This window comes from Mesorhizobium sp. M0243, assembly GCF_040321775.1.
Lineage (GTDB): Bacteria > Pseudomonadota > Alphaproteobacteria > Rhizobiales > Rhizobiaceae > Mesorhizobium.
Map to the genome: position 1 here is coordinate 57,672 of NZ_JAMYSF010000021.1, position 55,128 is coordinate 112,799.

At 61.3% G+C, this 55,128-nt stretch carries 62 protein-coding genes (2 of these 62 running past the window's edge); 37 read left to right on the plus strand and 25 right to left on the minus strand.

Translation table 11 applies throughout. The features are described 5' to 3' along the window. Positions 1-581: the 5' end (the start) of a GMC family oxidoreductase gene (locus NKJ11_RS23995; RefSeq protein WP_128303899.1), read on the minus strand. 982 nt of this gene lie to the left of the window's left edge; the window shows 581 of its 1,563 coding nt (coding positions 1-581); it begins with the start codon at positions 579-581; the stop codon falls past the left edge of the window. A 435-nt stretch (positions 582-1,016) separates the two neighbouring features. On the opposite strand from NKJ11_RS23995, the gene NKJ11_RS24000 reads away from it, so the two are divergent. Further along, entirely contained in the window at positions 1,017-1,535 is a 519-nt protein-coding gene (locus NKJ11_RS24000; RefSeq protein WP_013530428.1) for a YciE/YciF ferroxidase family protein, read from the plus strand. A 125-nt stretch (positions 1,536-1,660) separates the two neighbouring features. Here the strand turns inward: NKJ11_RS24000 and NKJ11_RS24005 are convergent, their stop codons facing one another. Continuing rightward, positions 1,661-1,858, minus strand: coding sequence for a hypothetical protein (locus tag NKJ11_RS24005; protein WP_013530427.1), 198 nt, complete (start codon positions 1,856-1,858; stop codon positions 1,661-1,663). Between the two features lie 427 nt (positions 1,859-2,285). Here NKJ11_RS24005 and NKJ11_RS24010 point away from each other — a divergent pair, with 427 nt between their 5' ends. Both NKJ11_RS24010 and NKJ11_RS24015 read left to right on the plus strand, forming a co-directional pair. After that, positions 2,286-2,522 carry a GNAT family N-acetyltransferase gene (locus NKJ11_RS24010; RefSeq protein WP_352794429.1) on the plus strand — a complete coding sequence of 79 codons (237 nt, stop codon included), beginning with the start codon at positions 2,286-2,288 and terminating at the stop codon, positions 2,520-2,522. Between the two features lie 352 nt (positions 2,523-2,874). Further along, positions 2,875-3,201 carry a hypothetical protein gene (locus NKJ11_RS24015; protein ID WP_352441969.1) on the plus strand — a complete coding sequence of 109 codons (327 nt, stop codon included), beginning with the start codon at positions 2,875-2,877 and terminating at the stop codon, positions 3,199-3,201. A 31-nt stretch (positions 3,202-3,232) separates the two neighbouring features. Here NKJ11_RS24015 and NKJ11_RS24020 read toward each other — a convergent pair whose 3' ends face one another. The 8 genes from NKJ11_RS24020 to NKJ11_RS24055 all read right to left on the minus strand — a co-directional run bounded on the left by NKJ11_RS24020 (position 3,233) and on the right by NKJ11_RS24055 (position 6,776). Beyond that, positions 3,233-3,565, minus strand: a complete 333-nt coding sequence (locus NKJ11_RS24020) for a hypothetical protein (protein ID WP_352551568.1) — start codon at positions 3,563-3,565, stop codon at positions 3,233-3,235. Between the two features lie 2 nt (positions 3,566-3,567). Then, positions 3,568-3,927: a hypothetical protein gene (locus tag NKJ11_RS24025; protein ID WP_352794395.1), complete on the minus strand. Its 360-nt coding sequence runs from the start codon at positions 3,925-3,927 to the stop codon at positions 3,568-3,570. Next, a complete protein-coding gene (locus NKJ11_RS24030; RefSeq protein WP_023809459.1) occupies positions 3,927-5,147 on the minus strand; it encodes an NRAMP family divalent metal transporter in 1,221 nt (406 codons plus the stop codon). Before NKJ11_RS24030 ends, NKJ11_RS24025 begins: the two co-directional genes overlap by 1 nt. Further along, positions 5,144-5,599, minus strand: a complete 456-nt coding sequence (locus tag NKJ11_RS24035; RefSeq protein ID WP_352551570.1) for a hypothetical protein — start codon at positions 5,597-5,599, stop codon at positions 5,144-5,146. The genes NKJ11_RS24030 and NKJ11_RS24035 overlap by 4 nt, the downstream gene beginning before the upstream one ends. A gap of 157 nt (positions 5,600-5,756) precedes the next feature. Beyond that, positions 5,757-5,987: a hypothetical protein gene (locus NKJ11_RS24040; RefSeq protein ID WP_031212583.1), complete on the minus strand. Its 231-nt coding sequence runs from the start codon at positions 5,985-5,987 to the stop codon at positions 5,757-5,759. Positions 5,988-6,071: 84 nt separating this feature from the next. Beyond that, a complete protein-coding gene (locus NKJ11_RS24045; RefSeq protein WP_352441966.1) occupies positions 6,072-6,290 on the minus strand; it encodes a hypothetical protein in 219 nt (72 codons plus the stop codon). A gap of 4 nt (positions 6,291-6,294) precedes the next feature. Next, on the minus strand, positions 6,295-6,513 hold the full coding sequence (locus NKJ11_RS24050) for a hypothetical protein (protein WP_023809463.1): 219 nt from the start codon (positions 6,511-6,513) through the stop codon (positions 6,295-6,297). Then, the gene (locus tag NKJ11_RS24055; protein WP_023809464.1) at positions 6,510-6,776 is read right to left on the minus strand and encodes a hypothetical protein; all 267 of its coding nucleotides are present in this window, start codon (positions 6,774-6,776) and stop codon (positions 6,510-6,512) included. The genes NKJ11_RS24050 and NKJ11_RS24055 overlap by 4 nt, the downstream gene beginning before the upstream one ends. Before the next feature lie 330 nt (positions 6,777-7,106). Between NKJ11_RS24055 and NKJ11_RS24060 the strand changes: the two genes are divergently transcribed. Both NKJ11_RS24060 and NKJ11_RS24065 read left to right on the plus strand, forming a co-directional pair. Beyond that, positions 7,107-7,892 (plus strand): SDR family NAD(P)-dependent oxidoreductase, encoded by a 786-nt coding sequence (locus tag NKJ11_RS24060; RefSeq protein WP_127292248.1) that lies wholly within the window; start codon positions 7,107-7,109, stop codon positions 7,890-7,892. A 76-nt stretch (positions 7,893-7,968) separates the two neighbouring features. Then, positions 7,969-9,147, plus strand: a complete 1,179-nt coding sequence (locus NKJ11_RS24065; RefSeq protein ID WP_023809466.1) for a zinc-dependent alcohol dehydrogenase — start codon at positions 7,969-7,971, stop codon at positions 9,145-9,147. A gap of 427 nt (positions 9,148-9,574) precedes the next feature. Here NKJ11_RS24065 and NKJ11_RS24070 read toward each other — a convergent pair whose 3' ends face one another. Then, the gene (locus tag NKJ11_RS24070; protein WP_023809467.1) at positions 9,575-9,955 is read right to left on the minus strand and encodes a response regulator; all 381 of its coding nucleotides are present in this window, start codon (positions 9,953-9,955) and stop codon (positions 9,575-9,577) included. Then, positions 9,952-13,062, minus strand: coding sequence for a CheR family methyltransferase (locus NKJ11_RS24075; protein WP_352794396.1), 3,111 nt, complete (start codon positions 13,060-13,062; stop codon positions 9,952-9,954). Before NKJ11_RS24075 ends, NKJ11_RS24070 begins: the two co-directional genes overlap by 4 nt. Before the next feature lie 333 nt (positions 13,063-13,395). Here NKJ11_RS24075 and NKJ11_RS24080 point away from each other — a divergent pair, with 333 nt between their 5' ends. Further along, complete coding sequence (locus NKJ11_RS24080; protein ID WP_164892923.1) at positions 13,396-13,989, plus strand: response regulator; 594 nt, start codon at positions 13,396-13,398, stop codon at positions 13,987-13,989. Between the two features lie 52 nt (positions 13,990-14,041). Here the strand turns inward: NKJ11_RS24080 and NKJ11_RS24085 are convergent, their stop codons facing one another. After that, the gene (locus NKJ11_RS24085; protein ID WP_127255003.1) at positions 14,042-14,314 is read right to left on the minus strand and encodes a hypothetical protein; all 273 of its coding nucleotides are present in this window, start codon (positions 14,312-14,314) and stop codon (positions 14,042-14,044) included. Positions 14,315-14,526: 212 nt separating this feature from the next. On the opposite strand from NKJ11_RS24085, the gene NKJ11_RS24090 reads away from it, so the two are divergent. From NKJ11_RS24090 to NKJ11_RS24130, 9 genes are all read left to right on the plus strand, one after another. Continuing rightward, the gene (locus tag NKJ11_RS24090) at positions 14,527-15,633 is read left to right on the plus strand and encodes an NAD-dependent epimerase/dehydratase family protein (RefSeq protein WP_352794397.1); all 1,107 of its coding nucleotides are present in this window, start codon (positions 14,527-14,529) and stop codon (positions 15,631-15,633) included. Further along, a complete protein-coding gene (locus NKJ11_RS24095) occupies positions 15,630-16,703 on the plus strand; it encodes an NAD-dependent epimerase/dehydratase family protein (RefSeq protein ID WP_128303891.1) in 1,074 nt (357 codons plus the stop codon). The genes NKJ11_RS24090 and NKJ11_RS24095 overlap by 4 nt, the downstream gene beginning before the upstream one ends. After that, on the plus strand, positions 16,700-17,992 hold the full coding sequence (locus tag NKJ11_RS24100) for a TIGR04295 family B12-binding domain-containing radical SAM protein (protein WP_352773679.1): 1,293 nt from the start codon (positions 16,700-16,702) through the stop codon (positions 17,990-17,992). Before NKJ11_RS24095 ends, NKJ11_RS24100 begins: the two co-directional genes overlap by 4 nt. After that, positions 17,977-19,077, plus strand: a complete 1,101-nt coding sequence (locus NKJ11_RS24105) for a glycosyltransferase family 4 protein (RefSeq protein WP_352794398.1) — start codon at positions 17,977-17,979, stop codon at positions 19,075-19,077. Before NKJ11_RS24100 ends, NKJ11_RS24105 begins: the two co-directional genes overlap by 16 nt. A 2-nt stretch (positions 19,078-19,079) precedes the next feature. Next, complete coding sequence (locus NKJ11_RS24110; protein WP_352794400.1) at positions 19,080-20,210, plus strand: CgeB family protein; 1,131 nt, start codon at positions 19,080-19,082, stop codon at positions 20,208-20,210. Next, the gene (locus NKJ11_RS24115) at positions 20,207-21,301 is read left to right on the plus strand and encodes a CgeB family protein (RefSeq protein WP_023809476.1); all 1,095 of its coding nucleotides are present in this window, start codon (positions 20,207-20,209) and stop codon (positions 21,299-21,301) included. Before NKJ11_RS24110 ends, NKJ11_RS24115 begins: the two co-directional genes overlap by 4 nt. Continuing rightward, positions 21,298-22,401 carry a CgeB family protein gene (locus NKJ11_RS24120; protein ID WP_352794401.1) on the plus strand — a complete coding sequence of 368 codons (1,104 nt, stop codon included), beginning with the start codon at positions 21,298-21,300 and terminating at the stop codon, positions 22,399-22,401. The genes NKJ11_RS24115 and NKJ11_RS24120 overlap by 4 nt, the downstream gene beginning before the upstream one ends. Before the next feature lie 23 nt (positions 22,402-22,424). Beyond that, positions 22,425-23,471 carry a UDP-glucuronic acid decarboxylase family protein gene (locus NKJ11_RS24125; protein ID WP_023809477.1) on the plus strand — a complete coding sequence of 349 codons (1,047 nt, stop codon included), beginning with the start codon at positions 22,425-22,427 and terminating at the stop codon, positions 23,469-23,471. Positions 23,472-23,565: 94 nt separating this feature from the next. Then, a complete protein-coding gene (locus NKJ11_RS24130) occupies positions 23,566-23,751 on the plus strand; it encodes a hypothetical protein (protein ID WP_032900517.1) in 186 nt (61 codons plus the stop codon). Between the two features lie 9 nt (positions 23,752-23,760). Here the strand turns inward: NKJ11_RS24130 and NKJ11_RS24135 are convergent, their stop codons facing one another. Then, complete coding sequence (locus NKJ11_RS24135; RefSeq protein WP_352794403.1) at positions 23,761-25,503, minus strand: hypothetical protein; 1,743 nt, start codon at positions 25,501-25,503, stop codon at positions 23,761-23,763. 155 nt (positions 25,504-25,658) lie between these two features. Here NKJ11_RS24135 and NKJ11_RS24140 point away from each other — a divergent pair, with 155 nt between their 5' ends. The 10 genes from NKJ11_RS24140 (at position 25,659) to NKJ11_RS24185 (ending at position 34,656) form a co-directional block, all read left to right on the plus strand. Beyond that, positions 25,659-26,762, plus strand: coding sequence for an inositol-3-phosphate synthase (locus tag NKJ11_RS24140; protein ID WP_128303885.1), 1,104 nt, complete (start codon positions 25,659-25,661; stop codon positions 26,760-26,762). After that, positions 26,759-27,355, plus strand: a complete 597-nt coding sequence (locus NKJ11_RS24145; RefSeq protein ID WP_023809481.1) for a histidine phosphatase family protein — start codon at positions 26,759-26,761, stop codon at positions 27,353-27,355. The genes NKJ11_RS24140 and NKJ11_RS24145 overlap by 4 nt, the downstream gene beginning before the upstream one ends. 14 nt (positions 27,356-27,369) lie before the next feature. Further along, positions 27,370-28,470, plus strand: a complete 1,101-nt coding sequence (locus NKJ11_RS24150; protein ID WP_352794404.1) for a CgeB family protein — start codon at positions 27,370-27,372, stop codon at positions 28,468-28,470. Further along, a complete protein-coding gene (locus NKJ11_RS24155; protein ID WP_352794405.1) occupies positions 28,470-29,273 on the plus strand; it encodes a sugar phosphate nucleotidyltransferase in 804 nt (267 codons plus the stop codon). The genes NKJ11_RS24150 and NKJ11_RS24155 overlap by 1 nt, the downstream gene beginning before the upstream one ends. 2 nt (positions 29,274-29,275) lie before the next feature. Then, on the plus strand, positions 29,276-30,037 hold the full coding sequence (locus NKJ11_RS24160) for a TIGR04290 family methyltransferase (protein ID WP_128303883.1): 762 nt from the start codon (positions 29,276-29,278) through the stop codon (positions 30,035-30,037). Then, positions 30,030-30,962 (plus strand): glycoside hydrolase 5 family protein, encoded by a 933-nt coding sequence (locus NKJ11_RS24165; RefSeq protein ID WP_023809485.1) that lies wholly within the window; start codon positions 30,030-30,032, stop codon positions 30,960-30,962. The genes NKJ11_RS24160 and NKJ11_RS24165 overlap by 8 nt, the downstream gene beginning before the upstream one ends. A gap of 6 nt (positions 30,963-30,968) precedes the next feature. Beyond that, complete coding sequence (locus tag NKJ11_RS24170) at positions 30,969-32,117, plus strand: glycosyltransferase family 4 protein (protein WP_352794407.1); 1,149 nt, start codon at positions 30,969-30,971, stop codon at positions 32,115-32,117. After that, complete coding sequence (locus NKJ11_RS24175; RefSeq protein WP_128303881.1) at positions 32,114-33,100, plus strand: GNAT family N-acetyltransferase; 987 nt, start codon at positions 32,114-32,116, stop codon at positions 33,098-33,100. Before NKJ11_RS24170 ends, NKJ11_RS24175 begins: the two co-directional genes overlap by 4 nt. Before the next feature lie 3 nt (positions 33,101-33,103). Beyond that, positions 33,104-34,018, plus strand: a complete 915-nt coding sequence (locus NKJ11_RS24180; protein ID WP_128303880.1) for a class I SAM-dependent methyltransferase — start codon at positions 33,104-33,106, stop codon at positions 34,016-34,018. A 461-nt stretch (positions 34,019-34,479) separates the two neighbouring features. Beyond that, on the plus strand, positions 34,480-34,656 hold the full coding sequence (locus NKJ11_RS24185) for a hypothetical protein (protein ID WP_352794409.1): 177 nt from the start codon (positions 34,480-34,482) through the stop codon (positions 34,654-34,656). On the opposite strand, the gene NKJ11_RS24190 is transcribed toward NKJ11_RS24185, so the two are convergent. Next, positions 34,657-35,220: a sigma-70 family RNA polymerase sigma factor gene (locus NKJ11_RS24190; protein WP_023809491.1), complete on the minus strand. Its 564-nt coding sequence runs from the start codon at positions 35,218-35,220 to the stop codon at positions 34,657-34,659. It abuts the gene before it with no gap. Positions 35,221-35,511: 291 nt separating this feature from the next. Between NKJ11_RS24190 and katE the strand changes: the two genes are divergently transcribed. Next, positions 35,512-37,623, plus strand: a complete 2,112-nt coding sequence (gene katE / locus NKJ11_RS24195; protein ID WP_352794411.1) for a catalase — start codon at positions 35,512-35,514, stop codon at positions 37,621-37,623. A 72-nt stretch (positions 37,624-37,695) separates the two neighbouring features. Here the strand turns inward: katE and NKJ11_RS24200 are convergent, their stop codons facing one another. The 3 genes from NKJ11_RS24200 to NKJ11_RS24210 all read right to left on the minus strand — a co-directional run bounded on the left by NKJ11_RS24200 (position 37,696) and on the right by NKJ11_RS24210 (position 40,479). Further along, positions 37,696-38,190: a hypothetical protein gene (locus NKJ11_RS24200; RefSeq protein WP_023809493.1), complete on the minus strand. Its 495-nt coding sequence runs from the start codon at positions 38,188-38,190 to the stop codon at positions 37,696-37,698. A gap of 87 nt (positions 38,191-38,277) precedes the next feature. Then, positions 38,278-39,570 carry an Nramp family divalent metal transporter gene (locus NKJ11_RS24205; RefSeq protein WP_128303878.1) on the minus strand — a complete coding sequence of 431 codons (1,293 nt, stop codon included), beginning with the start codon at positions 39,568-39,570 and terminating at the stop codon, positions 38,278-38,280. 318 nt (positions 39,571-39,888) lie between these two features. Continuing rightward, positions 39,889-40,479, minus strand: a complete 591-nt coding sequence (locus NKJ11_RS24210; RefSeq protein WP_352794412.1) for a LysE family translocator — start codon at positions 40,477-40,479, stop codon at positions 39,889-39,891. A 224-nt stretch (positions 40,480-40,703) separates the two neighbouring features. Between NKJ11_RS24210 and NKJ11_RS24215 the strand changes: the two genes are divergently transcribed. From NKJ11_RS24215 to NKJ11_RS24260, 10 genes are all read left to right on the plus strand, one after another. Next, positions 40,704-41,714, plus strand: a complete 1,011-nt coding sequence (locus tag NKJ11_RS24215) for an ATP-dependent DNA ligase (protein WP_352794414.1) — start codon at positions 40,704-40,706, stop codon at positions 41,712-41,714. Between the two features lie 106 nt (positions 41,715-41,820). Next, a complete protein-coding gene (locus NKJ11_RS24220) occupies positions 41,821-43,575 on the plus strand; it encodes a thiamine pyrophosphate-dependent enzyme (protein WP_352794416.1) in 1,755 nt (584 codons plus the stop codon). A gap of 95 nt (positions 43,576-43,670) precedes the next feature. Beyond that, positions 43,671-44,552: a cytochrome c oxidase assembly protein gene (locus NKJ11_RS24225; protein WP_352794418.1), complete on the plus strand. Its 882-nt coding sequence runs from the start codon at positions 43,671-43,673 to the stop codon at positions 44,550-44,552. A 152-nt stretch (positions 44,553-44,704) separates the two neighbouring features. Further along, entirely contained in the window at positions 44,705-45,334 is a 630-nt protein-coding gene (locus NKJ11_RS24230; protein ID WP_352794419.1) for a cytochrome c oxidase subunit II, read from the plus strand. Between the two features lie 80 nt (positions 45,335-45,414). After that, positions 45,415-45,780, plus strand: a complete 366-nt coding sequence (locus NKJ11_RS24235) for a c-type cytochrome (RefSeq protein ID WP_352794421.1) — start codon at positions 45,415-45,417, stop codon at positions 45,778-45,780. Further along, positions 45,777-47,717, plus strand: a complete 1,941-nt coding sequence (gene ctaD, locus NKJ11_RS24240; RefSeq protein ID WP_352794423.1) for a cytochrome c oxidase subunit I — start codon at positions 45,777-45,779, stop codon at positions 47,715-47,717. The genes NKJ11_RS24235 and ctaD overlap by 4 nt, the downstream gene beginning before the upstream one ends. After that, the gene (locus tag NKJ11_RS24245; protein WP_352794431.1) at positions 47,714-48,316 is read left to right on the plus strand and encodes a cytochrome c oxidase subunit 3; all 603 of its coding nucleotides are present in this window, start codon (positions 47,714-47,716) and stop codon (positions 48,314-48,316) included. The genes ctaD and NKJ11_RS24245 overlap by 4 nt, the downstream gene beginning before the upstream one ends. A gap of 1 nt (position 48,317) precedes the next feature. Beyond that, a complete protein-coding gene (locus NKJ11_RS24250; RefSeq protein WP_352441943.1) occupies positions 48,318-48,659 on the plus strand; it encodes a hypothetical protein in 342 nt (113 codons plus the stop codon). Between the two features lie 20 nt (positions 48,660-48,679). Then, on the plus strand, positions 48,680-49,654 hold the full coding sequence (locus NKJ11_RS24255) for a c-type cytochrome (protein WP_352794424.1): 975 nt from the start codon (positions 48,680-48,682) through the stop codon (positions 49,652-49,654). Then, the gene (locus NKJ11_RS24260; RefSeq protein WP_352794425.1) at positions 49,651-50,139 is read left to right on the plus strand and encodes a c-type cytochrome; all 489 of its coding nucleotides are present in this window, start codon (positions 49,651-49,653) and stop codon (positions 50,137-50,139) included. The genes NKJ11_RS24255 and NKJ11_RS24260 overlap by 4 nt, the downstream gene beginning before the upstream one ends. On the opposite strand, the gene NKJ11_RS24265 is transcribed toward NKJ11_RS24260, so the two are convergent. From NKJ11_RS24265 to NKJ11_RS24275, 3 genes are all read right to left on the minus strand, one after another. Beyond that, on the minus strand, positions 50,111-50,536 hold the full coding sequence (locus NKJ11_RS24265) for a c-type cytochrome (protein ID WP_128303875.1): 426 nt from the start codon (positions 50,534-50,536) through the stop codon (positions 50,111-50,113). The two genes, NKJ11_RS24260 and NKJ11_RS24265, sit on opposite strands and share 29 nt — an antisense overlap. Positions 50,537-50,623: 87 nt before the next feature. Next, a complete protein-coding gene (locus NKJ11_RS24270; RefSeq protein WP_128303874.1) occupies positions 50,624-50,929 on the minus strand; it encodes a hypothetical protein in 306 nt (101 codons plus the stop codon). A 541-nt stretch (positions 50,930-51,470) separates the two neighbouring features. Further along, positions 51,471-51,674: a CsbD family protein gene (locus NKJ11_RS24275; RefSeq protein WP_023809505.1), complete on the minus strand. Its 204-nt coding sequence runs from the start codon at positions 51,672-51,674 to the stop codon at positions 51,471-51,473. Positions 51,675-51,737: 63 nt separating this feature from the next. Here NKJ11_RS24275 and NKJ11_RS24280 point away from each other — a divergent pair, with 63 nt between their 5' ends. Beyond that, entirely contained in the window at positions 51,738-52,163 is a 426-nt protein-coding gene (locus NKJ11_RS24280) for a Rossmann-fold NAD(P)-binding domain-containing protein (protein WP_352610931.1), read from the plus strand. 127 nt (positions 52,164-52,290) lie between these two features. Here the strand turns inward: NKJ11_RS24280 and NKJ11_RS24285 are convergent, their stop codons facing one another. The 4 genes in view from NKJ11_RS24285 to NKJ11_RS24300 are tightly spaced (at most 2 nt apart) and all read right to left on the minus strand, a layout consistent with a single transcriptional unit that may run on beyond the window. Then, a complete protein-coding gene (locus tag NKJ11_RS24285) occupies positions 52,291-53,019 on the minus strand; it encodes an ABC transporter ATP-binding protein (RefSeq protein ID WP_023809507.1) in 729 nt (242 codons plus the stop codon). Then, entirely contained in the window at positions 53,019-53,783 is a 765-nt protein-coding gene (locus NKJ11_RS24290; protein ID WP_023809508.1) for an ABC transporter ATP-binding protein, read from the minus strand. Before NKJ11_RS24290 ends, NKJ11_RS24285 begins: the two co-directional genes overlap by 1 nt. 2 nt (positions 53,784-53,785) lie before the next feature. Next, positions 53,786-54,745, minus strand: coding sequence for a branched-chain amino acid ABC transporter permease (locus tag NKJ11_RS24295; protein ID WP_245273097.1), 960 nt, complete (start codon positions 54,743-54,745; stop codon positions 53,786-53,788). After that, on the minus strand, positions 54,745-55,128 hold the end of the coding sequence (locus NKJ11_RS24300; RefSeq protein ID WP_352794426.1) for a branched-chain amino acid ABC transporter permease. 528 nt of this gene lie beyond the right edge of the window; 384 of the gene's 912 nt are visible here — the last part of the coding sequence; the start codon falls outside the window, past its right edge; it ends in the stop codon at positions 54,745-54,747. The genes NKJ11_RS24295 and NKJ11_RS24300 overlap by 1 nt, the downstream gene beginning before the upstream one ends.

Consider the following 55,128-nt stretch of genomic DNA (forward strand, 5'->3'; position numbering starts at 1 on the left):
CTGTTGATGGGATAGGTGCAAGCCCCTTCGGCATCCGGAGCATTGAGATCGTCATGCCAAGGATGGCCGAGAGCCATCGCGCTTTGGCGCATGGCCTTGTCGACGCTTCCCCAGCTTTCGACAGGCGCGCGGTAGATCGGAATCGGGCCGCCGCTGCCGTGAAAATTGGCCGCGATCGGGTCGTCCTCCAGGCGGCAGAAGAAGGGCAGCACATCCGCTCCCGACCAGCCCTTGCATCCGATTTCCTCCCAGCGGTCGAATGCATGGAGCACGCCGCGAATGGCAATCTGCCCATTGACGGCCGTCGAACCGCCAAGCCCCTTGCCGCGCCAGTAGACCCGATGCTCCTGCCGCTTCGTGCGGCGAGCCATCAGGTCGGGATACATGTATTGCTGCTGAAAATGATCGGGAAGCAGCAGGTTGAAGGGATTTGGGCTCGTCATCTCGGCAGGTTGCTCGCCGCTCCGGTAGTCCGGCCCCGCTTCCAGCAAAAGCACGGTCGTGGCCGCATCTTCGGTGAGCCGGGCGGCAAGAACAGCCCCGGCTGCGCCGGCTCCGACAACGATGACATCAAACGGCATGCCGTACTCCCCGGATCCGACCAATGCACGGCTGGCTCGACCGCGACATCATGTTGATTTCATTTGTGCACGATCATCTGCTGGCATTCAGGCTCAGCGATATACGCCGGAACCAACCACCTTAGCGTTGCACGACTGCAAGATCATCATGATTTGTTTTATATGTAAATATGATTTCGTATATGAACCCATCGGAAGGGTTTCTTTTCACCATCTGCTCCATATCGCGCGAAGAACCCCGGTGCTCTCCGTCCCCTGCCGGCGGTTCTCACACCGTCATCATCCATCGCCTTTTGACAGCGATCGGTTTTCGACAAAAGCGGTGTTTGGCGTGCTGCCCTTCCGAGTCGCGCCCAGGGAACAACTGCTTCCATGGAAAGTTAGTCCATGGCTACACCGCCGGTGAGCTTTCACGACAATCCAGGGAGACAAATCATGGCGACTGCAAAAAGAGCGACGACAAAGGGACTGGAGGCTTTGTTCCTCGATGGGCTGAAGGACATTTACTACGCTGAAAAGAAGATACTCAAAGCCTTGCCGAAGATGGCAAAGGGCGCCGAATCCGAGGAGGTGGCCGCGGCCTTTGAGAAACATCGCATGGAAACCGAAGGCCAGGTCGATCGGCTCGAGCAAGTGTTCGAACTTATGGACAAACCGGCCCGCGGCAAGACCTGTCCGGCGATCGACGGCATTCTTGAGGAAGGGTCGGAAATTCTCGACGAATACAAGGGTGACCCGGCGCTGGATGCAGGGCTGGTCGGCGCGGCACAGGCCGTCGAGCATTATGAAATCGCGCGCTATGGCACGTTGGTCGCGTGGGCTGAACAGCTTGGCAAGAGCGACGTGGTCAAGCTCCTCAACGAGACATTGAAAGAGGAGGTCGCGACGGACGAAGCGCTTTCCGGGCTGGGCGAAGGCGGTGTCAATGAGCGCGCCCTGGAGCAAGCTGCCTGACTGGTTGTGCCCGGCGCCAAAGCCGCCGGGGCGACTTCGCGACCCGGCCTCTTCGTCGGTACCCCTTCAGATGCAATCAGACCCACCCCGATACTTCGGGGTGGGTCTGCTGAAATCAACCGCGATCAGCGGTTCTTGTGGCTTTGTTCGCCAGCTTTCACGTGCTGTTCGTGGGTTCCACCACGCATGCCGGATCCATCGCCCTGCTGCCGTTGACCACCACCAGCGGCCTGCTGTTGCTGACGGTTTTTATTGTCGGCGTTCTTGTGGCTCTGCTGGCCTGCCTTCACATGCTGTTCGTGACTACCACCTTGATTGGGCATTCTTCTTCTCCTTCAAAATCCACGAGGCGACAACCGCCTCGATTGCCTAAGAAGAGTCAGGCGCGAACGTTCCCTCACGTAACATTTTGTGAAGACCACAAAGCCCGCGGCGTTCGAAGGCGCCTGAGATGGCTGCCGGATTTATTTTCTTGGCGTTGGCAACGAGTTCATCTTGGCCGTGACCGACGTTGCCGGCGGGTCTCATGCCTGTGCCCACCCAGGAGGAAAATGCATGTGATTCCGATCCGAGAGATTTACAACCGCTTTGACGTAAAGCGAGGATGATAGAGCGCGGGCCGCCGCAGCGCTCTATCAATACAACATCGCACAGACCGGGATCGACGACCGAGCTGTCATCGGAGCGGAGCTTTGCGACCACTCAGGAAGAGTCTGGGGCGGGCTTTGGGGCAGAACGGAGCTCGGGCTCCTGTTTCTCGACATGTTCTTCCTGCCTGAGCAGTTGCGTGGCCAATCCTTTGGCTCACAACTTCTCAGGACTGTCGAGGAAGAAGCCATCCGGCGTGGCTGTAAGAAGGCCGTCGTGGAGACGAGCAGTTTCCAGGCACCGGTATTCTACATGCGCCATGGTTTCGAGGAATTTGGCAAAGTCGAATTCGGGATCCCTGGACATGCCCGCATCTTCCTTCGGAAAGATCTGCTGTGAAATTGATCGGGAACCTGCCGTCATGGCCTCAATCGCGAGGCAGCGACGGGTCGGTTCATTTTCCCGCAGCGAGCAGTGACTGTTCATATGATCTGCCAAGGCTGATCCAACGCCAATTTGCGACGCCATGCTCCACAGCCAAATTCTTGAGCGCCACAGCCTCGTGTGAACCGACTCAGGCCGTGGGTGTTGCTGCTTGGAACAAATCGGCGGCGGCAGAAGTTTGGCGTGCGCTACGAGGACCGCATGGCGAGCAAATCGACCGTGGTAGGCCGCTCCGGCGCACGCAAGCTTTGCTCTCGCCGCGCTCACAAGTGCAAGTCTGCCAGGGCGTGGTTGAAAGGGAGAAATCATGGCCAAGGTTTCAAGTCCGACCCCTGCCGCGGCCATAGGCGAAGTTCAGGCAGGAGCGACGCAGGACAAGACGCCGGGGTTCGATCCCGCCATTGCCCCGCTTGAGACAGACGCAGAGGCCGCGGACACACAAAATCCGGTCGCTGGGACAAGTCCGCCGCGCAATCGTCCAGAATTCGAAAACGATGCCAGCTTTGCCAACGCCATGCGCCCGGTCGAAGGCGAGCCGGAACTGCGGCCTGGCGCCAACTGGCCGGTTTTGGTGATTGCAGCTGTCGTTTTGATAGCAGCCGTGGTTTTCCTGGCGGCAAGCATGCTGCGCTGAGAACGATCCCGACGATGCAGCACCCCACGGCCTATTCATGGAGGTCTGGTGCGCCCTTCATGCCTGAGAGTTCGGTCATTGGGCACAGCAGCCGCGGTCGCGCGGGATCGGAGATGTCGAGCTTGTCCCAAGGGATGCGGTATAGACCGTCGCGGCGGCGCAATCGGAAAAGATCCAGCACCGCCACGCCTATGGCCGAGGCCGAAAGACGCTCGAAAGCAGCGTAGACCCCGACATGGAATTCGGTGACGAGGAAATCGTCACCGTCCCGTTCGGCGTGGATCTCCTCGATATAACCGACATTCTTGCCGCGCTGCGAGAGTACTCGTCGCCCTGCCAGATGCTCGAGATTGACCGTGGTCATTATCAAGCTCCCGGAATGCGCCCGATGACATGGTCGCGCAACCAGTCCTGCCAGGCGAAGATCGACGTTTCTCGCACATCGATGTCGAACTCGACATCGATGCCGATATCTTTCACCTTGTGCCAGGCGATCCGATGGGGTTCGCCATGCTGCTTGCCACCCAGCTTGACCACGAGCCGCGCCATCCAGCGCCCAGGCCCTGCGCCGAGGCGACGTGCCAGGGTGATGGAGCCGAGCTCGATGGCAATGATCCGAGGCGGCTTGCCAGGCCGCAACTCCGCCACCAGCCCGTCGACCTTGCCGATCTTGATCTGCTCGCGGTCGACCACCTGCTTGTCGAGGAGATCACGCAGCAACTTCATCATGTGCCCCCGAATATCTGCAGCGGGATGGTCACCACCGCCAGTACGAAGCCAAGCGCGATGATGAAGATGACGGCGGCATTCGACAAAAAGCCATTGCGATGCTCGCCGACATAACGTTTGTCGTTCAGCAGAAACAGGAAAGGAACGACCGTCAGCGGCAGGCTGGCTGCCGTCAGCGCCATGGAAAAGATGGTGAGCCTCAGCGGATCGAGACCAAGCGCGATGGGAATAGCCGCCAAAAGCAATGATATCGTGTAGGTGGCGCTGAAACCCGGATCGTCGCGCGGCTTGCGATCCTCGCCCCAATTCCAGCCGAAACCCTGGGCCACAAGATAGGCCTGTTGCAACCCGACCTCTAGTGCGGCGCCGAAGCAGGCAATGGCGAGGGAGGCAACAAACAGCACGAAGCCCCAGAAGCCGAATATGGATATCAGCATCAACGGCAATTGGTGATAGTCGTCCACCTGGGTGACGCCATGCGTGGCGAGCACGAGAGCGGCCACGATCAACACGCCGATCGAGATGGTCCCCCCGAAAGTCATGCCCAACCCCGCTATGGCCCGATTGGCTCCGAGATAGCTTTTGTCCCACCGGTCCTCGATGGCCCCCGAGGAATAGAACATGAAGAGGTAGGGCGATATCGAGGCGCCGAGAATGCTCACCGCCATGAACCAGTAATTGGCGGCATCGTGGACCGGCAGCGAAGGCACGGCGCCCCTTGCGACTGCCGTCCAATCGGGTCTCAGCATCACCGCTCCGACGACGAAACACAGCGTCACCAGACCGAGAATAGATACGCCCTTCTCGATGAAGCCGAAGGTGCCTTTCCAAAGCAGCAGCCACGCCAGCAAAGCCACCGGCAGTGCCCACCACTGGAAGCCTATGCCGGTGGCAAATTCGAGCGCAATGGCGACGCCGCCGATCTCGGCGGACAGCACCAGGAAATTGACCAGCAGGGCGGCCAGCAACGGCCATAGAAAGACGTTGAAGCCGAATCTCTCGCGGATGCCGTCGGAGATCGTGTGATGGCTCACGGCCGCGAACCGGCCGGACATTTCGACAAGGAAGATGATGCAGATGGTGCCTAGCACCACCGCCCAGATCAACTGGAAGCCAAACATCGCGCCTGCCTGCGCCGCCGTCGCCATGGACCCAACTTCGAGGAAGCCGCCGACGCTGGTGACGACGCCGAGGGATATTTCCATGAGCTTCTTCATGGCTTCGGCGCGAAATACTTGGCGTAGGCGGTAGCGAGCGAACGCGACGCCAGCCGTAGATCCTGTTGCGCGTCTTGGACTTCCGGCCGGTCGCCCGCCTGCAATCCGGCCTCTGCACGCGCCACCGCGACCGACAAATCGTAGACTGCCTTTGTCAGTGAAGCTTGCTCGGCGGGTTCACTGGTTTGCGCGGACCGGATTTGCGCCCCGGCGTCGGTAAGCGTCTCGCCGATCGATTGCAGCGTACCCACCGTGTATGCGGTCGGCGCCGCCCCTGCCGCCCAGGCGTCCAGCGCCATCAACACGGTCTGCGATGCGGAGGCCGCTGTTCGTGATTGCTGCTCGATCTGATCGGAAGATGAGCATGCCGACAACATCAGCAACAGCAAGCACAAGCAGTCGTGCCTGAGATAGCGGCGTCTAACGATCAAATCAGGCGTTTGGTGCGCCACCGAATAGTCTCCCCCGACCCAACAAAACCGTGGCCGGCGTAAATCTGATCTAGAGCACTCGTCGGGTCCGTCAACGACCGCGTCCGCCGATCCGGAGCACGAGGCGGCGAGCCAGGTCCCGATCGGTTTCAATTGCCGCACCAGCGTAAGCTGAAGGTCAGGCGGGGCGATCCCCGTTCGGCGCGTCTTGGATTCTGTATTCGTGAATGAGGCCGAGAACCTGAGTTCTGACTGTATCGCGCGCGTCGGGCTGGATGAAAAACATCAGCCGTTCGACCGCTTCCACGACTGCTTCCGGCAGATCCGAAACCGCATCGGTGAATTCGCTGCCATGCTCGTACATATTGTCCGTCAGCTTCTTGTCGAGGTCGGAAAGGATGCCCATCATCCACACTCCAGATCGGTGCTGTATTGAACTCAGTTCGGCAGGGTCACCGCGAGGTCGCCCTCTCCTGTTGCTGCCGGCCGTCGATCACTGTTGCCCCGGCATTTCCGTGTTTTCCCTGGGATTTTTCTGGACGCCCGCAGCCGGGGCGGTGTCCGCCGGGGCATTGCCGCCCTGGTTCTGCTCCGGCGCACGTTTCAGCGGGGAGGTCTGCCAGCCCATGTCAACGTAGAAAAAGCCGACGATGAAACCGACAATGATGACCGCCGCTATCACCAGCGAGATTATTGCGTTGCGTCGCTCCATAGGCCTAGTCGCCACTTGGCTTTGGAGATGCGGGCTGCGTTGGCTGCGTACCTTGCTGGTCGCCGCCGGTGCTGGTCTGCGGCGTCGGGTTGGTGTCCGTCGTGGGATTCTTGTCCACCGGCTGGCTGTTCGTAGTGTCCGTCTTGGACTTGGCCGGATCGGCATTGTCGTTGCACCCCGCCAAGGCGAGTAATGCCGCTGACATCAATAGCACTGCTCTCATGCCGATTTCTCCTGGCTGAGTTCGGGCGAAGCCGCCTGCCAATGACCTATTCGGTCGAACCGCACCGAAAGCCCCTGTTTGACCGCGCTTCTAGCCAGCAAATGGTCCAGTTCGGCGTCTTCGATCGGACTTCGTACGACTTGGCGAATGGCCTTGCAGGCAAGTTCCGTCGAGACGAAATCATATCTCCTGCTCCTGGCGACAACATATTGTTCGACCAGCATTTTCACGCGCCTGAGCGCGATTTCTTCGGCGTATTGCATTTTATTCCTCCTGCGCCCCGAACTGCCGAACGGGTTTGTTGTTCCAAAACATGATTGTCGAGGTGATTAGATGCTCGCGCTTTCCGATAGAAAGCGCGAGCGGATCAGGCTGAGGGGACCCGATCGTGCAGCATCAAACAAGGGGAGCAACGATGCTGCATGATATCGAACTCGCCCGGACCTGAGTTGTTCCACCTCTCCACGCCGCGTGTTCATTGAACTCAAGAACAAATCCTTGTCACGGCCTGCATACGGCCACGCATTCAACCTCTCCGTACGGAACAATCCGTCCCGACAGTAGTTCGGCCGAAGCGAAGCTCGGAGGACGAGATGACGAATGAAAAATTGGCCGTGGTGACGGGCGCCTCGAGCGGCATTGGGAAGGAACTCGCCAAACTGTGCGCCAAGGACGGCTACCACCTGATCCTAGCCGCCGACGAGCCCGCGATCCAGCAGGCAGCTGAGGCGCTCGGTTCGCATGGTGTGACTGTCGAAGCCATCGAGGCCGATCTGGCGACCGAGGAGGGTGTCGATCGTTTGATCGCCGGGATCGGCGATCGCGATGTCGACCTGTTGTTCCTGAATGCCGGACGTGGGCTCGGCCGTGGTTTCGTCGATCAGGATTGGAAAAAAGTACGCCGCATCATCGACACCAACATCACCGGGACAGTCTATCTCGCGCATCAACTCGGAGCCAGGATGGCACGCCGCGGCCGAGGCCGCATTCTCTTCACAGGATCGATCGCTGGTTTCATGCCGGGCACTTTCCAGGCGGTCTACAACGGCACCAAGGCTTTCATCGATTCCTTCTCGATCGCACTGCGTCATGAGTTGCAGGCCACAGGAGTCACAGTCACCGTGCTGATGCCCGGGGCAACGCAGACGCGGTTCTTCGAACGCGCCGAAATGATGGATACCAAGGTCGGCACCGATGAGAAGGACAATCCCGCCGATGTGGCCGAGGCCGGCTACGAGGCGATGATGGACGGTGAGGAACAAGTCATCAGCGGCTGGAAGAACAAGCTGCAGGTCGCCGCGGCACATGTGACGCCGGCAGGCACGCTGGCCGAACAGCACCGCAAGATGGCCGAGCCGGGTTCTGCCTCCAAAGGCTGACCTTCAGCCTTCACGCCAGAACCAAAATGTCGGGCAGACTCTTCTGCCGACCTTCTTCCAAGGCAGGAGCACCATCATGAAAGCGCTCACGTGGCACGGCAAAGGCGACATTCGATGCGACCAGGTGGCTGATCCCGCCATCGAGGATGATCGTGACGTCATCATCAAAGTCACCTGTTGCGCCATATGCGGCTCGGACCTGCATCTGATGAACGGATATATGCCGACGATGGAGTCGGGCGATGTGCTCGGACACGAGACGATGGGCGAGGTCGTGGAAGTCGGCAGCGGCCATTCGAAATTCAGAAAGGGCGACCGCATCGTGGTGCCTTTCAACATCTCATGCGGCGAATGCTGGTTTTGCCAGAAGGGGCTGTTCTCGCTTTGCGACAGGTCCAATCCCAATGCCAAACAGGCTGCCGAAGTGATGGGACAATCCCCGGCTGGCCTGTTCGGCTATTCGCATCTGGTCGGCGGCTATTGGGGAGGGCAAGCCGAATATCTGCGCGTTCCTTTCGCTGATGTCGGTCCGATAAAGGTGCCCGAGGGAATGGACGACGAACAGGTGCTGTTCCTCTCCGACATCTTTCCAACCGGCTATATGGCGGCTGAAAACGCCGGCATCGAGCCAGGCGAAACCGTCGCCATCTGGGGTTGCGGTCCGGTTGGTCAGTTCGCCATTCAGAGCGCATGGATGCTCGGCGCCGGCCGCGTCATTGCCATAGACAAGGTGCCGGAGCGGCTGGCGATGGCTCGCGAGCACGGCAAGGCCGAGACGCTCGACTTCAGCAACTCCGATATCTACGACGCCTTGATGGCGATGACCGATGGCCGCGGTCCGGATCGCTGCATAGACTGTGTCGGTACCGAGTCGGATCCCGGCGCCAGTGCCGACTCCATGCTCGACAAGGTCAAGGCTGCCGTCTATCTCGGCACCGATAGGCCGCATGTATTGCGCGAAGCAATTTACTCCTGCCGCAAAGGCGGCACCATCTCGGTGCCCGGCGTCTATATCGGCCTCGTCGATCATATTCCGTTCGGCGCCGCCATGAACAAGGGACTGACCTTCCGGATGGGTCAGACGCACACGCAACGCTATCTCGAACCGCTCCTGGCCATGGTACAGAAGGGCGACATCGATCCCTCCTTCGTGATCACGCACCGGGCAGACCTCGAAGCGGGACCGGACCTCTACAAGACGTTCCGTGACAAGCAGGATGGCTGCATCAAGGTGGTGATGCGACCGCATGGCTGAGATGTCGGTATCTTGCGCGGGGTCCACCTTGCGCGGATTCCCCGCCAAGGATAGCACCGACGCTGCCGAGGAACCTGGAACTTTCGACCGTGGCGGCGGTTGACCCGCAGAATAAACTCAGGGCGACGAGACTGTCGTGCCCGCCCGCTGCGAAGGAAGTTATCGCCATGAGCAATGAGAATCCCACATCGAAACCCAGCGTCCGGTCGCCAAACGCCGATGCTCTGCCGCACCCGAGACGGGACGCCAGTGACACAGATGCCGGTGCCAAGCCGCTGACGCCGAAAACCGCCGGCACATCCCGGCCATCGGCCCCGCCGCTGGACAATCCGGTTGCCAATCGAAACGCCGGGCGGCCGCGTCAGGCGAGCACCACGCCTAGGCCGACCGACAAGCCCCTGGACTGATCGAAACCGGCCTCTTGAAATCACAGCGAGTGTTTGTCGGGACGAAGCGATGCCAGGTCGGCCAGGGTGTTGAGAAGTGCAGCGTCGCCTGCCGGTTTCGGCACGAATTTGCAGTTTCGGAAGGGTGTGGGAACGTCGCGCGGCCCAAATCCGGTCATGAATGCGAAGGGGATGCCGCGAGCCAGCAATGTTTCGGCCACGGGCAGACTTGTTTCACCGTTCAATTGAATGTCCAGCAGCGCCACGTCGGCTTTGCCTGCATCGATAAGCTGACGAGCCGCGGCGACCGACGAGACCGGGCCGATCACCGGATAACCCGCCGCACGCAGGCGAGACGCGACGTCTTCGGCGATCAGCCATTCGTCCTCGACCACCAGAACGCGCGGCCTGTCGTCGCTCACGGCGCCTCCTTGTGATTTGCCGGAAACGCGATCTGGACGCTGAGGCCGTCCTTGTGGAACGCGGTCTCGACATGGCCGCCGAGCCTGTAACCGATTTCTCCTTGCAACAAGGTCAGGCCAAAGCCGTTGTCCAAGGGCGCCTCGACAAGAGGACCGTCCTTCTCTCGCCAGCCAAATGTGAAACTTTCATCCTCGATCGACCATTGCACACTGACCTTGCCGTCGGTTTTTGACAAAGCGCCATACTTGGCCGCGTTGGTGGCCAGTTCATGAATGGCCATGCTGAGGGAAAGCCCCTGTTGCGGGCCTAATTTCACGTCTGCGCCATCGAGTTCAACCCGCTCGATGCCGAAGGGTTCGAGCTCCTGCTGGAGCAATTCCCTGACCGAGGCTTCCTTCCATCTCTCCCGGGTCAGCAGGCCGTAGGCCCGCGACATGGCATGCAGGCGGCCGATCAGCGCATCCGCGAACTCCTCCTTCGTATCAGAACTTTCCCGCGTGCGGCTTGCAATGCTGGCGATCACCGCAAGCATGTTCTTGACCCGGTGGTTGAGTTCCGAGATGAGCACCTGCTGATGCTCTTCTGCCTGTGCCAGCGTGGTAACGTCGACAAGTGTCACCACCACGCCCTGGATCCTGTTGCCCTTGTCCCGATAGGGATTGATGCGGACCATGTGGAACAAGCCCCTGGCATCGCGCGCCAGATGGTGATTCAGGATCTCGCCTGTCTCGAACACCTTGTCGATGTGCTGCTTCAACTCTGGGTAGTCGAGTTGGCTCGACAAATCCGTCAGCGGCCGGCCAACATCGGAGGGGCGCAGGCTGAAGAAGGATGACGCCGCCGGCGTGAAGGTGCGGACCACAAGGCTGCGGTCGAGGAAAATGGTCGCGATGTCAGTGCTTTCGAACAGGTTGCGCAGATCGCCGTTAGCGTGATTGAGCTCTTCTATCTTGGCCGTCAACTCGGCATTGATCGTGTTGAGTTCCTCGTTGAGCGACTGCATCTCCTCCTTCGAGGCTTCGAGTTCCTCATTGGTGGATTGCGCCTCCTCATTGACGGAGACGAGTTCCTCGTTCGACGATTTCACCTCCTCCAGCGCGGTCTCGTATTCCTCGATCATCGATTGCAGGCGCTCTCTGGTATCGCGCAGTTCCCGCTCGAGATCGGCGGTGCTGTCACTGTCACGGCTGCCGCCGTCTTCCTCTGAGCGGGCCTGCGTCGGGCCCGACGGCTCGAAAAGGACAAGGTAAAGCGGCTCGCCGTTGCCGCGTTCCGCGAGCGGCTCGATCGTCAGCCTGATCGGCTGGACCCGTTCGTCGTCTTCCTCCACGGTGAGGTTTTCCCGCACCACTGTGCGGCGCGTGGTCGTCGCTTCGCGCAGTGCGGCGCGGAGATCCAGCCGCAGCCCACGCCTTGCCATCGTCAGCAACTGCCGGCTGGGAATCCCTTGTGGCGCTTCGAGATATCTGCCGGTCCTGGCCGAATAATAGACGACATCGCCCTCGGCGTTGACCAGGACATGCGGCGGCGCGAACCGTTCCAGCACCTGCGCCTCCACTGCCTGCCGCAAGGGATAGCCGACAAGTCCCTTCTTCGAGCCGGCGCTTTCGGATGGGAAGACGCTGGAATGACTTTCCCCGATCAAGGCCGGCAGTCTGATGTGCGGTGACGCATGCTCCCGCGCATGGAAGATGCGATGTTTCTTGTCGACGGTGGCGAACAGATCGTCGTGCTGCCCGACGCTTTCGGAGGTGCCAAGGAAAAGGTAACCGCCGGGCTTCAGCGCATAATGGAAGACAGGGATGACGCGGTTTTGGATGATCGGGCCGAAATAGATCAGCAGATTGCGGCAGGAGACCAAGTCCATGCGCGAGAAGGGTGGATCGCGAATGACGCTGTGCGGCGAGAAGATGCACAGTTCGCGTATCGCATTGCTGATGACATAGCTTTCGCCATCGCCGTTGAAAAACCGCTGTTTGCGTTCGGGAGAAAGACCTTGCAGCAAGGCTTCCGGATAGCGTGCCGCCCGCGCCACCGCCAGCGCCGGCTCGTCGATGTCGGTGGCGAATATCTGGACGCGCGGAACGACCGTAAGCTTCTCCATGTGTTCGCGCAGCAGGATGCCGATGGAGAACACCTCCTCGCCCGTGGCGCACCCGGGAACCCAGACCCTGACGGTGTCGCTGGCGGTCTTGCCTTCGAACAGCTGCGGTATGATCTTTCGCTCGAGCAACTCGAAGGCATCGGGGTCGCGAAAGAAGTTGGTGACATTGATCAGCAGATCGCGAAAAAGGCTCATCACCTCGCGAGCATCCTTCTTCAGCCAGTCTATATAAGCGCTGATGGAATGGACCTGGGCGATCTGCATGCGCCGCTTCACGCGGCGCAGGAATGTCTTGGTCTTGTAGCCCGAGAAGTCGTGGCCGGAGTGGCTGCGCAGAATGGCGTATATCTGTTCTCGCACCTTATCGATGTCGGCCGTATGGTCGCCATCTTCTTCCGTCAGCCCCTCCAACGGGTCGAAGCCGCGGGCGAAAGCCTCCAGCTTCGCCCCGATCTCCTCGGCGGGCACAGCGACATCGACGAGTCCGCTGGCAATAGCGCTCTGCGGCATGTCGGGATTGCGCGGCCCGTAGCCGTCCGGCGCTTGCGCGACGGTAAACCCGCCCCGCTCCTTGATGGCCTTGGCACCCAGGGTTCCATCGGAATCACCGCCCGACAGGATGACGCCAACGGCATATTCGCCCTGGTCTTCGCCCAATGCAGCGAAGAAGATATCGATGGGCTTGCGCTCCTGGGTAAGCCCATTCGGCCGTCGCAGGTGCAGCACCCCCGATTCAATGGCCAATGTCACGTTTTGCGGCATCACATAGACGTGGTCGGGTTGAACCACCATGCCGTCCCCGATCACGATGACAGGCATCTCGGTGTAGCGGCTGATGACCTCGTGCAACAGGCTTTCGCGCTTGGGGCTGAGATGCGTGATGATGACGAAAGCCATACCAGGCTGACCGGTCACGCCCTTGAACAGACCTTCCATCGCGGGAATGCCGCCCGCCGACGCGCCGATGCCGACGATGGGAAATCTAGTCGATCGGGCAGTCACGGCATGTCCCCCTTTCGCCGACCCGACCTGAAATCCCCTCAAGGCCGGATCGGACAGGACACAACCATATAGCGCGCAAGACGGATGGAACAAGACGTCAGGGATGACGTTGAACCCGATATCAATGGTGTTCAATGGCAAAACGATCTGCTGACATAAAACTCCCGACGCCGGTGGTATCAGGGGAGCCTGGATCGCTTGGAAGTTCCCATGCTGGGGCCGTCCCGGATCGCATGCTGGCGCTTACGAGACGGTTGCAGGCGGCCTTGGACGACAGAATTCGGAAGGCAAATCCGCTGCATTCTAACCTCCGTTCCAAGAAAGGATGACGACGTGCGCGACCTGCGGGGGCTGCATATTCTGATAGTCGAAGACGAATGGACGATGGCGGGGGATCTTGCGCGGTTTTTCAGCAATATGGGCGCCATCATCCTCGGTCCCGCTGCAACCGTCGAACAGGCATCCAAACACACCGGGACGGCTGAAGCTGCAATCCTCGACGTCAATCTCAATGGCCGACGCGTGTTTCCAATCGCCGATGAGTTGATGCGCCGGGGTGTCCCCTTCGTGTTCTTCAGTGGCGATGACGACATCGCCATTCCCGATCATCTCCGCTACGCCAGCAATTTGCGGAAATCCTCGGGCAGCCAGGCGGTGTTCAACGCGCTCTTTCCCCCGCAGGCATCTGGGCGGGAGACCCCCATGTCGGACCCCTCCGACGACGTCTTCGCGCTTTTGCCCAAACTGCGACTTGCGGCGCGCCTTTTGCTGGCAGACGTCGAGGCATCGGATCGGCTCGTCGAGAGGACGCTCGAGCAAGCGATCCGGGATGTCGACCGCAGACAGCTTGGTCAATCCACTGAAAACTGGCTCAACGGCATCATGCAAGAGATGGCGAAAACCCGCGGCGCAAAACTGATGCATTAGTTTGCCTTCCAAGAAAACTTGGCCGTACAGATAGGCCATTTGACCGGCGTCATCAGCCCTTCTGATTGCGCTCGACGAACTTGTTGAAACGGCTTGCTTTCCCCTCACCGGTCTTGGCCTGATACAGAAAGGCCAGATCATTCTCGTCGAATATCCGGAAGAACTCGTCCCATTCGACGGGCTCGAATGCTTCCTCGGGCTCGCCGAAGTCGATCCGCAGGATGCCGCCCTCGCCTTTGGTGCGCACCACTGCCGGCCGGCCATCCCGCTCCTCGGCCCATTTGCGAATTTCGTCGTGGTTGGTGGTCGTTTGCGACTGAGACATTGAAATCTCCTTTGATCATCGGCGTTGCCACATGGGACACGCGGGCTGTCGGGCGTCCTAACAGCACAAGCACGTCAATGTTCCAGCACCGCGCCGTGCTCGCGCTGCGCCGGCTCCCAATGGCACCGACCAAAGGAACTTTGTTGAAGCAAGGGAACAAACCTTTTGCCGAAAAGTTCGGGGCGCCGAGGTTACTGGTCTGAGGAGTCGTCGTGAAACGCATATTGGTTACAGGAGGCTGCGGCTTCATCGGCCGGCATGTCGCACAGGAACTCGTCGAGCAGGATTATTCGGTTCGCATCCTCGATGCGCTGCTGGAGCAGGTGCATGCGGGCGAAGCCGTCGCGCTTCCCGCTGGAACCGAGCTGATCAAGGGCGACGTCCGCGACCGGGAGGCGGTCGCCAATGCGCTGGAAGGTGTCGACGCGGTCATTCATCTGGCGGCGGAAGTCGGCGTCGGACAATCGATGTACGAGATCGCGCGCTATGTCGGCGCCAACGATCTCGGCACCGCAACGCTGCTCGAGGCGCTGATCAAGCACCCGGTCGAACGGATCGTCGTCGCCTCGTCGATGAGCGTCTATGGCGAAGGGCTCTATGCAACGCCAGACGGCCGGCGTGTCGACAATGCTCGGCGCAAGGCGGGCGACATCAGGAGTGGGCAATGGGACCCACTGTCGCCAGAGGGAGACGCCCTCTCGCCGCTGCCGACGGACGAAGAAAAGCCGGTAGATCTCGCCTCCATCTATGCGCTGACAAAATACGCCCAGGAGCGCGCCGTGCTGATCTTCGGCGAGGCCTATGGCGTCGATGCGGCCGCGCTGCGCCTGTTCAATGTCTTCGGCGCCGGCCAGGCGTTATCCAATCCCTATACCGGCGTGCTGGCCAACTTCGCTTCGCGTCTCGCCAACGGCCAACGGCCAATGATCTTCGAGGATGGCGAACAGAAGCGCGATTTCGTCCATGTGCGTGACGTCGCCCGCGCCTTTCGCCTTGCTCTGCAGCAACGCCAGGCAAGGGGTCATGTCATCAACATCGGCAGCGGCCGCGCCTATGCGATCAGCGAAGTCGCGCGATTGCTGGCCGAAGCCATGGGGACACCGAACCGCTCGCCGGAACTGCTCGGCAAAGCCCGCTCCGGCGATATCCGGAACTGCTTCGCCGATATCTCCAAGGCCCGTGAGCTGCTCGGTTTCGAGCCGGTGCGGCAACTGGAGAATTCGCTCGGCGAGTTCGTTTCCTGGGTGCGTAACACGTCCGCCGTCGACCGCGGCGCCGACATGAAGCGCGAGCTAGAAGAACGTGGGTTGGTCTCATGAACACACGCAATCGACGCGACGCGCCGATCGCCATCATCGGCGGCAGCGGCTTCATAGGATCGAACCTCGCCGACAGCCTGTTGTCGGATGGCGAGCCGGTACTGGTGATCGACAATCTCAGCCGTCCGGGCGTCCAGCAGAACCTTGAATGGCTGGCGCAAAAACACGGTGGTCGCCTCACGGTGGAGACGATCGACGTGCGAGACGCCAACGCACTGGCGCCTGTCTTGATGGTTTCCAGGGCAATTTTCCATCTGGCCGCGCAAACCGCCGTCACCACAAGCTTGGTCGAGCCGGGCGAGGATTTCGACATCAACCTTCGCGGTACGTTCAACGTTCTGGAGGCGGCGCGACTGAGCGGTGAGCGCATCCCTGTGATCTTCGCCAGCACCAACAAGGTCTATGGCAGCCTGCCCGACGTCGCGGTCCGCGAGGACGGCGATTGCTATGTGCCTTGCGACAGCGTCATCCAGGCGAACGGCATCGATGAGGCTCGGGGCCTGGACTTCTGCACGCCCTACGGTTGCTCCAAAGGCGCGGCGGATCAGTATGTGCTCGACTATGCCAAATCTTACGGCATGCCGACGGCGGTTCTGCGGATGAGCTGCATCTATGGACCGCGCCAGTTCGGAACCGAGGACCAGGGCTGGGTCGCACACTTCCTGCTCAGCGCGCTGACGGGACGCCCAATCACCATTTACGGCGACGGCAGGCAAGTGCGCGATATCCTGCATGTCTCCGATGCCGTCGCCGCCTACAGGGCCGTGCTCGATCGCATCGAGACCACCAAAGGCCAGGCATTCAATCTTGGCGGCGGCCCGGAAAATGCGGTCAGCCTGCGCAGGTTGTTGAGCGAAATCCGTAGCCTGACCGGCCATGATCTTTCAATCCGCCATGATGGGGAACGCACCGGCGACCAGCCCTTCTTCGTCGCCGACACCCGCAAGATCAAAACCGCGCTTGGCTGGATGGCCCATGTTTCATGGCGCGAAGGCATCCGTGACCTCGCCGACTGGCTGCAGCGCCATCGGCTCGAGCCTCGCCCTGAAGCCGTGAGGTACGTTGCATGAAAATCGCCCTGGTAAACCCGTCCTGGACGTATGACGACAGCATTTATTTCGGCTGCCGCCAACCGCATCTGCCGCTGGAACTCGGCTATTCGAAGGCCCTGCTCGAAGCCGCCGGACATCAGGTGCTGATGCTGGATGGCCAGTTGCAGAAGCTCGATAATTCCGGTCTCTGCGAGCGGGTGGCTGATTTCGCCCCGGCTATGACCGTCGTCAGTACCGCCCCGACCTATCTGTTCTGGCGCTGCGCACCGCCGGAATTGCGTGTGCCGGCCGATTTCCTCAACCGTCTGGCCGGGCGCGGTGGACGCACGGTCGCGGTCGGGCCGCACGGCTCTGCAACGCCGGCGCCGACCTTGCGCAAGCTCGGCGTCGACATCGTCGTGCGCGGCGAATGCGAAGAAGTCGTCGAGCAACTTGCCCGGCGCGACGATTGGAGCGCCGTGCCCTCAACCGCTTATCTGCGGGATGCCAGGGTTGTTTCGAACGGCGGCGTCCACGCCAGCTCGTTTGTCGATCATCCGCCACTCGAATGGCCAGCGGACTGGATCGCAGCCCATGCGCATCACCATCACAGGTTTGACGACAGTCAGGTCGGGTTCGGCGCGGAAGTGGAGGCATCGCGCGGCTGTCCCTACAATTGCAGCTTCTGCGCCAAGATCGATTTCCGTGATGCCTATCGCCGTCGAAACCACGAAGCGGTGGTAGCGGAGATCGATCGGCTGATTGCCCAGGGTGTCGGCTACGTCTACTTCATCGACGAGATCTTCCTGCCGCAAAAAGCGTTGCTGGAAGCCTTGGTCGATCGCGACGTGAAATTCGGCGTACAGACCCGCATCGATCTGTGGAAGCCCGAGCTGCTGGAATTGCTGGGCGCCGCGGGCTGCGTCTCCATCGAGGCCGGGCTCGAAAGCCTGACCGTCGAAGGCCGGGCGATGCTGGCCAAGCGCTGCCGGCTGGGGACCGAGGAACTCGCCGCGCTGCTCGTCGATGCCAGACGTCACGTTCCATTTGTCCAGGCCAATCTGATCGGCGTGGTCGAAGATGATCCCGCCTTGGTCGAGCATTGGCGAACTCACCTGATCGACCACGGCGTATGGGCCAACGAACCTGTGCCGCTTTACCCGTATCCGAGTTCGCCCAGCTACCGCGAGATGTGGGGCGAACCCGACGACCTTGCCTGGGAGCGGGCCCATGATCACTACCTCGCGTCGTTCCAGAAATTCAGTGACATCCAGGAGAGGCGCCCGCGGCCGCTGGCGGAGCTGGAGGCGACATGTTGCGGACACTGACGCCGCGCTCGCGGCGCATCCTGATGACCGTCGATGCCGTGGGCGGCGTATGGCGCTATGCCCTCGATCTGGCACGGGAACTTGTGAACGGCGGCGACAACATGGTGCTTGCCGGCCTCGGTCCGCAACCTTCGAGGCAGCAGGCCGAGGAGGCGGAGGCTTTCACGACGCTGATCTGGTTGAACACGCCGCCGGATTGGATGACCCGCGACGGCGGCGACCTCGACGCGCTGCCGCGGGAATTGCATGCGCCCATGCGCGACCACGCCATCGACCTTGTCCATTTCAACGCGCCGACGCAGGCATCGGGATTCGATGCGCCATGCCCAGCCGTGGTGGTCTCCCATTCCTGCGTGACGACATGGTTCCACGCCGTCAGGAAACAGACAGTGGACGGCGCATGGGCCTGGCAGAAGGAGCGCAACAGGCGCGGCTTGGATCGGGCCGACGCAGTCATTGCGCCGAGCCGCAGCCACGCCGACATGCTTGAGACCTGCTACGGCCCGATCGCGCGCCTGCACGTCGTGGCGAATAGCGCCCGCCCCGTCCCGAGAGCCGAAAAGCGTCAACCGCTCGTCTTCGCCGCCGCCCGTTGGTGGGACGAGGGCAAAAATGCGGCGGTGATCGACCAGGCCGCGTCACTGACGCAATGGCCCATCTTTGCCGCCGGTTCGATGCACGGTCCCAACGGCGGGCGTGCCGGCTTCAGCTATGCCGTTCCTCTGGGAGCACTGCCGTCTCACGAGGTGCGCTCCTTGATGGCGCGCGCCGGTATTTTCGTGTCGCCATCGATCTATGAGCCATTCGGTCTGGCCGCGCTGGAAGCTGCCATGTCGGCAACGCCACTGGTGCTTTCCGACATCGCAACTTATCGCGAACTATGGGACGGGGCCGCGATGTTCTTTGATGCGCGCAATCCGCACGACCTCGCTGCCTGCCTCAATCGTCTCTCCAGCGACGCCGAATTCAGGCGGGAGCTCGGCCAGGCAGCCATGCGACGGAGCCGCCGGTTTACACTGGTCAGGCAAGCGGCGGCCATGCGAGGCGTCTACGACAAGGCGGCCCTGGCCATGGCGGGGCGCTGACCATGCGCTTTCTGTTCTACACCCACTCGGTCGTTTCCGACTGGAACCACGGCAATGCCCATTTCCTGCGCGGTATCATGCGGGAACTGATCGCGCGCCGGCACCAGGCGGTGGCGCTGGAGCCGGCGGACGGTTGGAGCCGTTCGAACCTGCTGGCCGAGAAGGGACCCTTCGCCATCGAACGCTTCCGCAAGGATTTCCCAGAACTGATGCCGGTGACCTATGATGCCGGGTTCGATCACGAAGCCTGGATCGCTGAGGCCGACGTCGTGATCGTTCATGAGTGGACGGATCCGGAGCTTGTCGCACGCATCGGCCGTGCCCGGGCCGCTGGCGGCAACTTCATCCTTCTGTTTCATGACACCCACCACCGGGCCGTATCGGCGACCGAGGCAATCTCGGCGCTGCGGTTGGAGCACTATGACGGCGTTCTCGCTTTTGGCGAAGCCTTGCGCGAGAGCTATCTGCGCGCCGGCTGGGGCAAGCGCGTCTTCACCTGGCATGAGGCCGCGGACGATCGCCTGTTCAAGCCGCACCCGGAGATCCACGTCACGTCCGATCTGGTCTGGATTGGAAACTGGGGCGACGATGAACGAACCATCGAACTCAGGGAGTTTCTGATCAAGCCGGTGCGCGATCTCGGCCTTGAGGCCACGGTGCACGGCGTCCGCTATCCCAAGCCGGCGCTCACGGACCTAGCCGCCGCCGGACTGCGCTATGACGGATGGATCGCCAATGCCGACGTGCCGAAGGCGTTCGCCGCGCATCGTGTCACCATCCACATCCCACGGCGCCCCTATCGTGAGGGTTTGCCCGGAATTCCGACGATCCGCATGTTCGAGGCGCTCGCCTGCGGCATTCCGCTGATTTCAGCACCGTGGTCCGATGTCGAGCAGCTGTTCAGGCCAGGCGTCGACTTTCTGTTTGCCCACAATGGCTCGCAAATGCGGCAACACCTGCGGGCGGTATTGGCCGATGCGGATTTCGCGGCTTCCCTGGTGACTTCGGGTCTCGAGACCATCCGCTCGCGGCACACCTGCCAGCACCGCGTCGACGAGTTGTTCGGCGTGCTCACGGAATGCACAGCCGAACACACCATCAACAAGACCACCGCAAAGGAAGCCGCCGCATGAAGATGGCATTCTACGGATCGAGCCTCTTGTCGTCCTACTGGAACGGTGCCGCGACTTACTATCGCGGGTTGCTGAAGGCGCTTTCCCAATTGGGCTACGAAATCACCTTCTATGAGCCCGACGTCTACGACCGGCAGAAGAACCGCGACATCGAGGCGCCTGACTGGTGCACTGTGGTCGTATATGAAGCGACCCAGCACGCACTGATGCAGGTCGCGGCACGCGCCGCCAGCGCCGATATCGTCGTCAAGGCGAGTGGCGTCGGTTTCGAGGACGAGGCGCTGCTGCGCGCCGTCCTCGACCACGCCCGCAGCGACGCGCTGGTGGTATTCTGGGACGTGGACGCTCCAGCAACCCTTGCCCAGCTACGCGACGAACCGGACCATCCGCTCCATGGCGCCCTGCAAGAAATCGACCTTGTGCTGACCTATGGCGGCGGCGACCCCGTCGTCTGGGCCTACCGTGCCATGGGGGCTAACGAATGCGTGCCGATCTACAATGCGCTCGATCCCCAAACGCATCACCCGGTCGCCAGCAATGCGCGTTTCGCTTGCGATCTGGCGTTCCTGGGCAACCGGCTGCCGGATCGTGAGGCACGCGTCGAAGCGTTCTTCCTCGATCCCGCAAGCCAGCTTCCGAAACAGCGTTTTCTGCTCGGCGGATCTGGCTGGGGGGACAAGCCGCTTCCCGCCAACGTCGGCTGGCTTGGTCACGTTGGCACCCGCGATCATAATGCCTTCAACGTCACACCCAAGGCAGTGCTGAACATCAGCCGCGACAGCATGGCCGTAAACGGTTTTTCACCGGCCACGCGTGTCTTCGAGGCGGCTGGCGCCGGTGCCTGCCTCATCACCGACGCATGGCTGGGCGTGGAACTGTTCCTGAAACCAGGCGAGGAGATCCTGGTGGCACGCGACGGCGGCGATGTCGCCGAGATCATGCGCTCGCTGACCTCCAGTCGTGCAAAAGCAATCGGCCAGGCCGCACTTTGCCGCGTGCTGGCCGACCATACCTACGCGCTGCGGGCGGACGTGGCCGATGCCGTCTTCAAACGTCATTTCGAGCAGGGGACCGTGGAGGCAGCGGAATGACCAAGCAATTGAACATCGTCCTTCTCGGCCTGTCGCTGTCCTCGTCCTGGGGAAACGGCCACGCCACGACGTTTCGAGGCCTGCTGAAAGGTCTGCACGAACTCGGCCACCGCGTGACCTTTCTGGAGCGCGACGTGCCGTGGTACGCCAACCACCGCGATCTGCGAGATCCGGATTTCTGCGCCTTGCGCTACTACGAAACCACTGCGGAGTTGCAACGCGACTACGCCCGGTGCCTGGAGCAGGCCGACATCGTCGTCATCGGCTCCTTCGTGCCGGAAGGGCGCGTGGTCATCGACATCGTCGCTTCATTTTGCAAGGGGCGCTTCTGCTTCTACGACATCGACACACCGGTGACCGTGGCGCAGCTTTCGGCCGATGATTGCGATTATCTGAGCTGGCGGCAGATTCCGTATTTCGATGTCTACTTCTCGTTCACCGGCGGGCCGATGCTTGGCCATCTGGTGGAGGAGTTCGGCGCGCGCCGAGCCGAACCGCTCTACTGCTCGGCCGACCCGGAACGGCATCACCGGACCGGCGATCCGATCCGCTGGGATCTCGGCTATCTCGGCACCTACAGCGCGGATCGGCAGGCAACGCTGAACGCGCTGCTGCTCGAACCCGCACGGCATATGCCGGACCGCCGTTTCGTCGTAGCGGGCTCGCAATACCCCTCCGACATCACCTGGCCGGACAATGTCGAACGCATCGAACATTTGCCGCCGGCCGATCATGCCGCGTTCTACAGCCGTCAGCGCTACACGCTGAACGTCACACGCAGTTCCATGATCGCTGCCGGATGGTCGCCCAGTGTGCGCCTGTTCGAAGCGGCTGCTTGCGGCACGCCCATCATCAGCGATCGCTGGCCAGGGCTCGACAGCTTCTTTCCCGCATCGGCTATCCACACCGCCGGAGAAACGGACGCTGTCGTCGAGATCCTCTTCGGCGAGTCCGAGCGCACACGCCGGGCCATGGCCCGCCGGGCCCGCGAACGCGTCCTCGCATCCCACACCGGTGCGGCCAGGGCCCGCGAATTCGTGGCGGCGTTGACAGAGCCAAGGGCGGCGGCCCTCGAATTCGACATCGGAAGCGCAGCATGACCGGCATACAGGAGAAAACGACGATGCGACAAAAAAGAAACGCGCAAAGGGCAAAGGCAGTGCTTGTTGCCGGCGGTGCGGGATTCCTCGGTTCGCATCTTTGCGAAGCATTGCTCCGCGACGGCTGGCGCGTGATCTGCGCCGACAATTTCCTGACTGGGCGCATGGAGAACATCATCTCGATCATGGACCAGCCGGGTTTCCGATTGATCGAGCAGGACATCTGCCGGCCATTGGATCTCGGCGAGCCCGTGGAGCGTATCTTCAATCTGGCATGCGCTGCCTCGCCGCCGCGTTACCAGGCCGACCCGATCCACACCACGCGAACCTGTGTGATCGGCACGCTCAACCTGCTTGAACTCGCTGCCCACAATAACGCGCGGCTGCTACAGGCCTCGACGAGCGAAGTGTATGGCGATCCGGAGCAACATCCTCAGAAGGAGGACTATGTTGGCCATGTGAACTGCACCGGCCCACGCGCCTGCTACGACGAGGGCAAGCGCACCGCCGAAACGCTTTGCTTCGACTATCTTAGAGCCGGCAAAGCCGACGTGCGCGTCGCGCGCATCTTCAACACCTACGGTCCGAGAATGGATCCGGCGGACGGCCGCATCGTCTCGAACCTGATCATGCAGGCGCTCGAGAAACGTCCTCTGACGATCTTCGGCGACGGCTTGCAGACGCGATCCTTCTGCTACGTCTCCGATCAGATTGATGGATTGAGGCGACTGATGGATATCGATCCCAATCCGGGCAAGCCGGTCAACCTGGGCAATCCCGGAGAATTCAGCATCGTGCGACTGGCGGCGTTGGTAAAAGCGATGACCGGCACCAAATCGGATCTGAGATTTCTGCCGCTGCCGCAAGACGATCCTCGGCGCAGGCAGCCCGATATTTCGCGTGCAAAAGCGCTGCTCGGCTGGACACCGAAGGTGCCCCTCAACGAAGGGCTCAAGCTGACGATCGATTATTTCGCGGCGCTAGAAGGCAGTCGCATCGGCGATCAGATGACAGGCTTTGCCAAAAGGGCGAGACCCGCATCCGGCGGGCTGCAGAACCTTCCGGCATGATGCGAGCCGGCGGTCGAATCTTTCCCGAGATCGTGCGGAACATCCGCCCAAGCTTGTGGTTTGGCGGGAGGACCCGATACGGAGGATCATCCTCATGCAACCCAAGCGACCCGCGAGGGATATCGACCAGATGGCCGAACGCGAAACGGCTGCCTATCTGCGGCGCGCCTCGATTACCTATCTCGAGTGCTGCGTCAGCCTGATGATGACGCATCTCCAGCGGGAGGAAGTGGCCACTATTCTCGAGCAGGAAGCAGACATGTTGCGAAGGCTGGACTGATCGGAACGATCATGCCCGGCATTCGTCCAGGAACCGTATCAGTCGCATCCTATATCGGTCTGCCGTCGCGGCCAGCCTTGCTTTTTCCCGGCCACTTTCGGATTGCGCAGCCGTGCTCCAGAGCCCGAGCTGGAATGCCAAATAGCACGGTTCGAAAAAGCCGATGTGGCCGTTGTCGATGGCAAGCTTCATTCCTTGGACCAGGGTCCTCACATCGCTGTCGGATAGCTCGTACTCGACACGGGCGCCGGCAATGTCCCACTCAATTGGCTGGCAGCCGATCAAATCGTGTGCCCGGCAATGGTCGACAGCATCTGTCTTGAGCGCCGTGCCGTCGGCACGAACGAGAAACTCCCACGGTTGGAGCTTTCCGTCGATTTCAACCCGCTGAAGCACATGCGCGGGAGTTTTTTTCGCGAGCCAACCGCGCAACGTCGCCGCGCGTTTTTCGCCCACGGCTTCCGACGCATTGGAAACAGCCATCTCCGCGAGTGCAAGCAATGATGCACCCGGTTCGCAAGTTCGAAGATTGAGCGCACGCCAGGCCAGGTAATTTGTGAACTCCGCGATCAGTCTTTCCCTGGGCAGCGGCGCCTGATCCATCGTGGTGCCGTCAATCCACCGTTCAACCAGAAAGCCATGGCAAAACGCGACAACTTGCGACCCGAACCCGGCTTCATGCAACATCGCCGCGGCTCTTTTCTTGCTCAGTCCGGTTTCGCCGAGGCCGGCGAATTTGACGAGCCAGCGGTCACGCCCGGCGGACGCCAGGAATTTACGCCGCTCGTTACCGCGTGGGCTCGGCGGCCAGCGCCCTTCATCGGCGTAGTGGGCGGCCCGCCACTCGCCGCCAGATAGCTCGGTCAGGCTTAATTCCGGCCTGCCGACCGCCTCGGCCACCCAGTCGCGCAACGTGGGGATTTTCGAGCTTTCGGAGAAGGTGCATTCAAACGCCGTCGCCACATGCTTCGGACAGCGCGACCATGTCTCCCGAGCCTCCCGCGACGCTTCGATGCCCGGGCCCCCTGAATGGCTGGGGAACAGGTGAATGCGGTCCGTATCGATACCCAGTTCACGCAGCCACACGACAACGGCATGCATCGAACTGCCGGACAGGCCAGGACCCTCGTCGACAACGGCGAAACGCGCCGATGGATTGTTCATCCAAGTGGCGATCGACCGCGGATCGGCGTTGACATGCCTGCGGAAGGGATGGCCGATCGGGCGAACGCTGAATGGTGCCGGCGCACCAATCGAGGCCGCCACCATAGCTGCCAGCCCGAGGCCAATGCTGCGGACGCCGATCACACATGTGTTCGCATCGAGACCCGACTTCTGTGCTGCGTCCAAATAGCTTTCGGGATAAAGCGCATAATGCGCATAACCCTCGGCAGAGCCGGTCACAACCTCGGCTTGGCAGTCGAGCCCGGCCAGCAGTTTGAGAAGTCCCGGGTCGATGCCACCGCCGGCGTCAAAACCGCTTTGCCACGACTTCGCCACCTCTGCCGCAAGTCCGACCAGCAACCTGGCGCCTTGCTGTTGTCGTGGCGAAAAGATGTCGATGCCGCTAGTTTCGAAATCGACATCGGCAAGCGCCTGAACCAGCTCCGACACGCTGATGAACAGTCCGACCAATGCAGCATGGCGTTGGATGCCATGAGACATCCGATCCAGGCTTTCGGCCATTTCGCTTGCTGCTTCGCGAAGCTGTTGTGCGTTCTGCGTCTGCTTGTGGTCGCCGTAGACGATCATCGATCGGTTTTCCAATGCTTGCCGTGCGGCAACGCATCGAATGCAGCTTCGATCCATGCTGTCTCGCGCAATTTTTCGATGGGCGGAGGAACATTCCGGCACGCTGATGGTTCGGCGCCAGGAACTTACCTTTGAACAACATAGGGTGGCGGTTCGTGGGATCGAAAAAGGTTCGTGTTGGTATCGTTGGTGTCGGCAACTGCGCATCCTCCCTCGTGCAGGGCCTCTCCTTTTACCGTCACGCGAAAAGCAACGAACCAATCCCTGGGCTGATGCATGCCGACCTTGGCGGCTACCATGTCGACGACATCGAGATTGTCTGCGCATTCGATGTCGCCAGGAGCAAAGTTGGCCTCGACGTCGCGGAAGCGATCTACGCCGCCCCCAACAACACGTTCCGCTTTGCCGACGCGTTGACAACCGGCGTTCGCGTCGAGCGCGGACCGACGCTGGACGGGATCGGCAAATATTTGCGTGACGAGATTGAAGAAGCTCCGGAGCCGGTTGCCAATGTCAGCGAGATCCTGCGCGACAGCAACGCTGACGTGCTGGTTTCCTACCTGCCGGTGGGTTCCGAGGAGGCGACCTGCTTCTATGCCGAATGCGCACTCGAGGCCGGCTGCGCCTTCGTCAATTGCATACCCGTTTTCATCGCCTCACGTCCGGAATGGCGCCGGCGCTTTGAGCAGCGAGGACTGCCGCTGGTCGGCGACGATATCAAGAGCCAGGTCGGCGCGACCATCGTGCACCGGTTGCTGGCCAATCTCTTTCGCGAACGCGGCGTGCGCATCGACCGCACCTATCAGCTGAATTTCGGCGGCAACACCGATTTTCTCAACATGCTGGAACGCGAGCGGCTGGAATCGAAGAAAATCTCGAAGACACAGTCCGTGGCCAGCCAGTTCGATGTTCCCCTGGAGCCGGGCAATATCCATGTCGGCCCGAGCGACCATGTGCCTTGGCTCACCGATCGCAAATGGGCCTATATAAGGGTGGAAGGCACGACTTTCGGCGGCGTGCCGCTCAATGCCGAACTCAAGCTGGAAGTCTGGGATTCTCCAAATTCAGCGGGCGTGGTGATCGATGCGTTACGCTGCGCCAAGCTGGCGCTCGATCGCGGCATAGCCGGTGCCCTGACCGGTCCCTGCAGTTATTTCATGAAGTCGCCTCCCGAACAGTTCACCGACGCCGAAGCGCGGCAGCGCACGCTTGCGTTCATCGCTGGCAAGGACGAGCCTTTGCTCGATGCCGCAGAATGACGACGACCTTCTTTCTGATCCGCCATGCGGCACACGACAATGTCGGCTCTTATCTTGCAGGCCGGATGGACGGCGTTTGCCTCGGCGATGCCGGCAAGGCACAGGCAGCGCAGCTTGGCGGCCGCATGGCCCGGGAGCCTATCGTCGCGATCCTGTGCAGCCCGCGTGAGCGTACGCGAGAGACGGCGCTGCCAATCGCGCTAGCCTGCGGTGTCGGGGACATCGCGATCTGCGCCGAACTCGACGAGATCGACTTCGGCGACTGGTCGGGAAAGACTTTCGATGAGCTGAATGGCGACGCCAGTTGGCGAGCGTGGAATGACCAGCGGCAGGAGGCAAGGACACCCAGTGGCGAGACCATGCAGGATGTCCAGCAACGCATTGTGTCGCTGATGGCCGCGGTCCGCGAGCGGCATCAGAACCAATGCGTCGCCCTGGTCAGCCATGCCGATGTGATCAAGGTCGCCGTCTGCACCGTCCTTGGCTTGCCGGCCGGTGACTGCTTTCGCTTCGACATCGATCCCGCCTCGATCACGACGATCGTGTCGGGGGACTGGGGGGCGAAGCTGATCCGATTGAACGAAGTTGCCTGACGAGGATTTGCCGGATGCAGATGGTCATTTTCGGTCTTACCGTCACGTCTTCATGGGGTAACGGCCATGCCACTTTATGGAGGGGACTGATCAGAGCCCTCGCCCGGCGCGGCTGGTCCATTACCTTCTTCGAACGCGACACACCCTACTATGCCGGAACGCGCGATCTCGATCATCTGGACGGCGGCAACGTCGTGCTCTACCCGGACTGGGAGGACATCCGCCGGGTCGCGGAGCAAACGATCAAACGATCGGATGTCGTGATCGTCACCTCTTATTGTCCCGACGCCGTGGACGCCTCGCGGCTGGCGCAGCAGGCAGGGCGCGGAGTGCGGGTCTTCTACGATCTGGACACTCCAGTCACGCTTGCCCGCATCGAACAAGGTGAGCGTCCACCCTATTTCGGCCCCGAGGGTCTTGCGGATTTCGATCTCGTCCTGAGTTACACAGGCGGCCCGGCGATCGACGCGCTAAAGACGGTGCTGGGTGCGCGCTACGTGGTGCCGCTCTATGGGCATGTCGATCCCGACCAACACCGGCCGGCAGCGCCGCGAGCCGATTTCAGGGCCGATTTGTCCTATCTCGGAACCTATGCGCCAGATCGCCAGGCAGCAGTCGAAAATCTGCTGGTTCGCCCAGCTGCGCGCTTGCCGGACCAGCGCTTCGTCATCGGCGGCGCACAATACCCGCAGGAGTTCCCGTGGAGCGACAACATCTTCTTCGTCAGGCACCTTCCGCCGGCCGATCACCCGGCGTTTTTCTCATCCTCTCGTCTGACGCTGAATGTCACCCGCGAGGCGATGGCGCAAAAGGGCTGGTGCCCTTCGGGCCGGTTGTTTGAAGCAGCGGCATGTGGAGTGCCGATCATAACCGACACCTGGCCGGGCCTAAGCAGCTTCTTCGAACCCGGCAGCGAGATCCTGCTGGCCCACGACACCGATGACGTCGTCGCGGCGCTCGCCTTACCCGCAGGAGAACTCGATGCCATCAAAACCCGAGCGCGCGAACGGGTTCTCGACGAACACACCTCTGCTCGGCGCGCGGCGGAGCTGGACCACATTCTAAACGACGCCTTTCAAAGATCTCCCGGCGAACCGATGATGGAAGCAGTCTGATGTTGGGCATTGTGCCCGCTGCCGGGCGCGGCAGCCGCATTCAGCCGCTCGGCTTCTCCAAAGAGCTGCTGCCGGTCGGCAGTCGGATCGATGGGCAGACCGAGCGTCCCTGCGCCGTGAGCGAGTATCTGGTGCGGCGGATGGTGCGCGCCGGCGTCGACAAGATCTGTTTCATCATTGGATCGGGCAAATCCGACATTCTCGAATATTACGCCGCCGGCTATGGTGACGCCGCGGCTCTCTTCGTGGTGCAGCCCAATCCGGTTGGGCTTTGCGATGCGATTTTTCGGGCAGCTCCTCTCGTCGCGCCCAATGAGGTCGTCCTGGTCGGCCTTCCCGACACGATCTGGTTTCCCGAGGATGGCTTCTGTCATTTGCCTGACGATCAGCTTTCATTTCTGCTCTTCCCGGTGGATCGTCCGGAATTCTTCGACGCCGTCATTGTCGATGACCACGAGCGCGTGATCGAAATCCAGGTCAAGCAACAGGATGCCGGCACGAACTGGGTTTGGGGTGCGTTCAAGATGCCGGGCCAGATTCTGCATCAGCTTGCGGCACTCTGGCGCGAGCGGGAATGCCGTGACGAATATATCGGCACGTTGGTCAACGCCTACCTTGTGGCCGGAGGTCAAGCCTCCGGCGTCAAGGCTGGGTCCGCCTATGTCGATGTCGGCACGTTCAATGGCTATCGCACGGCTCTGCGGCTGCTCGAGGACGGCGCCGCACCCGTCCATCACCAAACCGCCACGATTATGCCAGGTGCCCGTTCGCATGTGCCTGTCGTTCCCGGCGAAGGAGCCTGATCATGCTGCATTCCCATGCCGAAATCCGCCGCCGTATCGATGCTCTCGGCCCATGGTTCCACAACATGGAACTGGCGGGTGTCGAAACCGCTCCCAACCATTTTCTCGGCAATTATCCGCTGATCAAATGGCGCAAATTCGCCGAGGCCATTCCCGGGGATCTGACAGGCAAGACGGTGTTGGATATCGGCTGCAATGCCGGTTTCTATTCCATCGAGATGAAACGGCGAGGTGCTGCCCGTGTCCTCGGCATCGATTTCGATGAGGCCTATCTGGCGCAGGCCCGCTTTGCCGCCGAGATCGCCAATTGCGAAATCGAATTCCAGAAACTTTCGGTCTACGACGTCGGCGCCCTGCGCGAAACATTCGATATCGTGCTGTTCATGGGGGTGCTTTATCACTTGCGCCACCCCTTGCTCGCGCTCGACCTTATCCGTGAGCATGTCGCCGGTGACCTGATGATCTTCCAGTCCATGCAGCGCGGCAGCACAGATCTGCCGGAGATGGAAGAGAACTATCATTTCTGGACGCATGACCTGTTCGACCGGCCGGAATTTCCCAAGCTCCATTTCATCGAGCACCGCTATGCCGATGACCCGACCAACTGGTGGATTCCCAACCGCGCCTGCACCGAAGCGATGCTGCGCAGCGCCGGATTTGAAATCGTCCTGCATCCGGAGCAGGAGGTCTATTTCTGCCGCGCCGCCGGCGACCCGGCCAGTGGCGGTCCCGTCTACCCCTCGAAAGGACAGCGCCATGATTGAAGCCGCGATGATCTGGAACGAGCCCAACAACAAATCGCATTGGGACCCGGAACTCGACCCTGATTGGAGCCGCTTTGCCAGGATGGCGATCCTGTCGGCGGACGCAATCGCATCTGAAAACCCGGCTTTGACCAAAGTGCTCGGCGGCATCTCGCCGATAGATCCGGGGTTCATCACCCGCATGAAGGAATTCGGCGTGCTGGATCATGTAGATGCCGTCGCTGTGCACGGCTTTCCCCTCGACTGGAATCTGTGGCAGATCCAGGAATGGCCGCAGAAGATCGGCGAGATCGCGACCGTCACCGACCTTCCCATCTGGGTCAGCGAAGTCGGCGTATCGACCTTCGGCGCCGAGGAAATCCAAGTCTGGGGGCTCAAGCGCACAGCTGAATTGCTGCTCGGCAATGCGCCACGCATCCAGTGGTACAGCCTCTATGATCTTCCGCGTGAATGGGAAGCAACGACGCGGCACCGCGAAGCCGAGGGCTCGTCTTATTACCGGCATTTCCATATGGGGCTGCTGCGCCAGGACGGCACGCCAAAGCCCGCGCTGGAGGAATTCCTGCGCCATGCACCTGCAATGGGCCTGGTGCAGTGGTTTCATTTCGAAGACCCGCGGCTGGACGATGCCGTCGCCTGGATGAAGCGGCTGGGTGTCACCAACATGCGTACCGGGCTTTCCTGGGCGGACAGCTTTCGGCCGAATGCGCTGGACTGGTTCGACCGGCAGATGGAAGCACTCGCCGATTTCGATGTGACGGTCACCTTCTGCTTCACACCTCAGCACCGCGGAATGATGCCCCACCACACCAGCCCCCCCCTGGTGCCGGAGGAGTTCGCGGAATTCTGTTCAACCATGATCCGCCGCTATGCGCCTGGCATGACATCGGCCTCGCTCCCCACGCAGCGGGCCTCGGCCGCGTGAAATGTCATGGTGCCCATGCATCAGATGCCGGGCTCCGCGACGCCGTTGACAGGTGGAGATGCGGCGCAGGGCAACGAGAAGCGACCGGCCGCGACGCTCACCGTCCTCAATGTCGCCTACCCTCTCGCGCCCGTCGGCCCCGACGCTGTCGGCGGTGCCGAACAGGTTCTGTCGATGCTCGATCGGGCACTGGTTCAGGCCGGTCATCGGTCTATCGTCATTGGCTGCGGAGGCTCCCGAACGAGCGGCACGCTTGTGGAAATACCGGCCGAAAACGGCGTACTCGACGAGGCGGCGAAGAGCCGCGCGCAACAGGCCCATCGCGACGCGATCGCGGCTGCCCGCGCCCGATGGCCCATCGACGTGGTTCATCTGCACGGCATTGATTTCGACGCTTATCTGCCCGACGATGGTCCGACCTTGGTGACCCTCCACCTGCCATTGGATTGGTATCCGGCCGCGGCATTGCGCCCGACGCGCGGTGACCTCTGGCTCCATGCGGTCTCGCCCAGCCAGCAGAAAACCGCGCCATCAGGCGCCAGGCTGGCGGCGCCCATTCCAAACGGCGTTGACATCGAAGCACTGACCCTGCTGCAGCCGAAGCGCGACTTTGCCCTTGTTCTAAGCCGGGTTTGCCCGGAAAAGGGCGTCCACCTGGCGCTCGACGCAGCCAAACAGGCAGATGTGCCGCTGGTCATCGGCGGCAAGGTCTATCCCTATGAAACGCATACGCGGTACTTTCGCGATGAGGTCCAATCTCGCCTCGATGGCCGCCGCCGCTTCCTTGGCCCGCTCGGCTTCACCGCCAAGCGACGCATTCTCAACGCAGCGCGCTGTCTGGTCATTCCGAGCCTCGCAGCCGAGACCAGCTCGCTTGTGGCCATGGAGGCCCTCGCCTGCGGTACCCCGGTGGTCGCCTTTCCAAATGGTGCGCTTCCCGATGTCATAGAGCACGGCAGGACGGGCTTTCTCGTCGACACGGTCGATGAGATGGCCCAAGCCATTCTTGCGGCGTCCAGCTTGGATGCCGAGACATGCAGGGCCGAAGCGCGACGGCGGTTTTCGCTGGAACGGATGATCTCGTCTTACATGGACGCCTATCAGGCGCTGGCACAGCTTGGCAGTGGTCGCCGGCGCTTCGCCGCGGTGCCGTGAGTAAAGCTGTGCTGCGCAGCGAAATCATCGGTGACCTCGCACAATTCGACGCCTTGACGCCGCACTGGTGGAAACTGTGGCAGCAGAGTCCCTCGGCGACGCCGTTTCAATCTCCCGCCTGGCTGGTGCCGTGGTGGCACGCATTCGCACCCGGTGAACTGGCGACGGTCGCGGTATGGCGCGGCGGCGATCTGGTCGGGCTGGCGCCGCTCTATCTCGAGCATGGGACCGCCGGTTCGAAGCTGCTTCCGGTCGGCATTTCGCTCAGCGACTACCTGGACATTCTGGCTGTCCCTGGGATCGAAGCCGAGGTCGTCGCCATTGTCGCCGAGTCGATCCTCTCGATCGGGTGGGTGCAATGGATCTTGTCGGACTTGCCGCAGGACAGCGTCGCCCTTGCGATGACGCATCCCGAGATGGATTGGCCGACCGCCCATGCCGCCTGCCCCGTGCTCGCCCTCGCCGGCGACGAAACGCTTGCAGGCTGCGTCCCCGCAAGACGCAGACGCCAGTTGCGTCGGGCGCGTCAAGCCGCATCAAGATGCGGCCGGATCGCGATGTCGTCGGCGAGCGGCAGTCCGCAAACCTTCCTCGATCAGTTGATCCGCCTGCACAATATGCGCTGGGCCGAACAAGGAGGCGGTGTGTTGGCCAACGCCGCCGTCGAGCAATTCCATCGGCTCTCACTTCCCGTGCTCGATGCTCACGGTCTGGTGCGATGCTGGCTGTTCGCGATCGATGGCGGGACCGTCGGCGCCTATTACGGATTTCACCACTGCGGCCGTGCCTATGCTTACCTCGGTGGCTTCGACCCTGCTTATGCCGAGGAGAGCCCAGGCGCGATCCTGATTGGCCACGCAATCGCGGAAGCGATCCGCGAAGATGCGCGCGAGTTCGATTTCCTGCGCGGCCAGGAGGCCTATAAATATGGCTGGGGCGCCGTCGACAGGTGGACGATGCGCAGGGTCTGGACGCGGAGTTGATGCATGAGTGTAACCGCACCGAAAGCCGCCCGGCGCCTGACATCGGTCAGGCTGGCGGTTGAAGACTGCGTGGCCGATGGCATTTGCGCCGAAGGCGTTCTCGTCAGACTGGCGCTCCACCTGCCGCCCACAATTGGAGCGGCGGAATTGGCGGAGGTCGTGCTGAAGGTCCAGCCGGCGGATGCCGGCGACGCAGCAAGGCTGCGAAAGGTCGCCGGACTGCTGCGCTGCAAGCCAGACGTCTTCGCCATGTTGCAGGCAGCGGGTGGCGCCGTTCGGCATGAGCGCAATGAGGATGAGACGAATGTCGCTGTCGTCAGGCGGCTGGCCTCCAGCTTCGATGCCGCGGCAGCGATTTCGGGAGCCGCGAGTGTCCAACTGGCATCCCTCGGCGATGAGGCAAGGCTCACAGCCACGACCAACGAAATCGTTGCATGGCTGGAAGCGCGAGAATTCACCGGAAGGGAACGGAGCATCCTCGACATCGGTTGCGGCATCGGCCGTTTCGAGCGTGCGCTGTGCAAATCCTTCAAGCGGATGGTCGGCATCGACATATCGCCGCGGATGATCTCCATCGCCTCCGAGCAATGCGCCGCACTCGGCAATGTCGAGTTGCGACAAACCTCCGGTCTCGATCTGTCCGAATTCGCCGATGCCAGTTTCGATTGCGTGCTGGCGGTGGACAGCTTTCCCTATCTGGTTCTGGCCGGCATGGCTGATCGGCATTTCGACGAAATTGCGCGCGTTCTGAAACGGCCGGGCTGGCTCGCCTTGCTGAACTATTCCTATCGCGGATCACTTCTCTCAGACCGCGATGACATCGGCCGTCTGGCGCAAGCTCATCAATTGCGGGTCCTCATCGACGGCGAGAAGCCGTTTCGGTCGTGGGATGGCGACGCCTTTCTGCTCGCTGGGTGAAGCGGAACATTACAGCGCGATGCCAGTTCGGACGTCGAACAACGGGCACCGACGAGTGTCCCCGATTCGAAGGAGGATATCATGGCATCCGGCGGTAAAAAACATTTCGGCCGCAGCAGCCAGGCAAGAGTGCCGACGCCGGCGCGGTGACCTCACCGGAGAAGGACGAGATCGAAGAAAACGCGGTCTTGTCGAATCGCGACAAGAAGCAGCATGGCCAGGAGCGCGGGCAGGACGGCAATCGGATCAAGTCCGATCAATATCCGGGTCACGCCGCTGACCGATTGCCTAAGGACTGAACGCTACCGCAGCGCGTCCATGGCCCGCGGCGACGAAGGAGCAGCAAGGAAATAAACCTGTGCAAGGGGCCGCTGGTGAGCTTCTTGGCGGTGGACACCGCCTTGTAATGCAAGGCGCTTACCACCACACTAGGATCAAGGGACCGCTATCAAGAGAATGTGATGTCTCGTTCGAGCGACGATACCGCGGATCCGCATGTCGAGATGGCTGTGGATCAGGAGATTGCTTCCCTGCTGGCCGCCATAGAGCAGGAAAAAATTCCAGATCGCCTGACCGAGCTGGCGATCGAATTGCAAAACGCGCTCGTCGAGAAACGTCGACGCCACGTGAAGAACTGACTATCTGCGGCCGTCGACCTCGACATCGAGCTGACCATCCGACAGCTGGTTTCGTCTTTCCATCAATGTCTGCAGCGAACTCTCCCCCAGGAATTCAAGGATGTTGGCGCGCGCACGGTTCAGGCGGCTTTTGACCGTCCCGACCGCGCAACCGCATATGTCGGCGGTTTCCTCGTAGCTCACTCCCAAAACGCCGATCAGCATCAGGACCTCGCGTTGGTGTTCAGGCAGCCTTTGAATGGCGCCGTGAACTTCCCTGCTCTGAACCGTCCATTCCTGGGTAGCTTCCGAAATTGGCCTCGAAGACGCGCAATCGAGCAGGCCGGGCGCCTCCCGGGCAGCGATCTTGACCCGGGTGTAATAAGTGTTGCGCATGATGGTGAAGAGCCACGACTTCATGCGCGTACCGGGTTCGAACTTGTCGATGTTGGCGAGACCCTTGGTCAGTGTCTCCTGCACGAGATCGTCGGCGTCGTCGGGGACGCGGCAGAAGGTGCGCGCGAATGCCCGCAGGGCAGGTATCAGGTCAACGATGGAAACTTCACTGGTTTCCTGGTCGGCCAAAAGGCAGCCTCCGGATGACAATGGTCCAGCTCCCAGAAGAAAGAGTGTGTGAACGCAGCCCCAGCTAAATGCATGGAAGTTTGGTTCGTTCCTCGTGCTGGAGACAACTCTTCATAAATTCTGCGCAGGCGGAGATATCTGTCATCCGATCGGCGCGCACCATCGCCGCAGCAGTCACGGCTCCTCCGACAGCGGTGTCTCCAGCGTCCATTTTTTACGGGAACAAAGCCGCTCACCGGCAGTTTGATGGCTTGACCACTTCAACCTTCCGGTATCGATCGAGGACCTGTCATGGCCAAATCCGCTCGCCCCTCCGCTCGCCAATCGGCAAGTGGACTGGATCAGAATAGCGCGCGCGGAAATGGCGGCGAGTTGCACCAGATCGCGGGGGATGAAACGCCTGCCCTTACGACGGCGCTCGGAACGCCTGTCTCCGACGACCAAAACACATTGCGGATCGGTGAGCGCGGACCATCGCTGATCGAGGACTTTCACTTTCGCGAGAAGATTTTCCACTTCGACCACGAACGCATCCCGGAAAGGGTCGTTCATGCCCGCGGCTACGGTGCGCATGGTTTTTTCGAGACCTACGAGTCACTTGCCAAATACACACGTGCCGACATTTTTCAGCGTGTTGGTGAAAAGACGCCGGCATTCGTTCGTTTCTCGACGGTTGCCGGCAACAAGGGCTCGTTCGATCTCGCCCGCGACGTGCGCGGCTTCGCGGTCAAGCTCTACACCAAGGAAGGCAATTGGGACCTGGTCGGCAACAACATCCCGGTCTTCTTCATCCAGGACGCCATCAAGTTTCCCGATCTGATCCACGCCGCCAAACAGGAGCCCGACCGCGCCTTTCCGCAGGCACAGACGGCGCACGACAATTTCTGGGACTTCATCAGCCTGATGCCGGAATCGATGCACATGGTGATGTGGATCATGTCGGATCGCGCGATCCCGCGTTCCTTCCGCTTCATGCAAGGCTTTGGTGTGCACACGTTCCGCCTCGTCAACGCGAAGGACGAATCCACCTTCGTCAAGTTCATCTGGAAACCCAAGCTCGGCATGCAATCGGTGGTCTGGAACGAGGCGGTCAAGATCAATGGCGCCGATCCCGACTTCCATCGCCGCGATCTGTGGGAGGCCATACAGGCCGGCAATTTCCCGGAATGGGAGTTGACGGTGCAACTGTTCGATCAGGCGTTTGCCGACAGTTTCGACTTCGATATCCTGGATGCAACGAAGATCATTCCCGAAGAGGTCCTCGAACCAATTCCGGTCGGTCGGCTGGTGCTCGACAGGATGCCGGATAATTTCTTCGCCGAGACCGAGCAGGTTGCGTTCATGACGCAGAATGTGCCGCCCGGAATCGATTTCTCCAACGATCCGCTTCTGCAAGGCCGCAACTTCTCTTATCTCGATACCCAATTGAAACGGCTGGGCAGCCCGAACTTTACCCATCTGCCGATCAATGCGCCGAAGTGCCCGTTCGCCCATTTTCAACAGGACGGGCACATGGCCATGCGCAATCCGGCCGGTCGCGCCAATTATGAGCCGAACTCATGGGGACTGGGACCGCGCGAGGATCCGCAGCGTGGCTTCCGTTCTTTTGCCGATGCCGAAGAAGGGCAGAAAGTACGTCTGCGCGCGGAGAGCTTCGCCGATCACTACAGCCAGGCCCGGCAATTCTTCAACAGCCAGACACCACCGGAGCAGCGTCACATCGCGATGGCGCTGACATTTGAACTGAGCAAGGTCCAGGCACCGGCGATCCGCGAGCGCATGGTTTCGCATTTGTTGAACATCGATGAAACGCTGGCGACCACGGTCGCCGACAAGCTCGGCATCCGTGACCTGCCCGAACCTGCCGAAGCCGCCGTTACGCCGCGTGATGACTTGCCGCCGTCGCCGGCGCTCAGCATCATTCAAAATGGGCCTGATAGTTTTGAAGGCCGCAAAGTCGGTGTCATGCTTAGCGATGGAGCCGATGTCGCGCTGTTCGAGGAACTTCGTTCCGCCATCGAAGCGGAAGGCGCGGTGATGGAGGTGGTTGCGCCCAAGGTGGGCGGCGTCGAAACCGCCGACGGCACTCACATCGAGGCAAGGCACATGATCGACGGCGGTCCATCCGTATTGTTCGACGCGGTGGTGCTGCTCCTCTCCGAGGCGGGCGCCGAGCTGCTGGTCAAGGAGGCCGCTGCGAAGGATTTCGTGTCTGATGCGTTTGCGCACTGCAAGTTCATCGGCTTCACCACAGGGGCCGAGCCGCTCCTGATCAAAGCAGGCGTCGCTCCCGATGCCGATGAGGGGTTGACGCGGCTGGATTCGGCGGCTTCGGTAACTGCGTTTGTGCAGTCATGCCGCAAACTGCGGCTCTGGGCGCGGGAGGCGGCTGTCAAGCTTTGATGCGATGGCGCCAGCTGTTTCGTTGGCGTGTGCGCAGGCCTTGGTTGCCGCCAAACCAGCCGGCACCGCGATCTACGAGCGGCCTTCCTTGCTGGACGCTTGTTGCCGCTGCTTTTCCAGGACCTCGTCGGTCCCGACCAGCTTCTTTGCTCCGCCTGAAATGGTCGTGGACACCACCGAGGGTGGATCGCTCGCCGGAAAGGAATCCTCCAACCCCGCCTGCAGTTGGTCCTCGAGCGTCTGTGGTTCTTCGGAACGGCCGGGCGTTCTGCGCGTGTCTATCTTCTCAAGTGCCTGTTTCTTTTTTGGCGAATCGTTGGCGTTCCGGACTAGGGCGTAAAGCTGCTCGATCGCGAATTCCTTGATCGATTCGAAATCGGCCCGATCGTCCTTTGCTGCCTCGATTTGATCAACCATGGCTTTCTCGAAGCGGTCGAGGCTGTCGGCTCCGCAGGCATGGGAAAGGCGCAACAAGGCCTCGTTCAGCATCAACGGAGCGAAATGTGCTGAAGCTTCAAGCCTGAGTTGCCTTAAACGATCCGGAGTGGCGGCCTGCAACTTTGACATGGACAACCTCATTTCTCCCACAAACGTCTCAACGACATTTGACCGCCGATGTTCCACCATGCCTGAACATCCTTCCCACCCGGCGAGCTACAGGAACCAGCTTGCTACCAACCCCGCCGACGCCGCAAGAATCGCCAGGATCGTCACCCCACCCAGGATGTTCGTGCTTGTGCTGTTGACCTTGTCACCCATGATCTTGCGGTTGTTGGTCATGATGAGAAGGAGAAGCAGCAGCGGCGGCGTTGAAAATCCTTGCACGATGCCGGACCAGACCAGAGCTTTCATCGGGTTGAAGCCGAAGAAATTGAGGCCCACCGCCACCAGCGTTATGACCCCGATCACGATGTAGAATTTGGGAGCCTGCCGGGGTTTGGCATGCAAGCTATTCTTCCATCCCATCGCCTGAGCGAAATCGAAAGCGGCGCCAGCGGTCATGATCGGCACGGCCAGAAAGCCGACGCCAATTATACCGGCCGCAAAGAGAATGCCGGCAGCGTCGCCGGCAAGCGGCCGCAGCGCTTCGGCCGCCTGTGCCGCTGTCTCGATCTGCGTCTGCCCGGCCTTGTAGAGCGTCGACCCTGTCGAAAGGATGATGAAATACATGATCAGATTGGAAAACGTCATGCCGATTAGGATATCGCGGCGGGATCGGCGCAGCTCGCCCTCGGTGGCGCCTTTGCGCTCTTCGAGGCTCGTTCGACCCTTGGCGATCTCCTCCTCCACCTCCTGATTGGACTGCCACGTGTAAAGGTATGCGGAGAGCGTGGTCCCGACGATGGCGACGAGGATGGACAGGTATTCGCGGCTGAACTCGATTTTTGGCAATAGCGTGCCACGCAGAACGGAGGCGGCATCCGGTTTGGCAAGCACCGCGGAGACCACATAGGCAAGCAGAGCCAGAGCCAGCCACCGGAACACATTTCGGATCAATTTATACGATCCGAACACCTGCAGGGCAAAAATGACGACCGCAACGACAATGACGACCAAGGGAGCAGGCAGAGGAACGAACAGCACGATGGCCGCCGACATGGCGCCAAGGTCGGCGGCTGCCTCGATCGTGTTGCCAATCAGTACGCCCACCAGCACAGACCATAGCAGCCAACGCGGATAGAAGTCCGATATGACCTTGAAGAGCCCGCGACCCGAAACCTGGCCAAGTTTGGATGAAAGGTAGACGACGAGATACATCATCGGCAGCGTGACAGGTGCCGTCCACAGCAGGTCGGGGCCGAACCGGGCTCCGGCGCTCGCGTAGGTACCGATGGCCGAGCAGTCGTCATCGGCCGCGCCGGTGATCAAACCAAGCCCGAGAGCCCGAACGACGCCACCTTTTTTTTGCTCGCTTGCCCTTTGGCCCTCTTCAGGTGGCTTGTTCATTGAAGCGCGTCTTTACCGGGGCCACGCAAGAAATCATGACGAACATTCCAATCGGATGCCGATGAAGCAGCCGTTTCAAGCTGCATTGAGATCAAGTTCGAACCTCTGGTCAGGCTTTTTGTTCCTGGACACAGTCCCGGCCCGCGACGGCGTTTCATCCCATGCGGGTTCTTTCGGCGGAGCCGAACATCCAAGCGAATGCTCCGTCCCCTGAAGAAGAGAATGCTTGTCTCGGAGCCTGTCATTCAGGCGACTTCTTTGAAGGAATGTCCAGCGGCGCCAAAGTCGAGTGTGGGGCCCGGCTGTTCATCCGCTTCGTCAGCGGCTCGTACCGCCGCCGATCACCATCCGCACGCCGAGGCCGATGATGAGACAGCCGGCGAGCCGCTGCTGCCAAAGCCTTGCGCGAGGGTGCCGCATGACCCATGCGCCGGCCGCGCCCGATGCCAAGGCGTAGGCTCCCAGCACCAGCAAACCGGTTATCTTCTGTGTTGCGCCAAGCAGCACCAGCTGCAACGTGACGGAGCCCCTATGCGGATCGACAAATTGCGGCAGGAACGCAACCATGAACATCAAAGGCCAGGGATTGCTCAGATTGGCGATCATTCCTTCCCGGGCGGCGGCGAGCGGCCGCAGGGCCTTGAGGTCACCCGTGGGAATGGTTGCCGAGGATGAAAGCAGCAGCCGGACACCCAGCCAGACGATGTAGGCCGCCCCGGCCCATCGAAGCAGATTGAACGCCAGGGGCGAGGCGTGGACAAGCGAGGACAGGCCGAATGCAATCAGCGGAAGCTGCACAAGTCCGGCGCCCAGCGTCATGCCGAGCACCGTGAACAGCGCCACGTCGCGCCCCTGCCCGATGCCGCGTGCCATCACCAGCATGCTGTCGGGGCCTGGCGGCATCTGCATCAGAATGACGGTTCCGACAAAAGCTATCCACAATGAGGGATCGATGGGACATCTCCGCTCGCGTTGCCGATGACATCAAAGCGACCAGCCGTCATCCGGGTTCCGCGGCAAATGAAAATGTCCCATCGCGAAGAACCAGGCAGAACCGTCAGATGGAACGCGGTGCCAGTCCTGGAAGTTGAAAAGCCGAAGCCGTTCCTAAACCGGTTTTGGAGGCCTGACCCGTGCATGAACCGATAAACGCCTTCCCGCTCCCGCTGGACACTCCTCCGATGGAGGCCAGGCTTGCCGATGAAATCCCCAGGGACGGGAACCGCTGGCAGTACGAGCCCAAATGGGACGGATTTCGCTGCCTGGCTTTCAAGAGCGACAACGCCGTTGACCTGCGCGCCAAATCCGGCAAGCCGCTCGGCCGCTATTTTCCAGAAATCACGGAGATTTTGCGTGACCTCAAGCGCGGGCACTTCGTCATCGACGGCGAGATTGTCATTGAGGTTGACGGTGAGCTTTCCTTCGAAGCGCTGCAGATGCGCCTTCACCCAGCACAAAGCAGAATCCGCAAACTGAGTTCGCAGACGCCTGCCAGTCTGATCCTCTTCGACATGCTTGCCAGGCCGGGCGGCGAGGTCATCACGGGCAAGCCACTTGTCGAAAGGCGGCGAGCGATCGAGGACTTCGTGACCTCCTCGAACAGTCCAGATCTTCGCCTGTCGAAGTGCGCTTATGATGCAGCCACGGCGGCTCGATGGCTAAACGGCGCTGGCCATGCATCGACCGACGGCATCGTGGCCAAAGTGCTCGATGAGCATTATCTGTGCGGCGAACGTGCGCTGGTGAAGGTAAAGCCGAGGCGCACCGCCGATTGCGTTGTCGGCGGTTTCCGCTATCTCGCGGACAGTCGTGAGGTCGGCTCGCTGCTCCTCGGCCTCTACAATGACGACGGCAAGCTCGATCACGTCGGCTTCACGTCGACCATCGCCAGGACCGACAGAGGAGCGCTCACGCGCCGGCTGGAAGGGCTGCGGTCAGAGCCCGGATTCACCGGCAAGGCGCCCGGCGGCCCGAGCCGCTGGAGCACGGAGCGCAGCGGACAATGGGAACCCCTGGAACCTGAACTGGTGGTGGAGGTCCGCTTCGACCACGTTACCGGCAATCGGTTTCGCCACGGCACCAAACTGCTGCGCTGGCGCCCCGACAAGGCGCCACGGCAATGCACGTTCGAGCAGATCGAATAGACCGCTCCGGGGAGATCGCTTCCAGAAACCTGTCACGATTTATTGTGACGAAGGAACCAACTCGGGATTCACCGGTTCGGACACCATCCGCCGGAGCTACCCTGACATGCCAAATGCAGCAGAAATTCTCATCGATACGCTCGTCGCCTGGGACGTGGAGGTGGTGTTCGGCTTGCCGGGAGACGGCATAAACGGCGTCATGGAAGCGTTGCGGACGCGGCGCGACAAGATTGCCTTCGTTCAGGTCCGGCATGAAGAATCGGCTGCCTTCATGGCATGTGCGTATGCCAAGTGGACAGGAAAGCTGGGCGTGTGCCTTGCGACGTCCGGTCCCGGCGGAACACATCTTCTGACCGGCCTCTATGACGCCAAGCTCGACCAGGCTCCGGTGCTGGCGATTACGGGCATGCAGTTCCACGATCTGATCGAGACGTTCACGCAACAGGATGTCGATCTGACGCGCGTGTTCAATGATGTCTCCGTTTATAACGCCCATGTTGCCGATGCCGCGCATATGGAAAACGTCGCCAGCCTTGCCTGCCGAACCGCGCTGGCGCGCAAGGGCGTCGCACATCTTTCGATTGCCAGCGACATCCAGGAGCAGGAGCGCGATCCGTCGAAGCGCTCCAAGCGCAATCGCCCGGCGCACACGCCGCAGGATATGTTCGCCGCTCACAGCGTACCGCTGGACGTTGAGCTCGACAAAGCCGCCGCCATTCTCAATGACGCTTCGCGGGTTGCGATCCTGGCCGGACGCGGCGCCATCGGCGCGGCCGCCGAACTCGAACACACGGCGCGCCTGTTGCAGGCGCCTGTCGCGAAGGCCTTGCTGGGCAAGGCGGTGCTGCCGGACGACCATCCTTACACCACCGGCGGGATCGGCATTCTTGGAACCCTGGCTTCGCAAGAGGCGATGGAGAGCTGTGACGCGGTGCTGATTGTCGGTTCGACCTTTCCCTATATCGAATACTACCCGCAGCCCGGGCAGGCCCGTGGCGTCCAGATCGACTGCGATGCGCAGCGGATCGGCTTGCGCTTTCCAGTCGAGGCCGGCCTTGTCGGCGACGCGGCCGAGACATTGCGCGCGCTGAACCAACGTCTGACGCAGAAGCCCTCCGATGAGTTCCTGCACCGTTCCCAGGAGACCATGAGAAAATGGCGCGAGATGATGCGGCAGTCGGAAGACATGCAGGCGCAACCCTTGAAGCCACAGGCGATTGCCCGGGCGTTCGGACAACGGTTGGCCGACGACACGGTGCTGGCCACGGATTCCGGTCAGAACACGGAACTGGCCGCCCGCCATGTCGATCTTCGCAGCGGCCACGCATTTGGGGTGTCCGGATCGCTGGCGTCGATGGCTTGCGGTCTCGCCTACGCCATCGCTGCCGGCATAGCATTCCCCGGTCGCCCGATTGCCGCCATCGTCGGCGATGGCGGCTTTGCCATGCAGCTCGGCGAATTCTCGACGGCGGTGCGCTACAAGATCCCGCTGAAGGTTCTGGTGATCAAGAACAACATGCTCAATCAGATCGCCTGGGAGCAGATGATGTTTCTGGGGAATCCGCAATTCGGTTGCGAATTGCAGCCGATCGATTTTGCCATGGCGGCGGAAGCAATGGGCGCAAAGGGTTTTCGCATCGAGCGGGCCGATCAGATCGAGACGGTTCTCGACCAGGCTTTCGCCACGGAAGGCCCTGTCGTGATCGAAGCGCTGGTCGATGCCTATGAGCCGCTGATGCCGCCCAAAATGCCGGCAGACTATGCCAAGAACTTCCGCCAGGCCCTGCCGCGAACACCGGGACACGAACGCATAGAAGAAAATATCGCCCGGGAGCCGGCGAAATCGATGATGGACGCCTAGAGGCGGCGCAAGGAGATGGGAACAGCGCGCCTCCTTGGCTTCATTCTGGATCTTTCCAGATGAACCGGTGCTCTTCCGGGTGACGGATGCGGATCATGAGCTTCGACGCGCTTTTTTCGACCTCCATCTGCTACGGCAACGGCGCTCCGCAGGCCGGTTGGACTCTGGCGCTCCCCATCACATTGCCACTGGCGGCAATCCTTTTGCTGTATGTTGCCGGCGCCAACCGACTGTGGCGACGGAGCGGACGCGGACGTCGCTTGCGATCACGGCAGGCCTTCCAGTTTGCTGCCGGCTGGGCCGTCCTGGCGTTCGCCCTTGTAAGCCCGATCCATGCGTTGGGCGAACATGTGTTTGCGGCGCACATGATCGAGCATGAATTGCTGATGGTGGTCGCAGCGCCTCTGCTGGTTGCCTCCCGCCCGACAGCGGCGATGATGTGGGCACTGCCGGTACAGCTGCGCCAGATATTCGGAGCGGCCGGACATGCAAATACGCTTCGGGCGATCTGGGCGTTCATCAGCCGCCCTGTGGTCGCGACCGTCCTGCACGGAGCCGCGATATGGATTTGGCATCTCCCGGCGCTGTTCGAGGCTGCCCTCCAGCAGGGTTTCCTGCACTATGCCCAGCACGCGAGCTTCCTCGGCACCGGGCTTTTGTTCTGGTGGGTGCTGCTGCCTCGCCCTGGCCGCGAGCACGCTCGCGGCAATGCGGTGATGCATCTCTTCTTCACCTCGCTCCACACCGGGCTGCTCGGGGCTTTGCTCGTTGTCTCGCCAAAGCTGTGGTATCCGGCCAACGCCGCCGGCTCGGATCTGTGGGGGCTCAGCCCGCTCGAGGACCAGCAACTTGCAGGCTTGATCATGTGGATTCCCGCTGGCCTGATCTATGGCGGAGCCGCACTGCTCTTGGTCGCTTTCTGGATTCAAACGAGCAGTCGGCGGCATCAGGCTCCCCAGGAGTTGCGCATCGTCTAACCCGCACCGCTTCACGTCGGTTTTCGCCGGGGCGGTGTTGCCAAGCATCCTTTTTCAGTCAGCTGCGTTATGGCCTTGGCAACGATGGTGGATCCTTCATGGCGAGGTGCATGAGTCCGTTGGCCGGCTCTCGCAGGCGGACACGACCGCGAATGTCGCTTGCCTTTACATGTCCAACGCAAATCCTGACTGACATTGTTCCGGGAAAGGCCGCGCAACAGCGTTTGAGGTGGGTCAGCGCAGCGCCGATGTTGGTATTGGCAGGATGCGGCGATCGGCAGTCGGCCCTCCATGCACACGGTGCGAACGCCCGGAGAATCCTTGATCTGATCTGGTCTTTCAGCGCAGTCGCGGTGGCCACGTGGCTGCTTGTCATGCTGGTCTTGGCGGCAGCGCTTTTGCATCGCCGCCTGTCCGAGACAACGCGCTCGCCGCTCGAGATCGATTCACATCAGGAGCGCCGATTTACCCGCGCTGTCGGCAGCGCCATTGCGTTGACCGTTCTGGTGCTCGTCATGATGACGATAGCGAGTTTTTTCGCCGGCAAATCCATTGCTTCGCTGAGCGGAACGGAAACGCTTGCCGTGCGGATCACGGGGCACCAATGGTGGTGGGAGGTCCGGTATGCCGGTAATGATCCCTCGCAATCGATCGTCACGGCAAATGAAATCCATGTCCCGGTTGGCGAACCGGTCAAGGTCGAACTCGATTCGCTCGATGTCATTCATAGCTTCTGGGTGCCGACCTTGCCGGTAAGCGCGATCTCATTCCGGGCCGGCTAAGCCAGCTTACCCTCATCGCCGATAAGCCCGGCATCTATCGTGGCCAGTGTGCCGAATTCTGCGGCTATCAGCACGCCCATATGGCCATCACCGTCATCGCGGAAAGCCGCGAAGCGTTCGAAGCATGGCAATCCAGGCAAAACGCCGTCGCATCGGCGCCTGGCGGCGAGGAAGAACGCCGCGGCCAACAGGCATTTCTTTCCACCGGCTGTGCGCTCTGCCATACGATAAGAGGCACGCCTGCCAGCGGAACGGTCGGACCTGATCTTACCCATCTCGCCAGCCGACGTGCACTGGCCGCGGATACGCTGGCCATGACCCCTGGCGCACTCGCCGCCTGGATTGCCGATCCACAGTCGATAAAGCCTGGCGCCAAGATGCCGCGCATTGCCCTTAGCGCCGACGATCTCAACGCGGTCGTCACCTATCTCGGAAGCCTCGAATGAGCGGCATTGCGGGAAAGCCGGCCGAGCATACCGAGCAGGGCTTGAAAGGCATCCGTGACACCGGCCTCGAAGAGGTGAGACTGCGCGCTTTTCTGGCGCATGCCTGGCGAACGCCGAAAGGCTTCTACGGCTGGCTGGTCACGGTCGATCACAAGCTGATCGGACGGCGCTATATCGTGACGGCTTTCCTGTTTCTCATCCTTGCGGGTCTATCAGCGCTCGCCATGCGTTTCCAGCTTGCCCAGCCTGAGGCCGGCCACATCGGCCCCGATCTCTACAACCAGCTGTTCACCATGCATGGCACGACGATGATGTTTCTGTTCGCCGTGCCGGTGATGGAAGCTTTCGCCATTTACCTGGTGCCGCTGATGATCGGCACTCGCAATGTCGCCTTTCCGCGGCTCAATGCATTCAGCTACTGGGTCTATCTTTCCGGCGGGCTGATGATCTGGATCGCCTTTGCCTTCGAAACCGGTGCGGATGCCGGCTGGTTTTCCTACGTACCGCTCGCCGGACCCGAATATGGCATCGGCAAGCGCCCCGATTTTTGGGCGCAGATGGTGACCTACACTGAAGTGTCCGCGCTCGCGGTAGCGGTCGAGATCATCGCGACAGTGTTCAAACAACGTGCTCCCGGCATGTCGCTCGACCGCATCCCGCTCTATGTCTGGTCCGTCCTCGTTACGGCTTTCGTCATCCTGTTCGCCATGCCGGCCGTGATGGTCTCGAGTACAATGCTGATCCTGGACCGCCTGGTCGGCACGAAATTTTTCGATCCCGCAGCAGGCGGCGATGCACTGCTGTGGCAGCATCTGTTCTGGTTCTTCGGCCATCCCGAGGTCTACATAATCTTCATTCCGGCGACCGGCTTCGTCTCCGCGATCCTGCCGACCTTCGTTCGCCGCCCGATCTTCGGCTATCTCGGCATCGTCCTGTCGTTGATCTCGATCGGTTTTCTTTCCTTCGGCCTGTGGGGGCACCACATGTTCGCTACCGGCCTGCCGCAGCTCGGCGAAAGCTTCTTTACCGCTTCCTCGATGATGATCGCCATTCCGAGCGGCATTCAGATCTTCTGCTGGATTGCGACGATCTGGGGCGGCCGGCCGATCTTCGCCACGCCCATGCTTTTCGTGCTCGGCTTCATCTTCACCTTTGTGATCGGCGGCCTGACCGGGGTCATGGTCGCCTCGGTGCCGCTCGACCTGCAGGTGCACGACACCTATTTCGTGGTTGCCCATTTCCACTATGTGCTGGTCGGGGGCGCCGTCTTCCCCCTGCTCGGCGCCGTTTATTACTGGTTTCCCAAGATCACCGGACGCATGCTGTCGGAGAGGCTCGGCCGCTGGAATTTCTGGCTCGTCTTCCTCGGGTTCAATCTCACCTTCTTCCCCATGCATATTCTCGGTCTGCAAGGCATGCCGCGCCGCGTTTATACGTATCCGCCGGCGAGCGGCTGGGGCGAGATGAACCTCCTCATCAGCCTCTCTTCACTGGTGGTGTTCGCCGGCTTTGCGCTTTTCTTCCTGAACCTCCTGCTCAGCCTTCGCAACGGCCGCATTGCCGGAGACAATCCCTGGGGCGCGAGCACGCTCGAATGGGCGACGACGTCGCCGCCGCCCTCCTACGATTTTTCGCGGCTGCCCGTGGTAACTCACCGCGAACCGCTTTGGGCCGAGCCCGATACGCTTCCCGTGGTCGAGGGTCTGCGTGTCGACGCACGCGAGGTGCTCGCCGGCACGGTCGCCGATGCGGTGCCGCAACTAAGGGTGCCATCGGCTGACAACTCGATCTGGCCGCTGCCGTCGGCCATTGCGGTGGGCGGCGCATTTCTCGGTTCGATATACACGCCATGGGCGGTGGTCTGGGGAGCGATCCCGGTTTCGATCGGCTTCATCTGTTGGTTCTGGCCGAAAGGCGAGCCGGAGGACGAGGAATGAGGCACCGTCCCGTCGCCGACGTCAGCCACCTGCCCACATATGATTTCGGGTCGGCGAGCCCGATGTGGTGGGGAACCCTTGCCTTCATTGCTCTCGAGGCAACAGGTTTTGCCTTGGCGATAGGCACCTACTTCTATCTGGCTGTGCTGGCCCGGCATTGGCCCATCGGAGCCCCGGCGCCAGATTTGCTGCCGGGCACGGCAGCGTTGATTATTCTGGTTGCGAGCGTCGTGCCCAACCACCTGATCGAGTTTTGGGCGCGTCGCCAGGACCTCGCGAAAGTTCGCCTTGGCATGGTCGTCATGTCGATCGTCGGGATTCTTCCGCTGATCGTTCGCATCTGGGAATTTCCGGCTCTGCGGATTTCCTGGGATCAGAACGCTTACGGATCGATCGTGTGGTTCCTGCTTGGACTGCATACGACGCATCTTCTTACCGATGTCGGCGACACGATCGTCCTGGCGGTTCTCATGTTCACGCAAAAAGGCAAGGCGGGCCGCCGCTTCAGCGACGTCTCGGAAAATGCGTTCTACTGGGACTTCGTCGTCGTCTCATGGGTCGTGCTCTATCTTGTTATTTATTGGGCTCCGAGGATGTGAGATGCAGGCGATCCGTACCGGCGTTTCCTGGGCAGGCCTGGTCAGCGGGCCAGTTGCGTGGGCAATAGCCCTGCAGCTCGATTACTCCATTGCATCCTGGCAGTGCCATGCCGGCTTTCGTCCCACTGCCTTGTTCTCATTGATAGGCGCCGCTGTCGCCCTGGCAGGCACGCTGCTGTCGTGGCACGCCGTTCATGACCGCGGACATGGTACGATCCCGCCCCGGAGGGCGCGCACGCGTGCGTTCCTTGCCAGGACTTCGGTGGGCGTCGGGGCGCTGTTCACGCTCATCTTGCTGGCGCAAGTGGTGGCAGGGCTGATCTTCAGCGGGTGCGAACTGTGACGACGCCAAAGACGCGGAGATTGGCCATCCACCGCCGGTACGCGCTTTGGCCTGCCACGGGCATTCCATTCCCACCCGTCATTTCTCGGGCGGTCGTACTCGTCTTGTCGTCGTTGGCGCTTTGCACCGAGCTGCGGGCGAGCGAAATCCAGAGGGGTGAATATCTCACGCGAGCGGCCGACTGCATCGGCTGCCACACGTCCAATCCGAGCCGCCCCTTCGCTGGAGGCTATCGCGTGCCGACACCGTTCGGCGATGTATACTCGACCAACATCACACCAGATCTCGAAACGGGCATCGGACGCTATTCCGCGGACGAGTTCGTGCGAGCCGTCAAGAAAGGTATCAGGCGCGACGGAGCCGATCTCTACCCCGCCATGCCCTATGACAGCTTCGCCGCAATGAGCCGCGAGGACGTGCTTGCAATTCGGGCCTATCTCCTTGCGCAGCCGCCGATTTCCCAGCCGCGGCCGCGAAACATTCTGCCTTTTCCATTCAACCAGCGCTGGACGGTTGCGCTGTGGAAGCTCGCGAATCTCCAAACCGGCAGTTTCACGCCTGATCGGAGCCGGACCGCCGCATGGAACAGGGGAGCCTACCTTGTCGAGGTGCTCGGCCACTGCGGTGCCTGCCACACGCCAAGGAATGCGACGTTCGGCATGGATGAAGACCACAAGCTTGCCGGCGGCACCGCCGGCATCTGGCACGCCTTCAACATCACCAGCGACAAGATCGCAGGCGTCGGCGGCTGGAGCAACGAAGAGCTGTCTCGATTTCTCAAAACCGGCGCCGTGCCCGGGAAGGCCTACGCGGGCGGGCCGATGGCGGAAACGGTCATGAACAGCCTGCAGCATCTTCCGACGACGACATCCAGGCTATTGTCGCCTATCTCAGGGACGTGCCCACCCAACCGGGAGACGAGAAGCAGCCGCGTTTCTCATGGGGTAACGCGGCCGCGGCCGCGGCCGACGGCGATGCTGGAACCGAGGGGATGACGCAAGGCAGCGGGACCGCAACCGGCGATGATCTCTATCGATCGCTCTGTTCGACGTGCCATGGGGCGAACGGAGGCGGATCGCCCGACGGATACTATCCGTCCTTGACCCGCAACAGCACCCCCGGCGCGGCCACGCCCGAGGATGTCGTCATGACCATCCTTGAAGGCGTCAAAGCTGGTGACGTGGCCGGGCGTCAATCGATGGCGGCCTTCGGCGGCTGGCTGGACGATGGCCAGGTGGCAGCTCTTGCAAATTACGTCACCGCGCGGTTCGGAAATCCCGACCTCAGCGTCACCGCGGCCGATGTACGCCAGATGCGAGCAGGAACGACAACCAGCCAGACAATCATGATTCTGGCGGCTCAATCACTTGTAGCGGGCGCCGCCGTGTTGATGCTTGGCCTGCTGCTTTTGCTGGTAAGACGCCTGCGCCGTGGGGCGACTTCAGCGCGCCTCATGTTCGCGCATAGAGATAGGCGGTAATGTCGCGCGCCTCTTGAAGCGACAGATTTGTATTGGGCATGGCCGCCTTCGGGTCTACATCCCGCGCCCTGCTGATCCAGCGCATCATCGCATCCGGGGTGGCTCGCGACGCCCCGATATATCCTCTTTCGACGACGCCTTGCAGGGACGGACCGACGGTGCCATGGGCGCCGGGTACCCCCGGGATTTCGTGACATCCGCCACAGCCGTGGCGGATCATTGCCGGGACGGCCCGGTCAGGGTCGCCACCGATGGCCTGTGCAATGGTGGTTTCCCGGAGATTGTCGCCGCGGACCAAGTTGACGGCGCAAACTACCGGAATAATGACGATTGCCGCGGATACGCCTGCCACCCAGGGCAGCGCGGATGGCATCAGCCTGACGGGTTGTCGGCTCATCCGCGCATGCCATCGCAGTCGCAAAACGCGGCCCGATCGCAGCCCCAGGGAAAGGAGCAATGTCCGGCAGCGCTCCGAGGCACCAATTTATTTGTTGCAGTTCTGCACATTCGACGTTGTCGTGCCGGAGGCGGTGTTTGTGTCGGTATCATTGCCCGCGGCGTCCTTGCAGCGGTCGCTCATGCCGTTCGGGGTGGTTGTCGAATTTGTTGCGTTCGGGTCAACGGGGGTTGTCGAAGTACCGGAACCGGAACCGGCGGTACCATTGGCATCATTCGTGGTTCCGGGCGTCGTGCCCGAACCGCTGTTGGAGCTTGAACCGTTCGACTGCGCCATTGCCGATGTGGCCAATGTGAGCGCGAGCACAGCGGTGGAGAGAAGTTTGACAATCATGGTGGATCTCCTGGTTGTGTACCGCCACCAAACCAATCCTTTGCTGATAGTTCCCGGCGAAATCGTGTTCAGCGAAATTCCTGTGAAACGGTTTCAGGCTACCGCAGACTGTTAGCCGCGCGACGGCAGTCGGTATAAGCGCCGCTTGTTGCGCCGTCCGGCCGCGGAAGCAGCGCCAGCCGCATATCCTCGCCAAACACATCGTCGCTCACTGGTGGCCGCTGCAAGCGCCCTCAAACGCCCGATCATCCCTGGATCGTGCAGGAAACAGCTCAATCATCGCAACGAAAATCACACCAACGGGCCGAACACGAATGTAGCAAGCAGAACAAGGAAAATCACAGCGATAACTGCGACCGCCCACATGACAATCCTTCTTGTCCCCCGTTGCTCTTGCTTGCGAGAGATATCTTCTGACACAGTACGAAATCCTTGCTGCAAAATTCAACTGACGATAAGGCTCGGCGCCTGCATGGCCCGGACCTGCCGAATTGGCACCCGGGCCGCGTCTTGGAGTTGGCCGCAGCCGGGGCTCACACGCCTACCAGCCCTGCCGACCGTACCAGTCATCGATATCGCGCCGCACACGGTCCTTTTCGAGGCCGTAACGCTCCTGGATCTTGCCTTCGAGTTGATCGCGCTTGCCGGCGATGCGGTCAAGGTCATCATCCGTGAGTTTACCCCACTGCTCCTTGACCTTGCCTTTCACCTGTTTCCAGTTTCCTTCCACGCGGTTCCAGTCCATGACACCGTTCTCCTTCGGTTTGAAAACGTCTAACCTCGGAGAGCAAACGCAAATCAACGACGGATGTTCCTGGAACTCGACAGCAAGGCGCTTGTCTTGCTCTCACAGGCCGCGATCCATTCCTTTACGCTCAGTCTGCGTCATCAATTGAGGTCGAGCGGAATTCGGGTGGTGGAGATGGCTCCGCCAATTGTCGATACCGGTCTCGTTGGCAGCACCCGCAGCGGAGGAACAGCCAACCGTATGATGGTCAGTCCGGACGAATTCGCCACCGAGGCGCTGCGCATTCGAAGCGGACAAGGACGAGGTGCTTGTCGGTATTTTGGCCCATACGCGCCGGATGGGCGAAGCTTTGTTCGAGCGGATGAACAATCACTCCTGAGCCATTATGGGATCGCCGTCGCGGTTGCGGCAATCCGCTGGTTTCCGTGCGTCCCTCGAGGTTTTGTCAGCTATGTCCCCGGGGTCGGAACACAGACTGGATGGTAGGCCCGGAAGGTCAACGTTTCTACAGAATCAACTCGTTGTGGCTGATCCCACTCCTGCAAGGCGGGCAAATCATGGACTGGAGCGGCGGCCTCATTCTGTAAAATCCGGGCGTTGGCAGCTTTGCCAGCTAAGCAGCGACGCCACCTAAATAGGCGCTGATAACCGCTTCATTGCTCGCGAGATCGCTGCCTGGTCCCTCAAGAACAACGCGTCCGGCCTTGAGAACGTAGCCGTAGTCGGCGAATTTCAAGGCGACTTTGCTATTCTGCTCCACAAGCAGAATGGTCACGCCTTCACGATTGAGGCGCTGCACGATGTTCATGACTTCCTTGATCAGTTGCGGCGCCAGACCCATGGAAGGCTCATCGAGCAACAGCACCTTGGGCGCGGCCATGAGGGCTCTGCCGATCGCCAGCATCTGCTGCTCGCCTCCCGAGAGGTTCCTTGCATCGCCATTCTGTCTGCGCGCCAGGATGGGGAAGAGCTCAAAAACATGATCCAGCCGCCGCCGGCGCTCGACGTCGTCGGCAAGCGTGAACGAGCCCAGGTCGAGGTTCTCCCTGATCGTCATGTCGCCGAAAATACGCCTTCCCTCCGGGACGTGGACGAGCCCGCGATGCGGCAGGCGATGGGCAGGGACTTTGGTTATGTCCTCGCCCAGGAAGCGGACACATCCGGAGGATGCGGCAACAAGGCCGGACAGCGTGCGCAGGGTGGTGCTCTTGCCCGCACCATTCGCGCCAAGCAGGGCGACGATCTGGCCGCGCTTGACCGAAAGGCTGACACCATGAAGGGCTTCGATGCCGTCATAGCGTGCGACGATGCGGTCCGCGGAAAGAACGATTTCGGCGTCCATCAGTCCTCCGTACCGAGATAGGCTTCGATGACCCTGGGGTCTTTTCGCACGGCCTCCGGCGGTCCGTCGGCGATCTTCTGCCCATAGTCGAACACCACGATCTTCTCCGACACCTGCATGACCAGGCCCATATCGTGCTCGATCAGCAGGACGGTGACACCGGTTTCGTCACGGATGCGGCGGATCAGGTGAACAAGGTCCAGCTTCTCGCGCTCGTTCAGGCCGGCGGCGGGCTCGTCCAGCAGGATGAGCTCGGGCGCCGACGCCAGGGCTCTTGCGAGTTCGAGCCGCCGTTGATCGCCATAGGAAAGACCACCGGCACGGCGATGCGCATGCTGCTCGATGCCGACAAAATCGAGCCAGCGCATGCCAGCCGCGCGGATCGTCTCCTCCTCGCGCCGCTGTGCCGGCAAGTGCAGGATCGCCGACATGATGCCGTGGCGGCTGCGGCAATGCTGGCCGGACATGGCGTTTTCCAGAACGGTCATTTCCTTGAACAGCCGGATGTTCTGGAACGTGCGGGCGAGGCCGAGCGCGGTGATGCGATGCGGCGGCAAGCCGGTGATTGGCCGGCCGCCCAGACTGATCGAGCCGCCCTTCGGCTTGTAGAAGCCGGTCAGGCAATTGAAGAGTGATGTCTTGCCGGCCCCGTTCGGCCCGATAAGACTGTTGATGGCGCCTTTCTCAACCGAGAACGAAATGTCGTGAAGGACTTTCAGTCCTCCGAAACTGAGACGCAGGTCGCGGACTTCCAGCAGCGCCATGGTCAAACTCGCTTGTCCGGCCACAGCCCGTTCGGCCTGAAGAGCATGATTGCCAGCAGCGCAACCGCGGTCACCAGGGGACGATAGGTTCCCGCGCCGCGCAGCACCTCCGGAAGCAGGGCCACGAGAACAGCACCAAGGACGACGCCGGGAATGCGGCCCATGCCGCCCAGGACGACGCCGAGAAGGATGAGCAGCGATTGGTTGAAGGTGAAACTCTCCGGCGAGATGGCCGTCATCTTGGCTGCGTAGAGGCATCCGGCCACGGAAGCGATCACAGCGCCCATCATATAGGCTTGCAGCTTGGCCGTGACACGGTTGATGCCGATGCCAGCGGCGGCGTCCTCATCGTAGCGAACGTAGAACCAGGCTCGTCCCATTCGCGATCGCTCGACGCTCAGACAGACGAAGGCGGTGAGAAGCGCAAGCACCAGGAACGCATAGTAGAAGTGCTGCACCTGCATCAGCCTGAAGCCGAATATCTCCGGGCGCTCGATGCCGATGAGTCCGCTCGCGCCACCGGTGATGTCGAGGTTGCGGGCGATGATGCGCACGATTTCGCCGAAGCCCAGCGTCACGATCGCCAGATAGTCGCTGCGCAATCTCAATGTCGGAGCCCCGATGATGATGCCGGCCACGCAGGCGGCGACCATGGCGACCGGGATGGTAAGCCAGAAATTGAACCCGAATTCCGCGGTCAGGATGCCTGATGTGTAGGCGCCGACCGCGAAGAAGGCGGCGTAGCCGAGATCGAGCAGGCCTGCATAGCCGACGACAACGTTGAGGCCGAGGCACAGAACGACATAGAGCAGCGCCGTGGTTGCCACCTCCGTCACATAGGCGTTGGCGAATTGCGGCAACACCAGCGCGCAGGTGAGCGCCGCCAGGCCGGGCAGCACGACGGACCAGCGCATCAATTGCGGTTGCCCGGCGGTCGGCATGGTTCTCACTTCGTCGGTCATCACACCCGCTCCACGACAGAGCGTCCAAGAAGGCCGGTCGGCTTGAACACAAGGAACAGGATCAGGGTCCCGAACACGAAGACGTCACGCCACTCCGAGCCGACGAAGGGCAAGGACGAACCGAAAGCTTCGAGCAGGCCGAGCAGCAATCCGCCGAGCATGGCGCCCGGCACGCTGCCGATCCCACCTATGACCGCGGCGGTGAAGGCCTTGAGCCCCATGATGAAGCCCATGAAGAAATGGACACTGCCATAATAGGCGCCGGCCATGACCCCGCCGCCGGCAGCGAGCGCCGAGCCCATGAAGAAGGTCAAGGCGATCACCCGGTCGACATCGATGCCCATCAGGCGGCTCGCCCCCATGTCGATGGACACGGCGCGCAT

Excerpts from the sequence above, each read along its gene's own strand:
- NKJ11_RS24260 (WP_352794425.1), top strand. The coding sequence starts at position 49,651 with ATGACGCAAGGCAGCGGGACCGCAACCGGCGATGATCTCTATCGATCG.
- NKJ11_RS24185 (WP_352794409.1), top strand. The coding sequence starts at position 34,480 with ATGTCTCGTTCGAGCGACGATACCGCGGATCCGCATGTCGAGATGGCT.
- NKJ11_RS24230 (WP_352794419.1), top strand. The coding sequence starts at position 44,705 with ATGTCGCTTGCCTTTACATGTCCAACGCAAATCCTGACTGACATTGTT.
- NKJ11_RS24045 (WP_352441966.1), bottom strand. The coding sequence starts at position 6,290 with ATGGAGCGACGCAACGCAATAATCTCGCTGGTGATAGCGGCGGTCATC.
- NKJ11_RS24030 (WP_023809459.1), bottom strand. The coding sequence starts at position 5,147 with ATGAAGAAGCTCATGGAAATATCCCTCGGCGTCGTCACCAGCGTCGGC.
- NKJ11_RS24250 (WP_352441943.1), top strand. The coding sequence starts at position 48,318 with ATGCAGGCGATCCGTACCGGCGTTTCCTGGGCAGGCCTGGTCAGCGGG.
- NKJ11_RS24005 (WP_013530427.1), bottom strand. The coding sequence starts at position 1,858 with ATGCCCAATCAAGGTGGTAGTCACGAACAGCATGTGAAGGCAGGCCAG.
- NKJ11_RS24020 (WP_352551568.1), bottom strand. The coding sequence starts at position 3,565 with ATGACCACGGTCAATCTCGAGCATCTGGCAGGGCGACGAGTACTCTCG.
- ctaD (WP_352794423.1), top strand. The coding sequence starts at position 45,777 with ATGAGCGGCATTGCGGGAAAGCCGGCCGAGCATACCGAGCAGGGCTTG.
- NKJ11_RS24050 (WP_023809463.1), bottom strand. The coding sequence starts at position 6,513 with ATGAGAGCAGTGCTATTGATGTCAGCGGCATTACTCGCCTTGGCGGGG.
- NKJ11_RS24000 (WP_013530428.1), top strand. The coding sequence starts at position 1,017 with ATGGCGACTGCAAAAAGAGCGACGACAAAGGGACTGGAGGCTTTGTTC.
- NKJ11_RS24285 (WP_023809507.1), bottom strand. The coding sequence starts at position 53,019 with ATGGACGCCGAAATCGTTCTTTCCGCGGACCGCATCGTCGCACGCTAT.
- katE (WP_352794411.1), top strand. The coding sequence starts at position 35,512 with ATGGCCAAATCCGCTCGCCCCTCCGCTCGCCAATCGGCAAGTGGACTG.
- NKJ11_RS24150 (WP_352794404.1), top strand. The coding sequence starts at position 27,370 with ATGCAGATGGTCATTTTCGGTCTTACCGTCACGTCTTCATGGGGTAAC.
- NKJ11_RS24015 (WP_352441969.1), top strand. The coding sequence starts at position 2,875 with ATGGCCAAGGTTTCAAGTCCGACCCCTGCCGCGGCCATAGGCGAAGTT.
- NKJ11_RS24180 (WP_128303880.1), top strand. The coding sequence starts at position 33,104 with ATGAGTGTAACCGCACCGAAAGCCGCCCGGCGCCTGACATCGGTCAGG.
- NKJ11_RS24025 (WP_352794395.1), bottom strand. The coding sequence starts at position 3,927 with ATGAAGTTGCTGCGTGATCTCCTCGACAAGCAGGTGGTCGACCGCGAG.
- NKJ11_RS24160 (WP_128303883.1), top strand. The coding sequence starts at position 29,276 with ATGCTGCATTCCCATGCCGAAATCCGCCGCCGTATCGATGCTCTCGGC.
- NKJ11_RS24170 (WP_352794407.1), top strand. The coding sequence starts at position 30,969 with ATGGTGCCCATGCATCAGATGCCGGGCTCCGCGACGCCGTTGACAGGT.
- NKJ11_RS24210 (WP_352794412.1), bottom strand. The coding sequence starts at position 40,479 with ATGCAGATGCCGCCAGGCCCCGACAGCATGCTGGTGATGGCACGCGGC.
- NKJ11_RS24110 (WP_352794400.1), top strand. The coding sequence starts at position 19,080 with ATGCGCTTTCTGTTCTACACCCACTCGGTCGTTTCCGACTGGAACCAC.
- NKJ11_RS24125 (WP_023809477.1), top strand. The coding sequence starts at position 22,425 with ATGCGACAAAAAAGAAACGCGCAAAGGGCAAAGGCAGTGCTTGTTGCC.
- NKJ11_RS24220 (WP_352794416.1), top strand. The coding sequence starts at position 41,821 with ATGCCAAATGCAGCAGAAATTCTCATCGATACGCTCGTCGCCTGGGAC.
- NKJ11_RS24275 (WP_023809505.1), bottom strand. The coding sequence starts at position 51,674 with ATGGACTGGAACCGCGTGGAAGGAAACTGGAAACAGGTGAAAGGCAAG.
- NKJ11_RS24205 (WP_128303878.1), bottom strand. The coding sequence starts at position 39,570 with ATGAACAAGCCACCTGAAGAGGGCCAAAGGGCAAGCGAGCAAAAAAAA.
- NKJ11_RS24055 (WP_023809464.1), bottom strand. The coding sequence starts at position 6,776 with ATGCAATACGCCGAAGAAATCGCGCTCAGGCGCGTGAAAATGCTGGTC.
- NKJ11_RS24295 (WP_245273097.1), bottom strand. The coding sequence starts at position 54,745 with ATGACCGACGAAGTGAGAACCATGCCGACCGCCGGGCAACCGCAATTG.
- NKJ11_RS24040 (WP_031212583.1), bottom strand. The coding sequence starts at position 5,987 with ATGATGGGCATCCTTTCCGACCTCGACAAGAAGCTGACGGACAATATG.
- NKJ11_RS24130 (WP_032900517.1), top strand. The coding sequence starts at position 23,566 with ATGCAACCCAAGCGACCCGCGAGGGATATCGACCAGATGGCCGAACGC.
- NKJ11_RS24105 (WP_352794398.1), top strand. The coding sequence starts at position 17,977 with ATGTTGCGGACACTGACGCCGCGCTCGCGGCGCATCCTGATGACCGTC.
- NKJ11_RS24145 (WP_023809481.1), top strand. The coding sequence starts at position 26,759 with ATGACGACGACCTTCTTTCTGATCCGCCATGCGGCACACGACAATGTC.
- NKJ11_RS24135 (WP_352794403.1), bottom strand. The coding sequence starts at position 25,503 with ATGATCGTCTACGGCGACCACAAGCAGACGCAGAACGCACAACAGCTT.
- NKJ11_RS24265 (WP_128303875.1), bottom strand. The coding sequence starts at position 50,536 with ATGAGCCGACAACCCGTCAGGCTGATGCCATCCGCGCTGCCCTGGGTG.
- NKJ11_RS24165 (WP_023809485.1), top strand. The coding sequence starts at position 30,030 with ATGATTGAAGCCGCGATGATCTGGAACGAGCCCAACAACAAATCGCAT.
- NKJ11_RS24280 (WP_352610931.1), top strand. The coding sequence starts at position 51,738 with ATGTTCCTGGAACTCGACAGCAAGGCGCTTGTCTTGCTCTCACAGGCC.
- NKJ11_RS24235 (WP_352794421.1), top strand. The coding sequence starts at position 45,415 with ATGGCCATCACCGTCATCGCGGAAAGCCGCGAAGCGTTCGAAGCATGG.
- NKJ11_RS24100 (WP_352773679.1), top strand. The coding sequence starts at position 16,700 with ATGAAAATCGCCCTGGTAAACCCGTCCTGGACGTATGACGACAGCATT.
- NKJ11_RS24200 (WP_023809493.1), bottom strand. The coding sequence starts at position 38,190 with ATGTCAAAGTTGCAGGCCGCCACTCCGGATCGTTTAAGGCAACTCAGG.
- NKJ11_RS24290 (WP_023809508.1), bottom strand. The coding sequence starts at position 53,783 with ATGGCGCTGCTGGAAGTCCGCGACCTGCGTCTCAGTTTCGGAGGACTG.
- NKJ11_RS24225 (WP_352794418.1), top strand. The coding sequence starts at position 43,671 with ATGAGCTTCGACGCGCTTTTTTCGACCTCCATCTGCTACGGCAACGGC.
- NKJ11_RS24085 (WP_127255003.1), bottom strand. The coding sequence starts at position 14,314 with ATGTCTCAGTCGCAAACGACCACCAACCACGACGAAATTCGCAAATGG.
- NKJ11_RS24060 (WP_127292248.1), top strand. The coding sequence starts at position 7,107 with ATGACGAATGAAAAATTGGCCGTGGTGACGGGCGCCTCGAGCGGCATT.
- NKJ11_RS24115 (WP_023809476.1), top strand. The coding sequence starts at position 20,207 with ATGAAGATGGCATTCTACGGATCGAGCCTCTTGTCGTCCTACTGGAAC.
- NKJ11_RS24270 (WP_128303874.1), bottom strand. The coding sequence starts at position 50,929 with ATGATTGTCAAACTTCTCTCCACCGCTGTGCTCGCGCTCACATTGGCC.
- NKJ11_RS24245 (WP_352794431.1), top strand. The coding sequence starts at position 47,714 with ATGAGGCACCGTCCCGTCGCCGACGTCAGCCACCTGCCCACATATGAT.
- NKJ11_RS24120 (WP_352794401.1), top strand. The coding sequence starts at position 21,298 with ATGACCAAGCAATTGAACATCGTCCTTCTCGGCCTGTCGCTGTCCTCG.
- NKJ11_RS24155 (WP_352794405.1), top strand. The coding sequence starts at position 28,470 with ATGTTGGGCATTGTGCCCGCTGCCGGGCGCGGCAGCCGCATTCAGCCG.
- NKJ11_RS24095 (WP_128303891.1), top strand. The coding sequence starts at position 15,630 with ATGAACACACGCAATCGACGCGACGCGCCGATCGCCATCATCGGCGGC.
- NKJ11_RS24065 (WP_023809466.1), top strand. The coding sequence starts at position 7,969 with ATGAAAGCGCTCACGTGGCACGGCAAAGGCGACATTCGATGCGACCAG.